Genomic DNA, 56,299 nt, shown 5'->3' with positions numbered 1-56,299 from the left:
CGAGCGGCGCGGGGGCTCCGGGGGAGGGGCCGTCGAGGGCGTCGATGATCTCGTCGAAGGGGTCGGGGGGGGGGGGAGGGCTCCGCTCGCTCAGGCGTCTTTCGCGAGGTTCACCTGGCACGTCATCTGGGAGGGGTTGCAGGCCAGCGTGAAGCCGCGCGGTCCGGGCGCGCACCCCGCGAGCTCGCGGGCGGCCTCGGATCCCATGCGCGCGAGGAAGGCCTCGTCGGCGCCTTCGAGAAAGGGAAGCTGGAACACGAGGGTCCGCTCCCCGCGCAGCCCGGCCTCGCGGGCCATGCGCAGAAGCGCGCTCCTCGTGCCGGCGAAGCGCCCGACGCTCTCGTAATAGCCCCAGGCGCGCGGGCAGGGCGGGAGGCTTCCCGCGCCGAAGCGGTGGTCGCGGGCGATCTCGGCGTCTCCGAGGCAGAGGTAGTCGCGGCGCGGGACCGTCGTGGAGAGCGCGGCGTCGAAGGTGGCGTCCACGTGGAACCATCCCGGCGCGCCGTCGCGCCCCTCGATCATGACGAGGTTCCACGCATGGGGCTCCCAGCCGGCGCCCCTCGCGGGATCGCGGGACGCGCCGATGGCCACGAGGCAGGGGATGCCGCAGCGTCCGCACAGAAGCTCGAAGGCCTTCGCCGCGCCCTCGCACACGCCCGCGCCGTGGAGCAGCGGCCCCGCCGCCTCGTGGGCGAGCCCACCGGGCAGCTCGCCGTAGGAGAAGCGGCCGATCAGCCAGTCGTGCAGCATGAGCACGGCGTCCATGCCGCGCGCGCCTCGCGCCCGGCGCACGATCCCGTCCGTCGCGCCTTCCAGGGCCCGGCGCAGGGCGCGGGCGCTAGCCATTGAGGAGTCCCGCGAGAATGGCGAGCAAAAACGCGCCCATCAGGATGCCCGAGAGCGCCTCCATCACGAAGCCCACGAGCGCAAACAGAAGCGCGAGCGCGAGGGCTGCGACGACGATGCCGCAGACGGCCGCCGCCGCGGCGAGCAGGCCGCTCGCCCATGAGTCCGAGCGCGCCGCCCGGCCGGCGTAGGCCCACGACCCCGCCGCGCCCGCGCCGACGGCCGCCATCTGCATCCACGGCTCCCACGAGCCGAGCAGCGCGGCGAAGAGCAGGCACGGCAACGGCGTGAGCAGCACGAGGCCCGTGCCAACAGCCGCCCCGACCAGTACGGAGAGCGCCGTGAAGCCGCGCCGCGATAGGCGCCGCGAGGAGAACGCGCGGGCGGCGGGGAGCGCCGCGCAGGCGGCTGCGGAGGCGGGAAGCGCCGGGGCCGGCGGGGCTGGAAGCGGCGAGGGCGCGCGCAGAAGCCCGCTTCTCGCAAGCGCCCGCCCGGCGCGCTCGTCGGCCTCGCAGTAGGGGCATGCGTCCAGATGGGCGCCGTACCAGTGCGCCTCGTTGCGCCCGCACTGCCGCACGCCGGCCCGGTAGCGCGCGAGCGCGCGGCTCCATTCGGCGGCCGACGGGCGCGCATCCGGATCCGCGTGCCCGGCCACGAACGCGCGCTCGAAGAGCTCTCGCAGGTAGGAGGGCAGCAAGGCCACGTCGGGAGCGAAGGGCGGCAGCTTCGCGCCCGGCACGCGCGCGAAGAAGGGCGTCTCGCCGCGCTCGACGCGCTTGTCCACGGGCAGCACCGCCGGCAGCGACCCGTTCGCCTTGGGCAGCGGCACGCAATGGTAGGGGTGCGCCCCGTTGAACAGCATGCGGAACACGTGCACGGCCAGCGCCCAGTCGTCGGTCCTCTGGGTGAACGTGGGCTTCGCGCACGCCTCGAAGGACGCTGAGCCGCGCATGTTGCGCAGCACCTCGGGCGCCGCGTAGCCGGGCATGCACACCGTGCAGGGGAAGGTGCGGCCGCCGACCGTCGCGTGGAACGAGTCGACGTCCACGAGCGCCGCGCGGCAGCCGGGCAGCACCGGCACGTTGTTGTCGTTGTAGTCGCCGATCACCTGGCCGGCCCGGTGGGCGGCGTCGGTGAGGTCGGCCACGGCCTGCGCGACGCCCAGCTTGTCGCGCATGCTGAAGTTGGCGTCGGGCGCGGGCGGGTACTCGTAGAGCGCGTCGATGGCGATAGGGGTGGGCACCTCGGGCATCGTGAAGCCGACGAAGCGCCCCGAGCCGTCGTCGGCGTAGAGCGCCTCGAGCGGCCAGGCGACGGTCCCGGGATCGAACCGCCGCACGACGCCGTCGCCGATCGACGCCATGGCCTCGATCTTCTCGCGGCGCTTGGCGGCGTCGGCCGGGTCGAGGTAGAGCTTCGCCACCTCGCCGGGGCGGCCCGCGATGCGGTGGATGGAGCCTTCGCCGCCCTTGCCCAGCGGGGGCTCCTCCAGCCTGAGCAGGGCTCCTGTGCGGGTGCGCGCCTTCATGACGCCCTCGCCTTCCCGAGGCCGATGCGGCGAAGCGCGCGATCGACCAGGCGATCGAGTCCGAGCGGCGCGGCCGGCGCCGGGGGAGCGGGCTCTCCGTAGACGAGGGCGCGCGCCCGTTCGTGGACGGCCTCCCAGTCGGGGCCGTCGTAGTAGGCGGGCGGCTGCTCGGCGGGCGGGCGCCCGTCGTCGAAGGCGACCACGGCCGTCTTGTCATCGTCGAGCAGCTCTGCAGGGAAGGCGGCCAGGTAGGCCTCCGCGTCGGCGCGCAGGGCCTCGAGCGCTTCCGCGCCCGCGCCCTCGCACACGGGGTGCAGGAACCCCCGCGCGAGCCGCGCGTCCACGGGATCGAGCCCCTGCTTGGCCAGGATGGGCGGGGCGACGATGCCCTCGAGCACGCCGTCGGTGCACAGCAGGACGACCGCCGCGTCCCCGCAGCGGTCGAACTCCCAGCGCTCGGCAAAGCACAGCGGGTACACGCGTCCCTCGTCGTCGCGCTGCATGCGCGTGAGCGCCTCGTAGGAGCCGTCCGCGTGCGCGACGACAAGGCCCGAGTCGCCCGACTGCCCGAACGCGACGCGGCTTCCGTCGAATACGGCCAGGCAGAGCGTGCAGTCCATCTCGCCCGGCGGCTCGCCCGTGCGCGCCGCCTCGTCGAGCACCGCGTCGTAAGCGGCGCCGAAGGCCGCGCGCAGAAGCGCCTCCTCGTCGTCGGGCCCCGCGCAGGCGGCGAGGCCGGAGGCGACGTGGGCGACGGCCGCGTCGGCGGCCACGCGGGCGCCTCGGTCGGAGTGCGACTCGCTGCCCAGTCCGTCGGCGACGGCGGCGATCACGTCGCCGCCCGCCTCCGCGACGGCAAAGGCATCCTGGCAGGGGGTTTCATTCTCGATGTGGGACGGGCCGGGCAGGCTTACGGCGTAATGGCGCAGCATGGCGGATCCTCCTCTCGGGCGCGGCGGGCGCTAGCGGTTGAGGAACTCGTCGAGGTTGACGGCCTTCGTGTTGCTGGCGGGCGTGTTGATGGGGGTGCTCACCGGCGGCAGCTTCGCGCCCGGCGCGCTCAGGCTCGCGGCCTTCACGCTGTTGCCGGCGAAGTCGAAGAAGTCGGTGAAGTCGTAGCTGCCGCTGTCCACCTCGAACACGGCGCATCCCGATCCGGCCGTGAGCTGGGCGGCGGTGGCGCGGTCGTAGTCGCCGAAGCCGAGGAAGAACACCTTGAGCTTGCCGTCGCGCTCGCGGCGCGCCACGTAGTCGGCGGCCGCGTCGACGTTGCCTTTCACGGTGTCCATGCCGTCGGTCATGACGATGAGGTAGGGCTTCTTCTCCACGATGCCGGCTTCGGCGTAGCGCCGGCTGTGCTCGCGGATCATCTCGGCCGCCTTCATCACGGCGCCGTCGAGGTCGGTGCAGCCGCCCTGCGCGAATTCGAAGGAGCGCATGTCGGCGATGGGCAGCCAGTCCTGCTCCACCTTCACCTGGTCGGCGAACGAGACGACGCACACATCCACGCATTTGGCGGCCTTCTCGTCCTGGCAGACGATGCCCTTGAAGCGGTTGAGGTTGGCCACGACGTTGCGCATGGCCTCGGGCGGCAGCGAGCTGGACACGTCCACCGCGATGGCGACGGACATGCGCTCGCGGTTCATGGCCTCGACGGCGGGCATCTCGAAGCGCGACGGGCGCTCGACGGGGGCTTCGTGCTTCTTGAACAGGCTCATGGTGGCTCCTTTCGGCTGGGTGGCGGCCGTTTGCCGCTGGAACCATGGAACCACGCGCCCCTGCGCCCGCGGAAGGGCGCGCCCGGGGCGGCTGTGGGGCGGCGCGCGCCGGAGGCGGCTGGAAATGCAAGGTCGTCGAGTTATGCACCCTTGCGCGTGCCTCGAAGTGCGATTCTCGCTTCAGGAAACGCGCCGTCGACGACGAAAGCCCAGGTCGCGATTATCGTGTCTTTCGAGCGAGCGCGAAAAGAGGGTGCAAAACTCGACGACCTTGCATTTTCCGACTGGTTTCGAGAACGCAAGGGTGCAAAACTCGAGGACTTTGCAGGAGCCGGCGTGCGACGGAGGGCGGCGTCGCGGTCAGACGAACTCGATGCTGTCCAGGAACGCCTGGAAGGACGGGGAGTAGAGCAGCGTGCCCACCTTCCCGCCGAGCGCGTCGTCGAAGATGCCCGACACGCAGAGCATCTTTCCGTCGCCGTACGGGACGAAGATGTTCAAGCCGTACTCGACGCCCTCGGGGGTGGCGGGGCGGAAGCAGTACCCCTCGAGGCCTCCGACGGTAAGGGGGTAGGACTGCCTCCTGACCGCGTCATAGAAGGTGACCTCCTTCTCCCGGTCGTCGCTGAGCTGCTCCTCGAGCTCGCGCAGCAGCCGTCCGAGCCTGCGGCCTTTGTAGCCGCTGTCGGAAGAGCCGAGCGTCGCGTCGAGCGGGATGAGCTTCGCGTGGTCGTAGTCGAGCGTGACGGACACGCCTTCGAACTCGGTTTCCAGGAATAGCATCTCGATGGGATCTGAGCTGCCGGAGGTATCCGGGGTAGCCATCATGCCGCTCCACGCCGGCGGGACCGTCACCGTCACGCCGGCGTGGGAATACGTCTGGCCGCCGGCGACCGGGACATCGGGCGGCGGGCCGAGCTGGACGTCGGTTTCGGGCAAGAGGCGTTGGAAGGCGAGGACGAGGCACGCCACGAGGACGACCGCGACGACGATCATGACCCTGTCGACGACGAATGGCTTCTTCATGCCCGCACCTTGATCCCGCGCCTACGCGAACAGCTCTGCGGCCTGGGCCATGCGCTCGGCCACGGGCACGCCGAAGGGGCAGCGGGACTCGCAGTCGGCGCAGGCGATGCAGTCCTCGGCGCGGGCGTCGAGGGCCTCGTAGTGGGCGCGCACGCTGGCGGGCACGTCGCCTTCCCGCAGGGCGGCCAGGTCGTAGAGCTTGTTCACCATGGCGATGTCGATGCCCGACGGGCACGGCGCGCAGTGGCCGCAGTAGGTGCACTGGCCGAAGTAGGCGTGGCTCGGCGCGCCGGCCAGCACGCTCGCGTAGTCGCGCGCCGCCTCGTCGGCGTTCTCGTAGGCCACGGCATCGGCCACGTGGGCGGGCGAGTCGAAGCCGACCATGACGCTGGCCACGGCGGGGCGGGTGAGCGCGTAGTGGAGGCACTGCACGGGCGTGAGCGCCACGCCGAAGGGCGACGCCTCGGCGCTGAGCAGCCGTCCGCCCGCGTAGCCCTTCATCACGGTGAGCCCCACGCCCTCGCGCTCGCAGAGCGCGTAGAGCTCGGCGCGCGCCGGATCCATGCCGACCAGCGCGTCGTCATAGTCGAACGTGAACGCGTCGTCCAAGCTGGTGGTGGCGGGCAAGAGGTCGAAGGCCGGGTTCACGCTGAACATGATGGCCTCGATCTGGCCCGAGAGCGCCGCGAGCTTCGCCACGTCGGGGCGGTGGGTGGAAAGCCCCACGTGCCGGATGGTGCCGGCGGCCTTGAGCTTCTGCACGTAGGCGAGGAAGGGGCCGTCCATGATGGCGCGGAACTCGTCGGCGTCGTCCACGTAGTGGATCATGCCCAGCTCCACGTGGTCGGTGCCCAGGCGCGCGAGCAGGTCCTCGAACGCAGGGCGCACGAGGCCCATGTCGCGCGTGCGCACGTACTGGCCGTCCTGCCAGGTGGAGCCGATGTGGCCCTGGATGATCCAGTGATCGCGATCGCCCGCGATGGCCGCGCCCAGGCTGCTGCGCACCTCCGGGTTCGCCATCCAGCAGTCGAGGATGTTGATGCCGGCCGCAGCGCACGCGTCCGCGACGGCCTTCACCTCCGCGGCCGGCTTCTTCTCCATCCACTCGGCCCCGAAGCCGATCTCGCTCACCTCAAGGCCCGTGCGGCCCAGCTCCCGATAGCGCATGCGCGCCCCTCTTTCCTCGCAGGTTTCAACGTCTGCGACCATTGAACCACATGGAGCGTACTCCAAGTCAAGGAAAACGGAAGCGCGCTCACAGCAGTGCCGCCGCCTCTACGCCTTCCCGCAGGTGGGGCAGAGGTCGCAGATGAAGCATGTCCCGCACTTCGGGTTGCGGGCGATGCAGGTCTCGCGGCCGAAGAGCACCCACTGGTGGTTGATGGGCCCCCACCACTGCCGCGGGTAGAGCTTGAGCAGCGCCGTCTCGGTCTTCGCCGGCGTGTCGGCCGAGGGGCCCGCGAACTTCAGCCGGTGCGCGATGCGGAAGACGTGCGTGTCCACCGCGATGCCCTCCACGATGCCGAACGCCTCGTTCAGCACCACGTTCGCCGTCTTGCGGCCCACGCCCGGCAGCTTCTGCAGCTCGTCGATGTCGCGCGGGATCTCGCCTGCGTAGTCGGCCACCACCATCTGCGCGCACTTGATGACGTTCGCCGCCTTCGTGTGGTAGAAACCGATGGTGCGGATGATGTCCTCCACGTCGCGCACGTCAGCGGAGGCGAGGTCGGCCACGGTGGGGTAGCGCTCCCAGAGCGCGGGCGTCACCTTGTTCACGCCCTTGTCGGTGGTCTGCGCACTCAGCAGTACGGCGATGGTCAGGCGAAACGGGTCGCCCCAGTAGTGCAGCGCGCACTCGGCGGCGGGGTAGTGCTCGTTCATGCGGCGCGCCACCTCCAGCGCGCGCTCGCGCTTCGCGGTCATAGTCTCGCGCGGCATGGGGCCTCCTTCAGTCCAGATTCGTTCGGTGCAGATCGTCGATGAGCCGCGCGACGCCGCGCTCGCGCATCTTCTCGTCGAAGCGCTGCTGGCAGTCGGCCAGGGTCTGCTCGAGGTAGGTGGGATCGCCGGTGGTCTGCGCGACCTCGAGCCATGCCTTGTACGGCTTCTCGAACTCCTCGTCCACCACGATGAGGTCGATGCCTGATTCGATGCACTGCTTGAGCATGAGGAACCGCCCGATGCGGCCGTTGCCGTTCTGGAACGGGTGCAGATGCTCGAAGCGCGAGTGGAAGGCGACTATGTCTTGAAACGTCATGGCCCTCGGATCGTAGGCCTCCAAAAGCTCCGGCATCGCCGTGGGGATGTCAGAGGGCAGGGCGAGCTGCACGGACGAGCCGCTTATTCGGTTCGCGATCTGCTTGAAATGGCCGGAGAAGCCGTTCGCCTCCTCCGTGGTGCCCCTGAAGAGCATCTCGTTCATGGCGAAGAGCAGGTCCCGGTCGATCGGCTCGCCCAGCGTGTCGACGGTGTAGTCGAACACCTCCACGGAGTTCTTCGTCTCCATGACGTCGTCGAGCGTGTGGCTACCCTCGACCACGCCGTGTTCCACCAGCTTGACCAGCTCGTCCTCGCTGAACGTCGAGCCTTCCAGCTTGTTGGAGTGGAAGAGGAATTCCAGCAAGATGCCGTTGTAAGCGGAGTTCGGCGTGATCTTGAGCACCTTGAACTCGGAGGCGCTGATCTTCATGGAAGACTCCCTTGATGTGCGGCGGCGGTGCGGCTTTCCGAAGGATTATACCACGAGGCTTCGGGGTACCGGGCCCGGTGCCTCGCCGGGGTTTCACGAGGTTTCGGCCTCGTACTCGCGCATGACGAGGATGCGGGCGCGCTGCGCATGCACGCCGCGCTCGGCCATGAGGGCCGTAAGCTCTTCGGCGCTTGGGTACGCGCCCGCGCCGGCTATCTGGACCGTGGCGGCGTTATCGCCCATCTTCACGCTGATGGCCTCGTAGCCGGTGCCGTCGAGCCACGTGCGCACGGCCGCCTTCACGCTCTGCTCGTCGGCTGCGTTTCGGGCCAGCTCGTTGCTGGACGCCATGAGCGGCGCCGCTAGAAGCAGCGTGCCTGCGATGGCGGTGGCGTACCAGATGCGCCGCACGCGCGCTCCCGCCTCCGACGTGCGGCGACGTCCGAATCCCATGAGGAAGAACGCTGCGTTGCCCGCCAGTTGGATGGCCGCGAAGTTCACCAGGAACAGCAAAAGGGCCCCGCTCGCAGCGGTAAGGTCGCCCGCGAAGAGCGCCGCTCCCACCACGCACAGGGGCGGCACGATGGACACCGCCACCGCCACGCCCGGCACGGCCTCGGCAATGTCGTCGCGCGCCATGGCGAGCGCGCCCACGAACCCCGAGGCCACGGCAACCACGAGATCCACCACGCGCGGAGCGGTGCGCGCTTCCACCTCGGGGTTTCCCGCGAGCGTCACGCCCGTGGGCACGAGGGCGGCCACCACGTAGGCGGTGCTGATCACCGCGAGCGCGCCGGCGAGCGCCACGGCCAGGGTCTTCGCCGCCTTCTTCGGGCGGCCCGTCACGATGGCGAACGACGTGCCCACGATGGGCGCCATCAGCGGCGCGATGAGCATGGCTCCGATGACGATGGCTGTGGACTCGGCTGCGATGCCGCCCGTGGCGATGACGGCCGACAGCACGATGCAGATGAAGAACGACGAGTAGCGCTTCACGGGGTCGTCCGTGGCCACGAACATGCTCTGCTCTTTCACGGCCACGATGGCCTCGTCGATGCTTCCGCCGGCCAGTATGCGCGCGATGCGGTTCATTGACGCTCCTTTCGGCGTCCGATGATAGCGCGCCTGCGGGCGGTGCTGGGCGTTTCGTTGTCAGTTCGTCACGGCGCGCGGCGGCCTCGGGGTATACTGGTCGTCGATTCGAGAAGGCGCGGCGAAAGGGAGGAAGGCCATGGGCGCGACGTTGGTGGTGGGGGACACCCATTTGAAGCACGAGCTGATCCTGCCGCGGGTGGACGGGGCGCGCGAGCGGGCCTGCGCGGAGCGCGTCGTGTTCCTGGGCGACTACTGCGACGAGTGGGGGTCGACCGGCCGGCAGCTGCTCGCGGCACTCGAGCTGTTCGCCGGCTGGGTGGAGAACGCGCGCGCGGCGGGCGTGCGGGTGGACCTGCTGCTGGGCAACCACGACTTCCAGTATCTGATGGGCGAGGAGGGGCCGGGCACGCACGTGCCGCTCATGGAAGAGGTCGCGGCACGGCTTCGGGACCTGGGCGCGACGATAGCCGAGACCGTGGACGGCTTCCTGCTGACGCATGCGGGACTCACGGCGGACTGGGCGTGCCGGCACCTCGACGCGCCGGGCGATGCGGAGGAGGCGAAGGCGCAGTTGAACGCGCTCTTCGAGCGAGGCGCGCGGCGCGATCTGCGCGCGCTCTCGTCGTGCGGCAGGGGCCGGGGCGGCTGGGACGTGCCCGGGCCTCTGTGGGCCGACCGCTCGGAGCTATGGGAGGACGCGTATCCCGGCATCGACCAGATCGTCGGCCACACCCCGGTGCCCGCCTGCGAGCGGATGCCCCCCGCGCCCGCCTGGGCGCGCACCGGCGGCGAGGAGCTGTGGCTGTGCGACACGTTCTCGCTCACGAGCCGCATGCGCCCCATCGGCGACGGCGGCATGCTGCTCGTGGAGGACGGCTGCGTGGAGGTCGTGGCGGGCGAGGACGACCCCGCGTTTGAGCCCTGGGACGAGGCCGTGGCCGCGGCCGGCATCCGATAGCTCTCGGAGCGCGCGGCACCGGATCCGAGCCGGTGCCGCGCGGCGTACTACCCCTCGTGGACGATGCGCCCGTCGGAGATCGTGTAGCGGATCGTGCTGTCGGAGATCTCCTTCGGATCGCATTCGAGGATGTTCCGGTCGAGCACGACGAGGTCGGCCTTCTTCCCCTCCTCAAGGGTTCCCACCTGGTCTTCCATGTAGTTTTCGAAGGCCACGTTCTTCGTGTAGGCCTCCAAGGCCTGGTAGGCGGTGATGCCCTGCTCGGGCCACCGGTGCATGTCGGCGTCCTCCTCGCCGGGGTAGGGGCTGTTGCGCGTGACGGCCACCTCGATCTCCTCGAGGGGAGCGTAGCCGGTAACCGGGCCGTCGCTCGCGCCGCTTACGAAGCAGCCGGCTTCGAGCATATTCTTGACCGGGTACATCGCCATGGCGCGCTCCTCGCCGATGTAGGCGATCTCGAGCTCGCACAGCGGGTCGCGGTACATCCAGAGGAACTGCATCGCGCAGATCACGTCGAGGTCGGCGATCCTCTTCACATCCTCGTCGGTCACGGCGCACACATGCGTGATGGTGTTGCGCCGGTCGTCACGCGCGCCGTTCTCCTTCGCCGCGCGCTCGTAGGCGTCCAGCGTATTGTGCACGGCACCGTCGCCGATGGCGTGGACGTGCACCTGCACGCCCGCCTTGTCGAGCGCCACCACCATGTCGGAGAATTCCTGCTGGTCCCAGATGGATTCGCCGTACCAGTCAGAGCCCTTGCCGGCGGCCTCGGTGTAGGGCTCGAGCATGACGGCGCTGCCTCCTTCGGTGACGCCGTCCGAGAATATCTTCGCCGTGCCGGTGGATATCATCTCGCTGTCGAATCGAGCCAGGTCGCGAACAGCCTTCACCGCGTCAGCGACGCTGGTGCCGGGTTCGACGACGGGCAGGATGCGCATGCGCAGGTTCAGCTTGCCGTCGGCCTCGAGCTCGGAGAAGAAGCGCGGCTCTACGTCGGGGAGGTTCGTGATGCCGGTCAGCCCGTAGCGCGCCGCGTCCTCCTGATACTTGGCGATGGCGGTGTGGTACTCCTCGTCGGTGTGCTCAACCGTGATGAGGTCGGCCACCATCGTCGCGGCGGCGTCGATGAGGTAGCCCGTGGGCTCGCCGTCGGCACCTTTGGTGATGATGCCGCCCAACGGGTCGGGGGTTTCGGCAGTGATGCCCGCCAGCTCGAGCGCCTTGGAGTTCACCCAGGCCGAATGATACGAGACGTCACGCAGCAGGATGGGCTTGTCGGGGCATATCTCGTCGAGGAGCGCCTTGTTCGGCCCGGGGTTGCTGCCGTCTTCCAGCTCGAAGGCGTTGATCATGAAGGGGTTGCCGATGTAGGCGTCCTTCTCGGGGTGCGCTTCGACGAAATCGGCGATGATCTTTCGGTACTCCTCGACGGTGGTCGCGTGGCCCAGGTAGATCTCGTACAGCTCGCTCATCCAGTCGCCCGGCGCGTGGATGTGCCCGTCCATGAAGCCGGGGGCCACCATGCCCCCTTCGAGGTCGATCACGGTGGTGCCGTCGCCGATGAACGCCTCCAGGCCGGCCTCGTCGCCCACGTAGACGATGCGGTTCCCCTCCACGGCCATCGCTTCGGCCACGTCGTCCTCCGCCACCATGGTCTGCACGGTGCCGCCCTTGAACGCGAGTGTGGCCTTGCCTTGGCGAGGAGCGCCGTCCGCTACCGTCGACTGGGCGTTTTCGCTGCCGCAGCCGGACAGCAGCGGCAGGATGCACAGCGTCGCCGCCCCCGTCGCCCCCAGTTCGATGAACTTCCTGCGCGACAGCGCGCCCGTTGCCTTCTCCGTCCCCATATCCTGCTCCCTTCTCGTGCGGCGCGATCGCTTCGATCGCTTCGTCCCGCTTTTCGGTGCAAGGTATACCTCCGGGCTTCCTGCGCCGGGAAGGCCTAATAATGTTTACCGTGCCCAAGCGGCCTCTCTATCCGAAATAATCTTTTTTCATACTTGCGGGAAACGGGTGGAAACGTACTATGAACGATTGTTGCGAGAATGCCCTGGCGTTTAAAGGAACCAGCGAGGAGGCCGCGTGACGTATTCGGTCTTTTTCTACAACATGCTCCTCATCGTGGCGTACGTCGTTTTAGCCGTTGTGTTCTTCTGGCTATACCGCTCCCGTTCGAGCCGTTTGGCGTGGTGGCTGATGGTGCTGTTCGCCTGCTCGTTCATCGACAACGTGGTCTTCTTCATGAAGGAGGTCTTCACCGCGCTTGGCCGTCCCGACACGGGCCTTGCGTCGTTCTGCCTCATGGAGGAGGCGTTCTCCATGGCGTGCTTTCCGTTCGTGATCCTTGTGGCCGCAGGGCATTATTACAACGACATGCCTTCGAAAGGCTCGCTGATCGCCTTCGGGGCCGCCTGCCTTGCCGTGGCGAGCCTGGGAATGCTCCCTTTCGTTCCGTATGCCGTCTTCGATGCGGTGATCTGGGCGCTCTATGCCGGCGTGTTCCTCCGCATGGTTCCCTGGGCGAGCGGCATGGGGCTGAAGGCGCTGTGCGTCTTGCTGGCTGCCCTCTATGCGTTCGACGCTGCTTATCGCGTGTTCGGCTTGGATATCGACTTGCTCTGGGGGAAGCGCGACCTCGTAATAGAGGCCTGTTGGGCCGTGTACCTGGTGTGCGGCGTCTTCGTGGCCGCGTCGCTGCTGCACACGGTGGAGAAGCCCTACCTGCCGAACGCCGACGTCACCTTCCAGCGCTTTCTTGACGCGTTCGGATTGAGCGGCCGGGAGGGGGAGATCGTCAAGCTGCTCATGGATGGCGAATCGAACCAGGACATCTGCAACAAGCTGTTCATCGCCCCCGGCACCGTGAAGGCGCACAACCACAGCATCTACAAGAAGCTCGGCATCAAGAGCCGCTCCCAGGTGGTTCTCAAGTACACCGAGTTCTTGGAGCGATGCGCGCAGGACGCCCGCTTGTTCTGCTGACGTGGACGCTCGGTTGCGGCTGGCTTGCACGATATTTGCGTCTGTGCGAGGTGTTAGCCGAGGCTTCACGTATCGCCAAAATGCGTGCGATGCGAAAGCGCAGGTGGGGTGCTTGCTGTTCCGCACGCAGAAAGTTAACTTGAGGAAACAGCTCGCACAGGCGCAAATTCCGTGCAGCGCCGGTTCGCGTGCATTCCGCTGCCGGCCTGTGGTTTCTCCTTCACGAGGGAGCGACGATCCTGGGGCGCGCGGGCGGGGCGCGGTATACTGCTGGGCGGCCGCCTCACGCGGCTTTTCGTGCTGCTCGGATACGGATAGGATGCCGCCATGCTCATCGACTCGCTCACCTTCACGCTGGAGAAGTCCGGGTGCCTCGACGCGTTCTGGGGCAGGCTGGACGAAGGCGAGGACGGCGCGCTCGGCGTGGCGAACTCCGCGCGGCCGTTCCTGGTGGCGGCGCGGTTCGCGCACCGGCCGCAGGCCACGCTCGTGGTGGTGGCGGGGGAGGACGCCGCCGTCGCGTTCGCGCGCAGCTTGGCGGCCTATCTCGGCGAGGAGCGCGTCATGCGCTTTCCTGAGCGCTCCGACTATCCCTTCGTGCCCAAGCCGAGCGACCCGGCGCAGGTGGCGCGGCGCATGGAGGCCGTGCACGCGCTCGCGACCGGCCGCGAGGCCGTGGTGGTGGCGAGCGCCCGCTCGCTCGTGCGCGCGCTGCCGCCGGCGGGCTCGGACGTGTTCCTGCCGCTCTCGCTCGACGCGGGCCGCGAGCTCGCCGACACGCCCGGCGCGCAGAGGGCGAGCGTCACCGAGTTCGGCGACCTCGCGCACGCCCTCGAGGAGCGCGGCTACGCGAACACCGGCGAGCTGGACGGCCCGGGTACCTTCGCCGTGCGCGGCGGCACGGTGGACGTGTTCCCCGGCAACCTCGTGTACCCTGTGCGCCTGGACTTCTTCGGCGACGAGCTGGACGAGATCCGCCGCATCGTGCCCACGACGGGGCAGACCATCGCCTCGCTCGACCGCGTGGACATCTACCCGGTGGTGGAGTTCTCGTGCTCGAAGTCGGGCCTGGCCCGGGCGCGCAAGAAGCTCGAGCGGCCCGCCGAGACCAACCCCGTCCTGCGCGACATCCTTGAGAAGCTCGACGGCGGCCTGCGCTTCGACGGCTCGGACGTGCTTCTGCCCTACCTGTACAGCAAGACCGCGACGCTCGGCGACTACGTGCGCCCCGGCGCCCTCACGGCGCTCATCGAGCCGCGCTCGCTCTTCGACGACATGGCGCACGCCTACGACGACGTGCGCGGGCGGGCGGCGGGCTCGAGCATCCCGCCGCAGGGCCTGTACGTGGAGCCCTCGAATGTGAGCTTCGGCGAGGGGCAGCGCGCCACCTATGTGTCCATCATGCGCGTGGGCGGGCACGTCGACGACGAGCTGCCCGTGAAGCGCGTGGAGGTGGCGGGGCATCCCGACAAGCTGTTCGGCCGCCTTCGCACGCTCGTCGACGGCGACTACACGGTGGTGTTCAGCGCGCCGAACTTCCGCGCCCGCCAGGACATGAAGCTGGCCTTCGTCGACAACGGCCTGCCCATCCAGGAGACGCTGGACGAAAATGGCATAAAAGGGGACAGTCCCCTTTTATGCCATTCCGGCAAGGACAAGCGCCGGCTGCGCCGCGGGGTGGTGAACGTCGTTGACGTGGACATCCCGCTCGGCATGATCATCCCGAAGGCGAAGCTCGCGCTGGTGAGCGTGTCGGACACGCAGGGGGCGTCGTCCTCGTCCTCGCGGCCCACCAGGCGCGTCGACATCACCGAGATCACCTTCCCCTACCAGCCGGGCGACTACGTGGTGCACGCGGCGCACGGCGTGGCGTACTTCAAGGAGCTCGTGCGCCGCGACGTGGACGGCACGGCGCGCGACTACCTGCTGCTGGAGTACTCCGAGGGCGACAAGCTCTACGTGCCGGTGGAGCAGCTCGACCGCGTGACGCGCTACGTGGGCCCGGAGGGGGCGTCGCCCCGGCTCACGCGCCTCAACACCGCCGACTGGTCGCGCGCGCTCGCGAAGGCGCGCAAGGCCACGAAGAAGCTCGCGTTCGACCTGGTGGACGTGTACGCGCGCCGCGCCTCGACACAGGGCTACCGCTTCGGGCCCGACACGCCGGCCCAGCGCGAGATGGAGGAGGCGTTTCCCTACCAGGAGACGCCCGATCAGCTGGCCGCCATCGCCGACGTGAAGGCCGACATGCAGTCCGCCAAGCCGATGGACCGCCTCGTCTGCGGCGACGTGGGCTTCGGCAAGACCGAGGTGGCCCTGCGCGCTGCGTTCAAGGCCACGCAGGATATGAAGCAGGTGATGGTGCTCTGCCCCACCACCATCCTCGCGCAGCAGCACTTCACCAACTTCAAGGAGCGCTGCGAGCCCTTCGGCGTGAGGGTGGAGGTGCTCTCGCGCTTCCGCACGCCCGCGCAGCAGGCGGCCGCGCTGAAAGGCTTCCAGGAGGGCGACGTGGACGTGCTCGTGGGCACGCACCGCCTGCTCTCGCGCGACGTAAATCCGCACGATCTGGGGCTCGTGATCATCGACGAGGAGCAGCGCTTCGGTGTGGGCCACAAGGAGCAGCTGAAGAACCTGCGCGAGTCCATCGACGTGCTGACGCTCTCGGCCACGCCCATCCCGCGCACCATGCAGATGAGCCTGTCGGGCGTACGCGACATGAGCCTCATCCTCACGCCGCCCGACGATAGGCGCGCGGTGGAGGTGCACGTGGGGGAGTGGGACCCCGACCTGGTGAGCGCGGCTATCCGGCGCGAGCTCGCGCGCGGCGGGCAGGTGTACTACGTGTCCAACCGCGTGCGCTCGATGGAGGAGGCCGTGCGCCGCGTGACGGCCGCCGCCGGCGAGGCGCGCGTGGGCGTGGCGCACGGGCAGATGTCGAAGGAGCAGCTCGAGCGCGTGATGGAGGACTTCAGCGCCGGCGAGCTGGACGTGCTGGTGGCCACCACCATCATCGAGAGCGGCATCGACAACCCGCACACCAACACGCTCATCATCGAGGACTCGCAGCGCTACGGCCTGGCGCAGATGTACCAGCTGAAGGGCCGCGTGGGCCGTTCGTCCACGCAGGCGTACGCGTACTTCATGTTCCCCGAGCACATGGAGCTCACCGAAGAGGCCGCCGCGCGCCTGACCGCGCTGAACGAGCACACCGACCTCGGCAGCGGCATGCGCATCGCCATGCGCGATTTGGAGATCCGCGGCGCGGGCAGCCTTCTGGGCGCGGAGCAGTCGGGCAACATGAGCGCGGTGGGCTTCGACCTGTTCGCGCAGATGCTGTCGCAGGCCGTGAACGCCACGCGCGAGGGCGACCTCAAGGCGATGGACCAGCTGCCGCCCGCGCTCTCCGACATCACGGTGAACGTGCCGGGTCACACGTACCTTCCCGAGGAGTACGTGCCCGACGCCGACGAGCGGGTGCTCTGGTACCGCAAGATCGCGAGCGCCGCCACCGAGCAGGCCGTGGAGGACGTGGCGGCCGACCTGGCCGACAAGCGCCCCGACATGCCGCAGGCAGCGAAGAACCTGCTCGAGAAGGCGCGCATCAAGGCCTACGCGAACGAGCACCATATCAAGACCGTGTCGGTGACGGGCGGCAAGCTAGTGGTGGAGCCCATCGACGTGCCGCGCGAGAAGATGACGGCCCTGCGCCGCTCGGGCGGCCGCTACCTGGCCGACAAACGCAAGCTCACCCTGCCGCTGCGCCACTTCAAGCTCGACGAAGGCGACAACCTGTTGGCCCCCGTCGCCGAGTTCCTGAAGGAGCTGGAGAAATGAGCGCTCCCGGCGCGGGGGTCGTGGCGGGCGCGGCGTTCTTCCGGCAGCGGTTCTGGCCTCGTGGGGGCGGGGCTGTGGGGCTACTCGGGCGCGTGCGCGCAGTTTCTGCTGGCGGGCTACGACATCACGCCCTCGTTCATCACGGCGGCGCGCATGCTGGGGGCGGGACTCCTGTTCCTGCTCGTGCTGGCCGTCGGAAGGCGGCCGCAGCTCATGTCCATGCTGCGCGACGGGCGCACGGTTGGCCGCCTCGTCGTGTTCGGCGCGGGCGGCCTCTATCTCTGCCAGATCACGTACGCCGTGGTCATCGGGTACACCAACGCGGGAACGGCCACGGTGCTGCAATGCACGGGCATCGCGTTCGTCATGCTGTTCACGTGCCTGATCCTGCGGCGGTTGCCGCGCGTGCGTGAGCTGGTGGGGCTCGCGGCTGCCATGTTCGCCACCTGGCTCATCGCCACGCAGGGCGACCCGTCCGCGCTCGCGCTGCCGCTGCCGGGGCTTATCTGGGGCATCGCGAACGGCCTGTCGGTGGCGTTCTACATCATGTACCCGAAGCGCCTGTTCGCCGAGTGGGGCAGCTTCGCCGTGACAGGCCTGGGGATGCTCGTGGGCGGCATTGCGGCGTGCGTCGTGTGGGCGACTGGCGTGCTGGACGGCCGGCCCGCCGCGCTGCCCGCGCTCGACGCGGCCGGGTGGCTCGTGCTGGGCGTGATCGCCGTGGTGGGCACGTTCGCCGCGTTCGCGCTGTACCTGCACGGCGTGTCGGTGGTGGGCTCGGTGAAGGGGAGCCTGCTCGGCGCCATCGAGCCGGTGAGCGCCACCGCGTTCTCGGCGCTGTGGCTGGGCACGGCGTTCACCGGGGCCGACTGGGTGGGCTTCTTTCTGATGATAACCATGATCTTCCTGGTCACCGGCGAGAAGCCGCCGCATGAGGCAGAATCGGGGAAGAGCATGCCGGACGGTGCGGAAGGGGAGGTCCTCCATGAATAAGGAGCGCAAGCGCTACATCGAGTCGTGCGAGGTGTCGCGACTCGTCCGCTACGAGCTGGGCGGCGTGGGCATTCTGTTCACGCCTCTTGCCGCCTTCCTGGGCGCGAGCGCGTCGGCATCGGAGGCGGCCCGATGATGCGGGAAGAGGACGCGGCCGCGCTACTTGAAGCGCTCGCCGAGCGCGGCGTCGACGTGCGGCTCGACGGCGGCTGGGGCGTTGACGCGCTTCTGGGCGAGCAGACGCGCGCGCACAACGACCTCGACCTGTTCGTGGAGCGCTTCGACGAGGACGCGACCGTCGCCCTGCTGCGAGAGTGCGGGTACGTGCCGGTGGAGCGCACGTTCACCACCGAGGCGCACACGGCCTGGGCTGACGGTGAGGGCCGCGAAGTCGACCTGCACGTGTTCGAGCGGGCGGCCGACGGGTCGCTCCTGTTCGAGGGCGAGGCCTATCCGGCAAGCGTCTTCGACGGCGAGGGCCGAATCGCAGGGCGCGCCGTGCGCTGCATCCCGCCGGCCGAGCAGGTGGCCTTCCACTGCGGCTACGACCACGACGAGGACGACGTCCACGATGTGCGTCTGCTCTGCGAACACTTCGGCATCCCCGTTCCCGCCGAGTACGCCCGCGAGATAGCGGGCTAGAGGCGGCACTCCCGGCCGTCCTCGGGAATCTCAACGCGTGCGGTGCGCCCTTCGGGCGGCGCTTCTGCGCGCGGAGCGCACCAGGTCGTCGGCGAACTCCGCCACCTCGTCCACCGGCTCGGCCATGCCGCCGGCTATCCATTGGGCCAGGATGCTGCTGCACCCCTGCGCGACGAAGTAGTAAAGCCACCGCTGCTCGTGCGGGGGAAGGCCCGCGAGCGCCTCGTCGCCGAGCGGCGGGATGCTCTGCGCGTAGAGTGCGTCCAGGATGCGGCTGGGGAAGTGCGGGTCGCCGTGCTCGGAGAACAGCGTGCGGTACGCCTCGCCGTTCGCCTCGATGCCTGCGAGGATCTGCGTGAACGCGTCCTTGAAGCCCGCGTCCGCCGACGCGCGCACGCTGCCGCGCAGCTCGTCAAGGCACTCCTCCTCCAGCTTGTCTAGCAGGTCGAACGGGTCGTCGTAGTATTTGTAGAACGTGGCGCGGCTGACCTCGGACAGCTCGCACAGCTCTTTCACGGTCACCTTGCCAAGCGGCTTGTCCGCAAGCAGCCTGATGAAACTCCGCTTGATGACCATGCGCGTGTAGCGGGTGCGCGCGTCGGTTCCCATGCCGGTTCCTTCCTCATCAATTCCCGTGGGCGGTCAGATAATGAACAGCGGACGCGATCCTGTTCACTATGTTTCACTGTGCCGGGCATTGCCCATTGAATCTAGCGCATGCCGCCCGCACAATACAGAAAGAAAGAAACTTTACATATGCTCAATAAGTTTCTTCATGACTTGTTGGCAAGGAAAAGGAGAGCGCTATGGGTTTCGTGGCGATGCAGGTAGGGCAGCTGGGCATGGTGGCGGCCATCATGGGGTGCGCCGTCGTGGGGACGGTGGGTATCTTGAAGCTGATCAAGCGCTTCATGGGTGGTGCCGGATTCCCGGCCGACCCCGTGGCCGAGCGGCTGCGCAACGCGGGTGAGCACGACGCGCGGAAAGACGACAGCCATGCGGCATGAAGCGGTGAAAGGCGGGCTCTGCAAGGAGATCGCGAAACGGTCCATCCAAGTGCTGCGCTCGCGCGCGTTTCAAGCTTCCAGCACGTCGCCGGTTTCCAGATAGTGGTCGATCTCGGCCACCATGTTGTCGGGCGACTCGATGTGGTACAGGTAGTAGTTCTGCAGGATGAGCTCGAACACGCCGTGGCGTGCGAAAAGCTCGGCGACTTCCGCTCCGGTGAGGCCTTTGCGGTTGCGATAGTATTCGATGGCGAAGACGAGGTATTTCGTTTCCTTGCTCATGACTGCTCCTCGGGGACGTCGAACGTGCCGGTGGAACGCTCCTCGACGTACAGTGTCGCCAGCGTCTGGGGGCTTAGGTGCCACATGGCCGTTTGCGGGTCGCTGAGCAGCCCATAAAGCTTCGAGCGATAGAACTCCTCGATGCCCTCAGGTCCGTCGATGCCGGCAGCTTCGAGAACGGCGGGCACGATGGAGATGCCGAGCAAGGTGGAAAGCCTGTCGTTCGATAAGTCCGTCATAGCGATCCTCCCACTGTGTATGAGTCCATGAAGGCAAGGTACGCCAAGGAAGCCTCATTGCAGAACAGAAGCTGGTTGAAGAGCCTCTTGACCTTGAATCGTTTGATCGTCGTTTCCTCGTCGATCTGACCCGACTCGTACAGGGCGACCGTCTCGAACACGTCATCGTTGGCAACGGGGCCGATGATGACGTCGGCTTTGCAGGCATCGCTTCGTCCTGATCGACGATTATGGACAACGAAATCGAGCCATTCGACGTTCGGCTCGGCAAATTCCAGGACGGCGCATTGAAGGCGCGCATTCTCTTCGTCCCATTCGTACACGTTGACCGTCGGCTCTCCCTTGCGACCCCTGCGGGCGAACGATTTGAGAGCGAAGTCCCTTGCTTGATCCTCGTTGAGCGTTGTGTAAAAACCCGTGCCGAAGTCAAGCGTCTTGAAGGGGTTCATGATAACAGGCTTCTTGATGACCATTGTTGAAGCGTGGTACAGCTTCATACACGTTCCTTCCGTCGGCTCGGAAGCTCATTTTAGCACGCCTCTGTGCAACGCAGCCCGCTACTGCTTCCTCAGCTCTTGGCGGTAGATGAGGTAGGAACCCAACAGGGCGGCGCCGAGCCACGCCAGGCACACGAGCAGGATCGCGGGCGTCACGAACTGCACGGGTAGCACGAGGCCGAGCACGATCATGGCGACGCCGGTGACCATGCCGCCGTACGCGCCGAAGCGCTGCGAGCGACGCCACGTTTCCGGGCTGGCCTCGCTCCACGGCGTGCGCAGGCCGAAGAAGGGGTTGCGGATCACCTTCGGCATGAAGTTGGACGCCGCGGCGAACAGCACGCCCGCGATGACGGCGGCCCAGCGGCTCGCGCCCAGGTGGGGCTCGGGGAAAGGAGCGCCGTCGTAGAGAAGCGCCTTCGTGAGGAAGAACAGGATCCATCCTAGCACGAACACCTCGAACGCGACGGCGCCCCACGCGTAAAGCCGCTCCTTGCCGATCGGCGCGTTCCTCGAGCCCATCACGCCGAACGCGCCGCAGAGCGGGAAGAGGAGCGCCACCAGAAACTCGTACTTGCTGCCCAGGCGGTCGGGCTGGTTCGCCCCGTTGAAGTGCACCGGCACCTGCTCGGGCATGAGGAAGATGAACGCGGAGGCCACGATGACGTTAAGCGCCATGAGGATGTATATCGCCGCGTAGAGCCTCTTCATCGCTTGCCTCCTTCAGGTTCATCATCCACAGCAGGGTCTCTTCCAACACCGACGCCTTCAGCTCGTAGAACACGAACTTGCCCTCGCGGTAGTCGCGCACGAGGCCGGCGTCTTTGAGCACCGACAGGTGCCGTGACACGGCGGGGGCGGAGATGTCGAACAGCTCGGCGATCTGCCCGGCCGGCATCCGCCCGCGCTTCAGGTGCTCGAGGATCTCCCGTCGCACCGGGTCGGACAGCGCCTTCAAGGTTTCCTGCATGCCCAACGGACGCCTCCCTTCCATTAGTTAACAATTAAGTTAAATGTTAACCGATAGAGACGAAAAGTCAAGGGGAGGGGAGATGTCCCAAATGGGGACTGTCCCCATTTGGGACAAAGGGAGGGAAAATGGCATAAAAGGGGACTGTCCCCTTCTATGCCATTATGAGCTCGCGGACGAAGTCGTCGGCGGGGTTGTCGCGCACGTCTTCGGGGGTGCCCAGCTGGGCGATGCGGCCTTCCTCCATCACGAGCACGCGGTCGCCGAGCTTCAGGGCTTCGCGGATGTCGTGGGTGACCAGCAGGATGGTGAGGCCCAGGCGTTTCTGCAGCGCCAGCAGCTCGTCTTGGAGGCTGCGGCGCGTGATCTCGTCCACGGCGCCGAAGGGCTCGTCCATGAGCATGATGCGCGGCTCGGCGGCGAGCGCACGGGCGATGCCCACGCGCTGCTTCTGCCCGCCGGAGAGCTCGCTCGGGTAGCGCTTGGCCAGCTCGGGCGGCAGGCCCACCGTTTTCAGCAGGCGCGCCACCTCGTCGCGTTCGCGCTCCTTGCTCCAGGCGCGCGTGAGGCGCGGCACGTAGGCCACGTTGCGCCCGACGGTCATGTTGGGGAAGAGCCCGATGCTCTGGATGACGTAGCCGATGGAGCGCCGCAGCTCCACCCGGTCGCCGAACGCGACGTGCTGGCCGTTCACTAGCACGCGGCCCTCGTCGGGGTACTCGAGCGCGTTCACCATCTTGAGCAGGGTGGTCTTGCCGCAGCCCGAGCGCCCCACGATGGTGAGGAACTCGCCCCGGCGCACGGCAAGCGAGATGCCGTGCAGCACCGGAGTGTCTCCGAACGCCTTCGTCACGCCGTCGAACTCGATGATGGCGTCGGCCTCGGGGGCGTCGGAGGCGGGGGCGGTCGCGGTAGCGGTGTCAACGCATTCGGTCACTTGAGCGCGCCCTTCGACATGAGGAAGTCGCGCGCCACCGTGGCCTCGTCCTGGCCCTCCACCTCAACCTTGTAGTTGAGCTGGGCCATCTCCGCGTCGCTGAGGATGCCGTCCATCTTCATGAGCGCGTCCTCCAGCCCGGGGTGGCTCTCCAGCGCGTCCTGGCGCACCACGGTGGAGCAGAAGTAGTTCACCTGCAGGTGCTTGTCGTCCGCGAGCGTGGTCACGCCGCCGGCCGCCAGCTGGGCGTCGGTGGTGAACGCGTTCGTCACGTCGATGTCCCCGTTGCGCAGCGCCTGGTACTTGAGCCCGATGTCGATGTCCATGACCTGCTTGAAGTTCAGGCCGTAGGTGTCCGTCAGCACGGGGAAGCCGTCCTCGCGCTCGATGTAGTCGGGGTTGCCGCCGAAGATGAGCTCGGGCGCCACTGCGGTCAGGTCGCTCGTGGTCTTCAGGTTGTGCTGCTGTGCCACCTCGTCGCGCACGGCCACGGTGAACGTGTTGTTGAAGCCGTACATGCCCACCCAGGTCATGCCGAACTTCTCCTGGTACTCCGCCTTCAGGCCCTCCAGCATCTCGGCGTCGTCCATGCCCTCGGCCTTATGGTCGAGCACGAGCACCCAGCCGCTCGAGGTGTACTCGGGGTACAGGTCGAAGTCGCCGCGCTCCATGGCGGGCTGGATGTTGTTCGTGCCGCCGCCGATGCCCTTGGTGACGTTGGCTTGGTAGCCTGCGTCTTCCACCAGGGCCTTCAGCATCTCGCCGAGGATGAACTGCTCGGTCATGGGCTTGGTTGCTATCTCGATGGGATCGGCCGACGCGGCGGGCGCGCCATCGCCGGAGCCGTTGCCGTCGTCGCCCGACGAGCAGGCCGCCAGCATCACGAGCGCGCCGGCGAGCAGCGCGGCCGCGGCGAGCCCTGCCACGCGCCAGGCCCACCCGCGCAGTATTCCGCTATCGTTTCTCATGGGTCGTCAGTCTCCTTTTCCGTTTGTAGCGCTTCTCTATCGCGCCCAGCAGCAGGTCGGCCGCGAAGGCCAGCAGGGCAACCAGCAGGCTGCCCGCGAACACCATCTCGGAGTTGCTCAGCGTGATGCCGCGGTAGATTGCCACGCCCAGGCCGCCCGCGCCGATGAACGACGCGATGGCCGCCACCGATATGGTCATGACCACCATCGAGCGCAGCCCCGCCAAGATGACGCTCGTGGCCATGGGCAGCCGCACGTGCACGAGCGTCTGCGTGCGCGTGGAGCCCATGCCGCGCGCGGCCTCGATGACGTCGGGGTCGATCTCGGTCAGGCCCACGTAGGTGTTGCGCACCATGGGCATGAGCGCGTAGATGATGAGCGCGGCCACGGCCGTGGGGTTCCCGATGCCCAGAAACGGCAGCAGAAGCCCCAGCAGCGAGATGGACGGGATGGTGTAGAGCACGTTGCACACGCCGATGACCGGCGCGGCGAAGCGCCGATGCTCGGAGATGAGGATGCCGAGCGCGAGCCCCGCCACGCCCGCCACCGCGATGGCGACGGCCGAGAGCGCGATGTGCGCCCCCAGAAGCTCGGCGAACCAGGCCCAGCGGTCGGTGAACAGCGCGGCGACGTCTTGCAGGAACTCCATTTACGCGTGCAGCCTTTCCACGGCGTCGGCGGGGCACGTGTCGAAGCACGCGCCGCATTGCAGGCAGTGCTCCCATTCTATCACGTAGGGCGAGCCCTCCCGGATGCACTGCTGCGGGCACGTGTCCAAGCACGCCCCGCACCCGGTGCACGCGTCGGTGATGCAAAAGCCGGGGCGCTCCTCGGGTGTTCCGCCGAAGGCGAACGTCTCGCGGCTGATGGGGTGGTGCAGAAGGTCGAACCACTCGCCCGCGCCCTCGTACACGTGGAACGCGTCCAGGATGTAACGCGTGTCGCCGGGGTATACCTCGGCGAGGCCCGGGTTCGCGTCGAAGATGCGGTCGAGCCATTCCTTGCCCACCACGCGGCACTTGCCCAGGAACTTGAGGCTCTGGCACTCCGGGCACATGGCCGACAGCGCCACCTCGCCGGTTTCCACCATCTGCCGGTAGAAGGGCTTGCCTTTGCTGGCCACCAGGTACATGCCGGAATCGTCCGCCAGCATCACGTTCACGATGCGCGTGCGCGGATGCCCCGCCGTATCCACCGTGGCCGCCGAGGCTATCTTCACCGAGCGGAACAGATCGACGTACTTCCTCGCCGTCTCGTCCATGGGGCCTCCCTTCGTCTCGCCCGCCGTTCCTTGTCGAACCAGTATGAAGCACCGTTTCCCCTCCGTGAAGACAGTACTTTTCAGTGCCTTGGTTACTTGAGGGAAACCATGGGGGCGGAGGACGGGCGTGCGGTCGTGCCGTCGGGCGCGCGGTTGTGCTATGGTGTGCGCGGCGCGCATGCGGAAGACGAAGGAGGCTCGACATGGGGCTGTTCATGACGCTGGAGGACGCGGGGGCCGAAGAGGCGGCGCTGCTGGGCGCGCTGGCGGGAGTGGGCGCGGCGGGCGACGCAGGCCGGCTGCGCGTGTTCGACCTGCACTGCGACACACTCGATAGGCTGGCGTTCCACGGCGACCCGTCGGTGCCGGGCGGGTTCGCGGAGCACGACGCGGGAGTGCCGGCCGCGCGTATGAACACGCTCGCCGACAACGACGCGCACATCTCGCTTGCGCGCACCGCGGGCTTCGCGTGGTGCCAGTGCTTCGCGGCGTTCATCCCCGACGAGGCGCGCGGCGACGAGGCATGGGCGCTGTTCGAGCGCGTGCGGCGCGTGTGGGAGCGCGAGCTGGAGCGGTGCGGCGGCAAGCTGGCGCGGGTGCGCACGATGGCCGAGGCGGACGCGGCGCTCGCGTCGGGCAGGACGGCGGGGCTCTTCACGGTGGAGGGCGCGTCGTTTCTGGAGGACGACGGCACCGCCGAGGATCGCCTGGACGCGCTCGCGGAGGCGGGCGTGCGCATGGTCACGCTCACGTGGAACGGCCCGAACGCGCTGGGGAGCGGCAACGACACGGCCGACGGCCTCACCGGCTTCGGGCGCTCCTGCGTGCGCGAGCTGGAAGGGCGCAACGTCGCCGTGGACGTGTCGCACCTGAACGATGCCGGCTTCAAGGACGTGTGCGCGACTGCGACCCGCCCCTTCGCCGCGTCGCACTCCAACGCGCGCGCCGTGTGCGGTCACCCGCGCAACCTCGCCGACTGGCAGCTGCGCGAGCTGGCCGATGCAGGCGGCGTCGCGGGCCTCAACTTCTGCTGCGACTTCCTGTCCGAGACGCACGCCGACCCCACGCCCGACGACGTGCTGCGTCACGTGGACCACGTGCTGGAAGTGACCGGCGAGGACGTGCTCGCCCTTGGCAGCGACTATGACGGCTGCGACGTCCCCAGCTGGCTCGACCCCAGCGACAAGGTGGGCGCCCTGCACGAACTCATCGCCAGCCGCTTCGGCCGCACGGTGGCCGACAAGGCGTTCTTCGCCAACGCGCGGGCGTTTTTCGCGCGTGTGGAGGGGGCGTAGGCCGTCGTCCTGAGCGAGCGCCCCCGGTTGTCATCCTATGGGAGCGAGCGCCCCCGGTTGTCATCCTATGGGAGCGAGCGCCCCGGTTGTCATCCTGAGCGAGCGTAAGCGAGTCGAAGGATCCCGTGCGGCGCCAGCAGTGACGCTTACTGCTGGCGCCGCACGGGATCCTTCGACTCGCTTACGCTCGCTCAGGATGACATACGGGCTTGCGCGCCTCCCTCGTGGGCGTTCCGTGAACTTCGTTGACGCGAATCCGGTTTCGGACTTAAATGCCACAGGTACGAAATCGGACTTGCGAATCAAATCGACGGAGGAACCGGCATCATGGACGCACGCACGACGCGCGCCAACCGCGAATACAACAACCTGTACCGGCGCAGCAACGAGCTGTACCACCACGTGGCCACGAAGATGGGCCTGTCGGACAGCGCTTTCGACATCCTGTACGCCCTCGACGATTTGGGCGACGGCTGCCTGCAGAAGGACGTGTGCGCGGCGTCGGGCATGACGAAGCAGACGGTGAACACCTCGGTGCACAAGCTTGAGCGCGCGGGCATCGTGGAGCTGCGCATCGAACGCGGGCGGGGCACGCACCTGCACCTGACCGAGGCGGGCCGTGAACTCGTCGAAGCGTGCATTCGGCCCGTCGTGGAAGCCGAGGAGGCCGCCTTCGCCGCCATGTCGCCCGAGGAATGCGAGGAGCTGCTGCGGCTCTCCCGCTCCTACCTGGAGCTTCTGCGCGCGCAGGTGGAAGCGCTCCCGTACCCGGAAGGTTGGTGAGCGTCGTGGCCATCAAGCTGTCGGACCACTTCACCTACGGGCGGCTCGTGCGCTTCGCGCTGCCGTCCATCGCCATGATGATATTCACGTCCATCTACAGCGTGGTGGACGGCCTGTTCGTGTCCAACTTCGCGGGCAAGGAGGCGCTCGCGGCCGTGAACCTGGTGTTCCCGCTGGCCATGGCGCTGGGCTCGGTGGGCTTCATGTTCGGCACCGGCGGTGCGGCCCTCGTGGCCAAGACGATGGGCGAGGGCGACGCCGTGCGCGCGAACCGCCTGTTCAGCTTCATCGCGTTGGCAGCGGTCGTCACCGGGGTCGCGCTCTGCGCCGTGGGCGCGCTCGCGCTCGGGCCGCTCCTGGACGCGCTCGGCGCGGAGGGCGCCCTCAAGGAGCAGGGGCTCGTGTACGGCTTCCTGCTTCTGGGCGCGCTGCCGTTCTTCATCGTGCAGAACGTGTTCCAGAGCTTCTTCATCGCGGCCGAGAAGCCGAAGGTGGGCCTTGCGGTGGTGGTGGCGGCCGGCGTGACGAACATCGTGCTGGACTACCTGTTCATCGGCGTGCTCGGCTGGGGCATCGCGGGCGCGGCGCTGGCCACGGCCACGGGGCAGATCCTGGCCGCGGCCGTGTCCGCGACGTTCTTCGCGCGCAGCAAGACGAGCCGGCTGCGCTTCGCCCGCCCCGAGGTGGACTTCCGGGCGCTGGGCAAGACATGCGTGAACGGCTCGTCGGAGCTGATGACCGAGGTGGCGGCATCGGTGGTAAGCACGCTGTACAACCTGCAGCTCATGAGCCTGGCCGGCGCGGACGGCGTGGCGGCCTACGGCGTGATCATGTACGTGAATTTCATCTTCACGGCGGTGTTCTTCGGCTTCGCCATGGGCACGGGACCCATCGTGAGCTACCACTACGGCGCGAGGAACGAAGGCGAGCTCAAGGGGCTCTTCCGCAAGAGCTTCACGTTGGTGGGCGGAACGGGCCTGGTCATGGTGGTGCTCTCGCAGCTTCTGGCCGCGCCGCTCGTGAACGTGTTCGTGGGCTACGACCCCGCGCTCGTCGCCATGACGCTGCACGGGTTCCGCATCTACGCGCTGTCGTTTCTGGTGTGCGGGTTCAACATCTACGGCTCGGCGTTCTTCACGGCGCTCAACAACGGGAAGGTGTCGGCGCTCATCAGCTTCATGCGCACGCTCGTGTTCGAGACGTCCACGGTCATGCTGCTGCCGCTGGTGTGGGGCATCGACGGCGTATGGAGCGCCATCATCGTCGCCGAGGCCTGCGCGCTGGTGCTGACGGCGTTCTTCCTGGTGTACCTGCGGAAACCGTACGGGTATGCGTAGAAGAGCTCTCTCCATACCGTCGCTCTATGGGGATTGATCAACCCGATGCGCAGTCGCTTTTCATACGTGGCTGCAGTGAGACGCGGGGATTTATCAATCTGGTGCGCAGCCGATGTTGGGGCGCTTACAGGTTCAATCCCTAAGATCCCCAATGACGGCTGCGCACCAGGTTGATGGACTTGCGAGGTGGTCTGCAGCCACAAAGAGGGCGATGACAACGGGAGCTCGCCCTCACTCCTTGCCGGCGAGGCCGTCGCTGAGGGTGGAGGGGATGGTGACCACGGTGCCGCCGGACTTCTTGATGCTCTCGTACAGAAGGTGCAGCGTGCGCACCTTGAGCGCGCTCTCGCTGCCGTCGTAGGCCTCGCTTGACGCGGCCAGCATCTCGGATATCTCCTGCTCGGCGCCGGCCAGCACCAGCCGCGCGTTCTTCTCGCGCTCGGCCTGGGCCTCGAGCGACATGACCTCCTGCAGGTCCTCGGGAATCACGATGTCGCGCACCTTCACCGACAGCACGGCGATGCCCCACGGCTCGCACTCCTGCTCCACCACGGCCTTGATCTCCTTGTCCAGCTGCTCGCGCGAGAGCGCCACCTCGGCCACGCTCATGCGGCCGATGGCGTCGCGCATGGCGGTCTGGGCGGTGTAGAGCACGGCGGCGGGGTAGTTCTCCACCTCCACGCACGCGGCCTTCGGGTCCCAGACCATCCAGAACAGCACGGCGTCGATGTCCACCGGCACGAGGTCGCTCGTCAGCGTCATCTCAGCGCCGAAGGGGGTTGCAACGGTGCGCAGGTCCACGCGGCACGCGGCCTGCTCCACCACGGGGATCATGAACACGAGCCCCGGCCCCGCCACGCGCTTGAACGCGCCGAACCGGCAGATGACCAGGCGCTCCCACTCCATGGCGATGTGGATGGCCTGCGACGCCGCCACGGCCAGCACGAGCGCCGCCACAACGGCGGCGATGTTCAGCACGCCGAAGCCGAAGTACGCTACCGCGAGCACCGCCGCGAACACGACGGCCGCCAGCACGAGCGAGAACACGATGGCTCCGTTGCGCGTCGAGCGCTGGGGCGTGAAGGGCGCGCCCGCCGGCTCCACGAGCGCCGTCCCCGCCTGGATCCGCGCGGCCTGCGGTTGCGCCGCGTCCTTGCGCTTGCCTTTCATGGCTTCCTCACTCTCCGTCGTCCGTGCGGAACCCCTCGAGGGCCCGCTGGAACCGTTTCTCCACGTCGTCCAAGGTCATGCCCAGCTCAAGGCACTGGCGGATGCCCTCGGCGAGCACCGCGTCGCCCGACGAGGCGTCCGGGGCCTCCGCGCCGCCGCGCCGCTCCTCCACGATCGAGCCGCGCCCGCGCTTGAACTGGGGATATCGACGAACACCGTGAAGACCCACGTGCGCCATATCTACGCCAAACTGGATGAAGGGACGTGACGAAGGGACGGGGATATTGTCACATTCTCCAACGGGCAACAGCTTCGACGCTCGTGTGGGAATGTGACAATATCCCCGTCCCTTCGTCACGCCGCCTGTCTCATCGACGCATCTTCGATCCGAAAACACGCCTCGTGCGCTGAGGCGTGTTTTCGGAGCGAAGATAGTGGGGGGTCGGGTTGTCCTACCGGTAGCAGGTGGCGGTCATGCGGGCTATCTGCTTGCCGAGGTCGTCCTCGACGACGACGGTATAGAAGGCCAGGTGGCGGCCCGGCTTATCGCAGACGGCGGTGGCGGTAAGCTTGGCGCCGCGCGTGGCGCGCAGGAAGCTCACGGTGTGGTCGACCGACACGGTGGGCTCTTCGCCGATGTTGCAGGCGATGGCCAGCGCGAAGTCGGCCAGCGTGAAGATGGCGCCGCCCATCACGTTGCCCATGGCGTTTCGGTGCACGTCGGACAGCTCCATCTCGGCCACGGCGCGGTCGCGCTCGCCGGACACGACGCGGCAGCCCGCCGCCTCGGTGGCGAAGCGGTCGGCAGCGAACACGGCGGCTATCTCGTCGCGGGTGGGGTTCTCGGGCAGCATGCTACTTGGCGGGGGTGGCGACGGTTCCGTACAGCTCGAGCCAGTCGCCGTCCTTCACGGTGACGGTCTGCGAGCCGCCGCGGATCACGTACTTCGTGTCGGTGATGGAATCGTCGGAGAACTCGAGGTCCTTCATCACGAAGGCGGCTATCTCGCTTCCGGCAGCGGCTTCGGACTGATCGTTCACGCTGATGGCGTACGTGCCGGCCGGGATGTCGGCGCCTACGCGGTACAGCCCGCTCTGGTAGGGCGCCTCGGCCTTGAAGGCGGCCATGGCCTCGGGGCGCATGCGCAGGCTCTCGTCGGCGCCGAGGAACGCGACGAGGTCGCCCGCCTCAAGATCGGCGAAGTAGTTGCCGAAGTACACGACGGCGTCGTCGAGCCTGTAGGAGTCGGGGCCCTCCTCTTCGAACACGTAGAAGTTCGACTCGGCGTCCTGCCTGCCCTCGAAGAAGTACCGGCCCGGCTCGATGTCCTTGCCCGGCCCCACCTCGAAGACGCCCGACGTGCAGGCTCCGCCCTCCACCGAGCTGGGCAGCTCCTCGCCGAGCGCGCTGGCGATCTGCTCGCGGGTGAACCCGCCCAAGAGGTCGGAGTCGTACGAGCCGGAGCCGTCGTCCGGGTAGGGGATATCGTAATCGTCGGGGTAGTCGTAATCGTAGCGGCTGTCGGAGTTGACGGTGGCGAAGTAGGCGCACGACATGCAGCCGACGAAGCTGAACGCGCCGATCAGAAGCACGAGCAGGCATCCTCCGAGCACCCATGGCCACGCCTTGCGCTTCGGCTGCTGCGGCGGCGCCGGATAGGGCGGCTGCGGGTAGGGTGTGTAGGGCTGCTGGGGATAGGGCGGCTGGCCGTAGCCCGGGTAGGGGGGCTGCTGGGGATAGGGAGGCGGCACCGGCGTTCCGGCGTAGGGCGCAGGCGGCTGCTGCTGCGGCGCCGGCTGGCCCGGCGGCGGCGGGGGCGTCGGGCTCGCGGGCTGCTGCGGGGCCGGCTGGTCGGGGCCGGGCTGGCCGTCGGCGTCGGCGTCGGGGACGGGGCGCTCGGGATCGTTCATGGGTTCTCCTGCCTCTCTGGTTGGGGCCATCTTACCATGACCCGGCCGTCCTACTCTTCGCCCGCTGGACCTTCTCCATCTTCCGGGGGCAGGAAGAGCGCGGCTGTGGCCTCCACGAGCTCGACGGCGCCTTCGGGACATGCTGGGACGCACAGGCCGCAGCCGATGCAGTAGCGCGCGTCGAAGGCGAGCGTCCCGTCGGCCGGATCGGGGCAGCGGGCGCCTGTGGGGCACGCTGCCGCGCAGGCGAGCGCGTTCGCGCAGCGCTCGCAATCGGTGGCCGACACGACCACGGGCACGCGCGCGGCGATGGCCGGATCGCGGTCGATCGCCTCGAGCAGCAGCTGGCGCTTGGGCTGCATCGTCTTCTTCGTGCGCCCTTCGGGCACGAAGTCGTTGAACTGCACGCCGTCGGCGAGGTTGAGGCGCGCCCGGGCCCGGGCGCGCTCCTTGCGCTCGTAGAACTGCTGGAGCACCTCGGAGTTGCGCAGGCGGCGCTTGCCCGTGGCGATGTCGCTCACGTCGCCCACGAGGTTGGCGAACGCGCTGCGCCGGTCCACTCCCGTGGGGTCGGCTAGGTCCTTGACCAGGTTCTCCTTCTCGGGGATCACGCCTGTGTAGCCCACCGTGCGCCCGCTCCACGCCTCGGCAGTCTGAATGGCGTGGGAGTACAGCATCTCCCCCATGTCGCCCGCGCGCCCGCAGTCGGCGCAGTAGGCCAGGTCGGCCGCGATCCTCACGGGCACGTTCTCGGACAGCACGAGCGTCCAGAACTCGGGCGAGAGCATGGCCAGGCACGGCAGCACCACCACGTTGGCCGCCGGCTCGAGGCCGGGGAACACGTTCTCCTTGCAGGTGAGCACCACGTCCTCGCCGCGCAGGGCGATGCGGCGGATGCGCGCGTGCAGATCGTGCATGGTCACGCGCGCCGAGGAGAACGCGTCGCAGATCCCCAGGCAGATGCCGCAGCGCGTGCACGCCTCCTCGTCGATGGTGGGGCGGCCGTCCTCGTCGAACGAGATGGCCGCATGCGGGCAGGCCAGCGCGCAGCGCCCGCACTCCGCGCCGCGCGTGCGCACGCAGAAGTCCCGCAGCACCACGATCTGGTTCGCCCGCGCCTCGCCGGCGCCCCCCCTGTCATCCTGAGCGCAGCCGCCGGAGGGGCCTCCCCCCCTGTCATCCTGAGCGCAGCCGCCGGAGGCGGCGGAGTCGAAGGATCCCTCTTCGGGAGCGCTCTGCGCGACACTCTCTTTCTCAGGGGCCTCAGCCACCGAACACCTCTTCCGTCACTTGGTCGATGCGCGCGAGCACGTCGGCGCGCGGCAGCAGCACGATGCTCTCGAACAGCGGCGGCGACACCATGTTGCCGCACACCGCCACGCGCAGGGGCTGGAACAGGAGCTTCGGCTTGAGCTCCAAGCGCTCGCCCTCGGCGCGGCAGGCCTCCTCGAGGCTCGCGGCCTCCCAGGGGCGGCTCTCGTCGGCGAGCACCGCGCGGCAGGCGCGCAAAGCCTCGTCGGCGCGCGCGCCCTCCTTCTTGAGCACTTTCGCCACGCTCTTCTCGTCGAACTCGGGCACATGCGCGCCCCAGAACAGGAAGGCCAGCTTGGCCGGGATCTCGTCGAGGCGCTGCAGGCGCTCGGCCACGAGGGGGTACATCCCCAGGTAGAACTCGGGCCGCGCGGCCACGTCCTCGGCCGTCGCGCCCAGCTCGAAGAGCCACGGCAGAGAGGCCTGCACCCACGCGCTCGCGCCCATCTCCTTGATGTACTGGCCGTTCATCCAGTCGAGCTTCGTCTCGTCGAACACGGCGTCCTTTTTGGTCACGCGCTCGAGGCTGAACTCGCGGCAGAGGGTCTCGCGGTCGATGAGGGTGGTCTCGCCGTCGAGCGACCAGCCCAGAAGCGCCAGGAAGTTAACCATGGCGTCGGGCAGGTAGCCGCGCTCGCAGAACTCCTCCACGCTCGCCGCGCCGTGGCGCTTCGACAGCTTCTTGCCGTCGGGGCCCAGGATCATCGACAGGTGCGCGAAGGTGGGCACGTCGAACCCGAGCGCCTCGTAGATGAGGATCTGGCGCGGGGTGTTGGACAGGTGGTCGTCGCCGCGGATGACGTGCGTGATGCCCATGTTCGCGTCGTCGCACACCACGGCGAAGTTGTAGGTGGGGCTGCCGTCGGTGCGCACGACGATCATGTCGTCCATCACCTCGGCCGGGAAGCTCACGTGGCCGTACACGGCGTCGTCGAACTCGATGGCGCCGCGGCCCTCGGGCACGCGCAGGCGCCACACGTGCGGCTCGCCGGCCGCGATGCGCGCGGCCGCCTCGGCGGGGTCGAGGTCGCGGCAGGTGCGGTCGTAGCCCGCGTAGCCGCCCTCCTCGGCCTCGGCCTTCGCGCGCTTGGCGTCGAGCGACTCCTTCGTGCAGAAGCAGGGGTAGACGCTGCCGCGCGCCTTCATGCGCTCGAGCGCCTCGGCGTAGGTGCCCGTGCGCTCGGTCTGGAAGTAGGGGCCCGCGTCGCCGCCCACCTCGGGGCCCTCGTCCCAGTTCAGGCCCAGCCACTTCATGGCATTCAAGATGACCTGCACGTTCTCCTCGGTGGAGCGCTCCGGGTCGGTGTCCTCGATGCGCAGGATGAAGTCGCCGCCCATGGCGCGGGCGAACGCCCAGTTGTAGATGGCCGTGCGGGCCCCGCCCACATGCAGGCGGCCGGTGGGGGAAGGTGCGAAGCGCACGCGCACGCGTGCGTCGGGTGTGTTGGTCATGAAGCGATCCTCGCGTCTCGTCGTTTGCCGTACGTGCCCGCGCTGCGGGCATCTGCCAGTATAGACAATCCCCCCGAGCGGGCAAGCAGCGCCCCCGCCATCCCCACCAAGAATCCGAGAGTCCCGGGAGGAGGGGAGGGCGACTTGGGGAGGCGGCGTCGGCGGCGTCCCGCTTTTGCGATGTTGGGCGTTCTCGCGTCGATTTTGCAAAGTCGTCGAGTTATGCGCCCTTGCGCGCGGCTGAAAGGGGCGTCGTGGTTCGATACGGAAGGCGGTCTACAAGAAAACCCCAGGTCGGATTTCGGCCTTCTTCGAGAATCGCTTCGCGAGCGTCCCTCGGAGGGTGCATAACTCGAGCACATTGCAATTTCGGGACGTTTCCGGAGACGCGAGGGTGCAGAACTCGCGCACATTGCACGCGAGGGCCGTTATGCGCTGCGGAGCTGTGCTCCTCAGGCGGCTCGGCGGCGCAGGCGCGCGCCGATGGCGATGGCCAGCGCGGACAGCAGGGCGGTGGTCGCGAGCCAGACGGCGCCCATCCCCATCCAGAACGCGGGCGGGTACATGGTGATGAGCAGCGACTCCCACGAGAACGTCCACGTGCCGTCGGCGAAGAACAGCGAGTGGAACGCCGCGAAGAACCCGTTGAAGTCGATGACCACCCACGCCGCGAGCAGCGCGAACACCACGAGCACGGCCGCGCCTGCCGCCAGGAGCACGCTGCTGAGCGCCCGCCGTCCCACGCGGATGCCCACGTGCGCGGCCGCCGCCACGGCCAGCACGGCGATGACGATGAGCGCGAGGCGCGCGGCCACGACCACCCGGAACACGTCGTCCAAGTGCGAGAGCGCGTCGCCCGTGAGCGTGTAGGCGTCGGGCGCGGCGGCCAGCTCCTCGTCGGTCGCGTCGGCGAAGCGCGTGCCCGCGTTCGCGTTGATGTCGTGGAGCATGGCGAACACGGCCTCGCGGTCGTTCGACCCCACCGTGTAGTCGCGCGTGACCACGGCGGCGCACACGAGGTCGTCGTGCGAGAACGGCGTGCCCGGATTGTCCTGCCCCGAGAACGCGCTCGCCAGCGCCTCGGTGGTCTGCGGCAGCCCCGCGCACACGGCGAACCCGGCGGCCACGAACGTGACGGCAAGCGTCACCGTCGCCACGAGGGCAGCCGCCGCGTCGAGCACGCGCCAGAGCCCCGAGCGTTTCCCGTCTCCCATGTTCGAATCCCTCTCTCAGCGGCCGTGCGCCCCCGCGCGACGGCCGCGGCTTCGTCGCTAGTCCCGATCCACCCAGATGGTGGCGGCCGTCATGCCCTGCATCTGCTTCGAGATGGTGGGCAGGGGCCCCAGCCGGCTGAACACGCCGGTGAACTCGCCGTCGTAGAGGTACAGGCCGTTCAGGTTGTTGTACAGCTTGGGCTCGCGGGAAACCTCGTCGTCGGCCAGCTGGTCGATGCCCGCATCCGGCGGCAGCGTCTCGGTTTTGAACGGCCTGATGTAGCGCTGCACGATGAACGGGAAGCCCGCGCGGCCGTTCGCGAAGCGGTCGATGAGCTCCTCCCATTCCTCCTGCGAAACCGCCTCGCCGGCGTACACGTCGTCGGCCCCGTAGTGGTCGGTGGGCTTGATGATCCACTCGCAGCGGTTCTCGCGGATCTGCGGGAGGTTGATGTAGTCCTCGTCCAGAAACGCGGTCAGGGGCACCGTCTCCTCGATGAACGAGATCTCGTCGGCGTCCAGAAACGCCGTGGTGCGCTCGTCGAACAGCGCTTTGAAGATCTGCTTGTCGTGCACGATGTGCCCGGCGAAGCTGCCGATGAGCGCCACCTTCTGCGCGCGAACGGCCTCGATGAGCTGCTGCGACGCGTCCCAGTGGTCGATGACGTCGTTGGTGACGCACCGGCGCCACACGGCGTCCACGCGCCCGCCCTCGGCGTCGCGCAAGACCTCGCCGTCGAAGGAGAGGTCGCGCACGTCGGCCACGACGCATTCAACGCCGCGGTCGCGGAACAGGTCGGCGTAGATGTGGAACTCGTCCACCACGCCGTTCTCCAGGTAGTCGCAGATGGCGATGCGCGGGCTCTCCACGCGGCGCTCGTAGGTGGAATAGATGCGCAGGAAGGCGTCCACCCAGCTCTCGAACAGCTCGCAGCCCTCCACATGATGGCGGCGCGCGAACTCCTTGAACGTGGCGGACTGGGCCACCGAGGCCGTGATCTCACGGTTCTCGTTCATGCCCGACGAGCCGTCGCCGTTGAACTCGCAGAACTTCATGCGGTAGTCGTCCTCGTCGAGGAAGGTGTCCACGCGCGCGAACGGCAGCACGGAGTCGTAGCCGCGCGGCAGCAGGATGAGCTCCTCGAGGCGCGGGTCGAAATCGAACACGCGGCGGTACTCCGGGTCGTCCAGGTAGCGCTCGATGACCTTGACGAGGATGCGGTGGGCCGTCTCGGCGGTGTCCTTCATCGTGCGGTAGGTCTCGGCGTTGAACAGGCGCGGCACGAACGAGCAGGCCACCACGCGGTGGTGCACGATGGCGGTTGACTGCTGCATGTAGCCGTAGGCGGCGCGGCGTCCTTCGATGTCGCCGCCGAGCTCGTCCATGATGGCGAAATACTCGCGGGTGTAGTCTGCGTTCGTGGGCATGGCGGTCCTTTCGGCGGCCCGCCTCCGGGCTCGCGGAGGGCCGGGGCGGGAGGTTCGTTTTCGACGGAAAAGTGTAGCATGAGCCGCCGGTCGCGACTGAGGAGGTTGCCGTATCGCCACACGAACGGCGGGGAGGCGGAACCTGGGTGCAAGGGGAGGGCGAGGGCAAAGGCAGTCTGCACGAAAACTGCGTCTGTGCGAGCTGTTAGCTTTGTCTAACTCCAATTGTGCCGGATGCGTTCGACGTTTCACCTGATCGCGTGAAACCGATAGCGGCGCAATCCGAGTTAGCCCAAGGAAACAGCTCGCACAGACGCAATTTTCACGCAAATGCGAAGGTCCGTTTCGCCAATCCGGTTGGCATGCGCCCGCCGCTTCGCGGGGATTGCGCGCATGCGGGGTTTTCGCTATTGCGCGAATGCTGCTTTCGGGGTACCCTTTGCGAGGTTTCACGGGGTTCGCGGCCGCTTGCGCGGTTCCCGTTTTATCAAGAGTCGGGGGAGAGAGTTGGCTCTGAGATCCCGACACCAACCTGGCGAATACGCCAAGGTGGTCCGGCCTACAACGATGAAGGAGGAACTTTCCATGGCCGAAGAACGCTCATCGTACCTGTTCACGTCCGAGTCCGTCACCGAGGGGCATCCCGACAAGGTGTGCGACCAGATATCGGACGCTATCCTGGACGCCATCCTGGCCAAGGAGATCGAGCTCGCGAAATCCGGCTACGTGGCCCCCGACGGCCACCCGGCCGACCCCGCGCAGGTGCGCGTGGCGTGCGAGACTATGGCCACCACCGGCATGGTCATCGTCACCGGCGAGATCCGCACGCAGGCCTACGTGGACGTGCCCGCCATCGTGCGCGAGGTGCTGCGCGAGATCGGCTACGACCGCGCGAAGTACGGCTTCGACTGCGACACCTGCGGCGTGCTCAACGCCATCCACGACCAGTCGCCGGACATCGCGCAGGGCGTCGACGAGAGCTGGGAGGCCCAGCACGGCCTGGCCGCCGAGGACGACCCCTACGAGCGCATCGGCGCGGGCGACCAGGGCATGATGTTCGGCTACGCGTGCGACGAGACGTCCACGCTCATGCCGATGCCGGTGTATCTGGCCCATCGCCTGGCCGAGCGCCTGACCGAGGTGCGCAAGGACGGCACCATGCCCGCCCTGCGCCCCGACGGCAAGACCCAGGTGTCCGTGCGCTACGAGGACGGGCGTCCCGTGCACGTGGAGAAGGTGGTCGTGTCCACGCAGCACGCCGAGGACATCGAGCACGAGGCGCTGCGCGCCCAGATCATCGAGAAAGTGGTGGAGCCCGTGCTCGCGCGCGAAGGCGTGGAGCTGGCGCCCGACGCCGAGATCCACGTGAACCCCACCGGCCGCTTCGTCATCGGCGGGCCCATGGGCGACGCGGGCCTCACCGGCCGCAAGATCATCGTGGACACCTACGGCGGCATGGGCCGCCACGGCGGCGGCGCGTTCTCCGGCAAGGACTGCACGAAGGTGGACCGCTCGGCAGCCTACGCCGCTCGCTGGGTGGCGAAGAACGTGGTGGCCGCGGGGCTCGCGCGCCGCTGCGAGGTGCAGGTGGCCTACGCCATCGGCATGGCGAAGCCCGTTTCGGTGATGATCGACACCTTCGGCACGAACGAGGTGCCCGAGGCCGACATCCGGGCCGCCATCGACGCGGTGTTCGACCTGCGTCCCGGCGCCATCATCGACGAGCTCGACCTGCGCCGCCCCATCTACCAGAAGACGGCCGCCTACGGCCACTTCGGCCGCGAGCTTCCCGAGTTCACCTGGGAGCGCACCGATCGCGCTGACGCGCTGCGGAAAGCGTGCGGCCTGGCGTAGGCGCCGTTCGCGTGCGAGCAGGAGATCGAGCCGCCCGCCGGAAGACCCGGCGGGCGACTTCATTTTTCCCGCTTTCGATTTTTATAGGTACATTCGTTCGTTTTGTGGTATACTGCCTTCATCGAAATAGAGCCAGTGCGGACGCTTCCTTCGGGATGCCCATAGATGGCGGCGATCTCCGCGCCGCCCGTACCACGTCCGCAAGATCCTCTGAACAACGGAGTCTGCCCCTAGGGCCGCCAACGCGCGGCTGCGGCCGCGTGCGCGGTGGGGGCGGAAAAGGAGGACGTTCATGGAGAGGGAGAGGTTCATCGGCGAGGGCTTGTCTTGTCATATCAAGCGCGCAGTTGCTTTTCAGAGCAGTTGCAACTATAATCTAGTTGCAAAATGAGGTGCCGCCATGACGAGAGTAGAGAAGCTTGTCGAACGGCTCATGTCCCGTCCTCGAACGTTTCGCTTCGACGATGCGGTTCGGGTCATGTCGTGGCACGGATTCGAACTCGACGAAAAAGGCAAGACGTCGGGATCGCGCGTACGATTCTATCGGGAGAGCGACGGGCGCATTCTGCTGATGCACATGCCGCATCCAAGCGGGGAGCTGAAAGCGGCGGCAGTGCGCGAGATGGCATCGTTCCTCGAAGACGTTGGAAGGAGGTGACTATGGGAAACTCCCTCAAATACAAAGGCTATACGGCGCTCGTCTCCTTCGATGCCGAAGGCGGCTACCTGTATGGCACGGTTTCGGGCATTCGCGACAAGATCTATTTTGAAGGCGATAACGCCCGGGAGATCGCGACGTCGTTCCACGAGGCGGTGGACGACTACCTTGCGTTCTGCATCGAGAAGGGCAAGTCCCCTGAAAAACCCTTCAAGGGATCGTTCAACGTTCGCGTGGGTCCTGAATTGCACGAGCGCGCCTTTTTGAAAGCAGCCGAGAAGGGCGAGTCCCTGAACCAGTTCGTCGTCGGGGCGATAGCGGCAGCGGTCTGAAACTCGCAAAATTGTCACGAACATCTGTTCATGTTTGTGATATACTGCTTGTAATGAAAAGAGCCAGTGCGGACGCTTCCCAACGGGATGCCCATAGATGGCGGCGATCTCCGCGCCGCCCGTACCACGTCCGCAAGATCCTCTGAACAACGGAGTCTGCCTTGGGGGCCGCTGTCGTGCGGCTGCGGCCGCGTGCGCGGTGGGGGCGGAAAAGGAGGACGACCATGGAGCGGTACGATATCGAGAAGCGCAAGCTGACGCTGGACGATCTGGCGCACGTCGACGAGGAGAGCGGCGTCGAGTACTGGTTCGCGCGCGACATCATGGGGTTTCTGGGATACACCCAATGGCGGAACTTCGAGGCTGCGGTGAAAAAGGCGATGATTTCCGCCGAAAGCAGCAAAACCGCAGGTGAACATCATTTTGCTGGCGTCAGCAAAATGATCGAGGCAGGAAAGGGGGCAACGCGTGAAGTAAGGGACTACAAGCTCACGCGCTACGCCTGCTACCTCATCGCGCAGAACGGCGACCCGCGCAAGGAGGAGATCGCCTTCGCGCAGAGCTACTTCGCGCTGCAGACGCGCAAGCAGGAGCTCATCGAGGAGCGCATGAAAGCTCTTGCGCGCATCGCGATCCGAGGGCAGCTAACCGAGGCTGAGAAGGAGCTCTCGCGCATCGCCTATGAGCGAGGCGTCGACGCGGGATTTCCTGCGTCGGAGGGTTAGGCCGGCCCGGGCGGCGCGCGGGCGTGCGCTATACTTGACGACATGAAACTCGCATCGGTCATCCTGGACATACCCACGCAGGCGCTCGACGCGCCCTACACCTACGCCGTGCCCGACGACGCGGGCGACGGGCAGCTCATCGAGGTGGGCTGCGCCGTGCTCGTGCCGTTGGGCGGGCGGCGGGCGGTGGGCTTCGTCGTCGGCATCGACGAGCGCGAGGAAGGTGACTGGCCCGAGGGCTTCGACCCCTCCAAGCTCAAGGCTATCGTGCGTGCGGTGAGCAGGCCGTACTTCGACGAGGAGGGCGCGGCGTGCGCGCAGTGGCTCTCTGAGCGCTACATCGCGCCCCTGTCGTCGTGCGTGCGCCTGTTCACCCCTCCCGGCGGCGTGCCGCGCATGGTGCGCTCGCGCGAGGGCTACTGGCGCCTCGAGGAGCCGGCCGTGGGCGAGGTGGACGATCGCTGGGTGGTGCCGGGCCCTGCCTTCGGCGGGTTCGAGCCGCGCAAGAACGCCGTCAAGCAGGCCTCCATCGTGGCTGCCCTCGGCGCGGGGGAGCTGCGCGTGGCTGAGCTCGCCGCCGAGTTCGGCTCCGTGGCCTCCAGCCTGAAGACGCTCGAGAAGCAGGGCGTCGTGCGCATCGAGCTGCGCCGCAGGATGCGCGGCATGGCCGAGGATCCATCCGACCGCGGATCGTTCACGCCCTCGCCGAAGCCCCCGCTCACGGCGGGGCAGGCTGCGGCGCTTGAGGCCATCGACGGCGCGCGCCGTCGCGGCGCGGGCGAGGTGGTGGTGGTGGACGGCGTCACGGGCTCGGGCAAGACGGAGGTGTACCTCCAGGCCATCGAGGCCGCGCTCGACGCCGGGCGCACGGCGTGCGTGCTCGTGCCGGAGATCTCGCTCACTCCGCAGACGGTGGGCCGGTTCCGCGGGCGCTTCGGCGACACGGTGGCCGTCATGCACTCGCGCATGGGCCAGGGCGAGCGCTACGACCAGTGGGACTTCATCCGCTCGGGCGCGGCGCGCGTGGTGGTGGGGGCCCGAAGCGCGCTTTTCACCCCCCTCAAGAACCTAGGGCTCGTCATCATCGACGAGGAGCACGAGGGCTCCTACAAGCAGGACAGCGCCCCGCGCTACCATGCGCGCGACGTGGCCGTGTGGATGGCGCGCCGCGCCGGCGCGGCGGTGGCGCTCGGCTCGGCGACGCCCTCCATCGAGAGCCTGCACGCGTGCGCGAAGGACCCCGCCTGGCACCAGGTGGCGCTTCCCGAGCGCGCGAACGGCAAGCCCCTTCCCGAGGTGCGGGTGGTGGACATGGCCAAGGAGTTCGCAGGAGGCTCGCGCTCCATGTTCTCGGGCGCGCTCTCCCGCGCGCTCGCCGAGGAGCTCTCTGCCGGCCGCAAGGCGGTGCTCCTGCTCAACCAGCGCGGGTTCGCGAAGTTTCTGCTGTGCCGCGAGTGCGGGTTCGTGCCCGAGTGCCCGTCGTGCTCGACCTCGCTCACCTACCACGAGCGCGGCAGCTTCCTCATCTGCCACCACTGCGGCCACCGCGTGCCCGCGCCGCCCGTCTGCCCGGAATGCGGCAGCCCCTACCTCAAGAAGTTCGGCGCGGGCACCCAGCGCGTCGAGGCCGAGCTGCGCGTGCTCCTCGACGAGACGCCGGGCGTCGGCCCGGGCGTGCCCATCGTGCGCATGGACGCCGACACCACCAGCGGCAAGGGCGCGCACCAGCGCCTCTTGGAGGAGTTCGCCGCGGCGGACGCGGCCGTGCTCCTCGGCACGCAGATGATCGCGAAGGGCCTCGACTTCGAGGACGTCACGCTCGTGGGCGTCATCAACGCCGACACCATGCTGAAGCTGCCCGACTACCGCGCCGCCGAGCGCACGTTCGACCTGATCGAGCAGGTGGCGGGCCGCGCCGGGCGCGCCGAGCTGGCGGGGCGCGTGCTCGTGCAGACCTACGAGGCCGACGCGCCCTCCATCCGCGCCGCGGCCTCCTACAACCGGGCGCTCTTCCTGCGCGACGAGCTGCCCAAGCGCCGCCTTCTGGGATATCCGCCCTACGTGCGCATGGCCAACGTGCTCGTGTGGGGCAAAGACGAGCCGGAGGTGCGCCGCGTGGCGGCCGAGATGCACGAGGCGCTCGCGCGCGCCGTGCGCGACTTCGGCGGCGCGGGATGGACGGTGCTTCCCGCCACGCCCTGCGTGCTGGCGAAGCTGCGCGGCACGTACCGCTGGCACGTGGTGGTGAAGTGCCCGCCGCAGACCGACCTCTCGCGCGTCCTGCTGCCGCTGTTCCGCCATCGCAAGCCCGAGCGCGACGTCAACGTGGCGGTGGACGTCGACCCCGACGACCTGCTGTAGCGCGGCCGCGCTCAGGGCAGGCGCACGGTGCCCAGCGTGAGAAGCTCGCTCTCGGCGGCGGCCGGCGCGCCGGTGAGCCCTCCCACGAAGCGCTCGAGCGCGATGCCCACGGCCTCCCACCAGGCGGGGGCGGCCACGTCCTCGGCCGCTACGAGGTCCGTCTCCCACACGGCCTCGCCTCCGCGCCGAAACGCGAGGCGCCCCACGACATCGCCCGCGCGCACGTCGCCGCTCACCTCGAAGAACGTCGCCTCCTGCTCGATGCGGGGGCCCTCGGAGGGAAGCTCGACGATCTTGCCGGGCTCAGCCACGGTGGCGGGGACGGTGCGCCGCGGCCAGTCGGCGTGCGCGACGAGGGCCACGAGCGGATAGGCGCCCCGCTCGCCGCCTATCTCGGCCTCCACCGTGCGCGCCGTCGCCACCAGCTGGAACCGCGCCGTCCGCGCGCGCCGCTCGGCCTCGGCGGCCTCCTCCCGTTCGCGCTCCCGCGACTCCTCGAGCTCCCGCGCCGCGGCCGCGGCCTCGCCGCCGCGCCCGATCGCCCAATCGAGCAGCGCCGCCTCGTCGGCGAACCGCTGGGCCTTCGACGACGACCCCAGCACCGCGACGTAGTATTCCCGGCCGTCCCGGACGGCGGCGCCCGCCGCGCAGGGGCCCGCCGCCAGGGTGTAGCCGGTCTTCGCCGCGCACGCCCCCTCGTAGGACTTCAGGAGCTCGTCGGTGTTCGCGAGGCTCACCGTCGCCTCCGCGCCGCCGCGCATGACGCGGATATCCGTCTGCGAGAAGCCGATGCTCGCACGCACGAGGTCGGACTCCATCGCCCGGCGCAGCGTCTCCGCCACGTCGCGCGCGCAGCTGGCCTGGCCCTGCGCCCACTGGTCGAAGTCGAGCCCGTGCGGGTTCGCGAACACGGTGGCCTCGAGCCCCCACTCGGCGGCCTTCGCGTTCATGGCGTCGACGAACGTGGCTTGGGCCTCCTCCGGCCCGGCGCCGGGCTGCCCCGCGTCGGCGAGGATGAGCCCTCCGGCCGCCTCCGCGATGGCGATGGCTGCGTCGTTTCCCGATGCCGTGAGCAGGGCCTTGAGCGCGTCGTCGAAGCTGAGCACGTCGCCGGCCAGAAGCCCCGCGCTCGACTCGCCCACAGAGGCCGCCGTGGGCGTGACCGTCACCGCGTCGTCGGCGGCGAGGTGCTCGGCCGCCACGGCCGCGGTCATGATCTTCGTGAGCGAGGCGATCTGCGCGGGCTCGCGCGCGGCCCGCCCGAACAGCACCCGCCCCTCGTCGTCAACGACGGCCGCGCAGGAGGCGTCGATGGCGGGCAGGTCCTCCTCCGCCAAGCCGAGCTCCTCGGGCGAGAAGCCGAGCGTCTCGTCGCCCTCGGCCGCGAGCGCCGGCGCCGCGCGCCAAAGGGCCAGGCCCGCGGCGAGCGCCAGGCAGACGACCGCGGCTGCGGCGCGGCGCGCGAGCGGCTTCGGTCGGCGCAGGGACATGGCGGCTCCTCTCTTCGTTCGGCTGGTCGCCGCCCAGTATACCGCGCGCGGCCGGATCGCGCGCGGCGCGCCTCGAAGGGCCTTGCGCCCCATGGTATCCTGAACGTTCAGTTTCTATCCGCCCGACCCCGACAAGACAAGGAGGCGCCCGTGGGGAACTGGGTTCGGCGGCTCGTCCGCCTGGCGCTCGCCGCCGCGCTCGCCGCGGGGGCCGCCCCCGTCTGCGCGCTCGCCGACGAGGGCCCCGCCCCGGCCGAGGCCCCGGCGGGGCGCGTCCTCACCGTGGCGTTTCCCCCGACGCCCGGCATCAGCGCCCTCGACGAGTCCGGCGTGCGCAGCGGCATCTTCTACGACTGGCTCGTCGAGATCGCGAAGTACACGGGGTGGACCTACGAGTTCGTCGACGGCGACGTGGAGGAGCTGATGGACCGGGTCGCCTCCGGGGAGATCGACCTCATGGGCGGCATGTACCTCCGCGAGCAGCTCGCCGACTCCTACGGGTACGCGCGCATGCCCATCGGCTCGAACCACGCCTTCCTCGTCTGCCCGGAGGATCGGGACGACCTCGTCAGCTACGACGTGCGCAGCCTGGACGGCGCGTCCATCGGCGTGTACGAGAAGGCCGTGGAGAAGAACCGGCGCCTTCAGAACTTCATCGACTTCAACGGCCTGGACTGCCGGATCGTGCCGCTCGGGCTCGACTCCTACGAGAGCTGCCTCGCAGACGGGCTCGTCGACGTCAAGCTCGGAAGCGAGGTGGGGGTGCCCGAGGGATGCAAGGTGGTCGCGGAGTTCGAGAACGAGCCGTACTACATCGTCTCGGCGGCGGGCTCCGACCTGGTCGCCGAGGTGGACGCCGCCATGGAGCAGGTGTTCGCGGCCGACCCCGCCTTCGCCGACGAGCTCTACCGCGCCTACTACCCCGAGGCGCGCTGGAGCCCGCTTTCGCTCACCAAGGACGATCGCGCCTTCGTGGAGGCCTCCGGGTCGGTAACCGTGGCCGTGGTGGCCGACCGCTACCCGCTCTACTACGAGCGCGACGGGTCGTGCCAGGGCATCGTGAAAGACGTGTTCGACCGGATCGCCGAGCTCACCGGGCTGTCGTTTCGCTTCGTGCACGCCGCCACCTACGAGGAGGCCATCGGCCTCGTCGCGTCGGGCGGGGCCGATTTGCTGGGCGGCTTCATGGACGACGCGCACGCCGCCGCCGAGCGCGGCCTCGCGCTCACGAAGGGATTCGCCAGCCTCGACGAGGTGGTGCTGCGCAACAAGCTCACGCTCGGCGACGGGCGCGAGCAGGTGTTCGCCCAGATCGAGGGCCGCGTCGCCGGCGAGGCGGCCGAGGGCGCGCGCGTCGAGCGCTTCGCCTCCTACGCCGAGTGCCTCGAGGCGGTGAACCAGGGCCGCGCCGACTTCACCAGCATGCCCGCCTCCTACGCCGAGCGCCTGTTCATGGACCGCTCCTTCTCCAACGTGACCCCGGCCACCTCCGATCACCGCGAGACCTCGTTCACCGTGGCGTTCCCGCAGCCGGTGGACGCGGGGCTCTACGCGGTCATGAGCAAGGCGATCAACAGCCTCACGCAGGAGGAGCTCGACTCCGCCCTCTCGCGCAACGCCGTGCCCATGGGCGACCGCCCCGTGTCGCTGCGCTCGCTCATCGTGGAGAACCCGCTCGTCGCGGCTGGCGTCGTGCTCGTGGTGGCGCTGCTCGTGGCGGCGGTGGCCATCGTGGTGTCGGTGTCGAAGGTGCGCAACCGCATGATGGAGATCCGCCTGGAGAAGGCCGAGGAGACGGGCCGCGCGAAGGCCGACTTCCTCTCGCGCATGTCCCACGAGATCCGCACCCCCATGAACGCCATCATCGGGCTGTCCAACGTCGCGTCGCTCTCGGGCGAGGCGACGCCCGCCATCCGCGCCAGCCTGGAGAAGATCAACACCTCGGCGCAGTTTCTGCTCGCGCTCGTCAACGACATCCTCGACATGTCCAAGATCGAGAACGACAAGATGCGCATCGAGCCCGCGCCGATGAGCCCCCGCTCGCTCGCCGAGCGCCTGCAGAGCATGTTCGGCCTGCTGGCCGAGGAAAAGGGCCTCGCCCTCGAGGTGCGCTGCGACGTGGAGGGGCTCGTCGAGGCCGACGACGTGCGCCTGCAGCAGGTGCTCGCGAACCTGCTGACCAACGCGTTCAAATTCACCGACGCGGGCGGCGCGGTCCAGCTCACGCTGCACGAGACGGCGCGCGCGGGCGGCGCGGCCTCCATCCGCTTCGGCGTGAAGGACGACGGCGCGGGCATCAAGGAGGAGGACCTCGAGCGCATCTTCGTGTCGTTCGAGCAGGCCGCCGAGAACCGCCGCAACGCGCAGGGCACGGGCCTCGGCCTGGCCATCAGCAGCAACCTCGTGCGCCTCATGGGCGGCAGGCTCGAGGTGTCCAGCCGCTGGGGCGAGGGCTCGGAGTTCTTCTTCACGCTGCGCCTGCCCGTGGCCGGAGGGGAGGGCCCGGAAGGGAAGGGCGGCAGCCTCGCCGAGGAGGCGCCCGCCCGCACGCTTTCGGGCACGCGCGCGCTCGTGGCCGAGGACAACGACCTGAACGCCGAGATAGCCCAGGCGCTGCTCGAGATGGAGGGCGTGGCGTCGGATCGCGCCGCCGACGGGCGCGAGGCCGTGGAGCTGTTCGCGGCGTCCGAGCCGGGCGCCTACGACTTCGTGCTGATGGACGTGAAGATGCCCGTGCTCGACGGCCTGGCCGCCGCGGGCGAGATCCGGGCGCTTCCCCGCGCCGACGCGCGCGCCGTACCCATCGTCGCGCTCACGGCCAACACGTTCCAGGAGGATCGCGACAAGGCCGCCGCGGCGGGCATGGACGCCTTCGTGCCGAAGCCCTTCGACGCGCGCCAGCTCTACGACACGCTGGAGGGCCTGCTGGGCCGGCAGGGCTAGGGGCGCCGCGCCCGCGCCCCCGGCCGCGCCGTCTTTCGCCGCCCATGGTGCCGCCCACCTGCGTCCTCTGTCGCTTCGGCCCGTTTTCGGTTACTATGTACGATGCAGACAAACGTGCGGGGAGGTGAACATGGGTCGCGCACCAAGAGGAAGGCGGGGCGCCTTCGGATTGGCCGCCGGCATCGTCGCGGTCGTCCTCGTGGCGGTCGTAGGCGGCGGCGCGCTCGTCCACGTGTACTCCGACACCGTGCGCAACCTCACGCGTGAAGACAGCATCGGCTACCTCGAGGACATCTCCGGCCAGATCACCGAGAACGTGCGCATCGTGACCTCCCAGATATTCTCGGCCTTGGAGACGGTGGAGCGCGGCCAGAGGAGCCGGGTGGAGGCCGGCGCCACCCTCGCCGAGCTGAACGCGGAGATGGCCGAGGAGCGCGCCCGGTGGAACCTCGACAAGCTCGCCTACGTGGACGAGGACGGCATGTGGTGCTTCGCCGACGGCACGCAGCGCTACGTCCGCTCGCAGGACTACCTCAACAAGACCCTGCTCGAAGGCGAGTCCTCCGTCTCCGGCATCGAGAGCATGGACGGCCGCGACGTGCTCGTGTTCTCCATTCCCGTCGACTTCGAGATCGAGGGCCACCGCATGAAGGCGCTCGTCGGGGTGTACGGCGTCGAGGACATCCTGCACCTGCTGTCCATCGACTCGTTCGACGGCCAGGGCTTCGCCTACATCGTGCGCAGCGACGGCTCGGTGGCCGTGCGCTCGGCGGAGCAGACGGCCGTGAGCAGCGAGTACAACATCGTGTCCGCGCTCGAGACGCAGAACCCCGCGGAGCAGGAGGCGGCCGAGCGGCTGCGCGCCGACCTCGCCTCCGGCGCGCAGGGCGTGGTGCTGGTGGACTACAACGGCGTGCCCACCTACGTGTGCTACACGCCCGTGGGGGTGAGCGACTGGCGGCTGCTGTCCTTCGTGCCCAGCAGCTACATCGACGAGCGCTCCAACAGCCTGTACCTGCTCACCGTTGCGGTGGGCGTCACCGTGGCGCTCGTGTTCGGGGCCGTCATGCTGCTCGTGGTGGTCGCCCAGCACCGCAACCGGCGGCGGCTCGAGCACATCGCCTACGTGGACCCGGTCACGGGCGGCGACACCCTCGAGCGCTTCCGCGAGCGCTTCCAGGACGCGGCGCGCGGCGACATGCTGCACCGGGCCCTCGTGTACGCCAACATCGCGAAGTTCAAGTCGTACAACGACCGCGAGGGCAAGGAGGGCGGCGACAGGCTGCTCGCCGCCGTGAGCCGCATGATCGGGGAGCGCATGCGCGAGGGCGAGTTCACCGGGCGCGTGGCGGCCGACCACTTCGTCACCCTGCTGAACCCCACCGACGAGTCCGAGGTGAAAAAGCGCCTGGACGAGTTCTCCATCGCGGCGGCGCAGGGCAGCGAGGGCGCGCGGGTGTCCATGGACTTCGGGGTGTACCTGCTCGACGAGGAGGCGCTCAAGCAGGAGCTCACGCTGCTCATCGACGCCGCGAACCTGGCGCGCACGAGCGCCGAGAAGCAGGTCCTCTCCGGCGGGTCGCGCGTGGGCTTCTACGACGCCCGGCTGCGGCGGCGGTTCCTGCGCGAGAAGGAGCTCGAGGACCGGTTCCCCGCCGCGCTCGCGGGCGGAGAGTTCCACGTGTTCCTGCAGCCGAAGGTGGCGCTGCCGGGCCGGTGCGTCGACGGCGCCGAGGCCCTGGTGCGCTGGTTCGGGCCCGAGGGCAAGCTCTTCCCCGACGAGTTCATCCCGCTCTTCGAGCGCAACGGCATGATAGCCCAGCTGGACTTCTACATGTTTCGCCAGGTGTGCGCGCTGCTGAAGCGCTGGGAGAGCGAGGGGCGGCCGCTCGTGTCCATCTCGGTGAACATCTCGCGGGCCAACTTCGACGTGCCCGACTTCTTCGACCGCTACGAGGAGCACGTCCGCGAGAACCGGGTGCCCGCGCGCTGGCTCGAGTTCGAGTTCACCGAATCGGTGGTGTTCGACCGCATCGACGAGATCAACCGGGTCATCCGCCGCATCCACGCCCTGGGCGCGCGCTGCTCCATGGACGACTTCGGCTCCAGCTACTCGAGCCTGAACATGCTGCGCAACCTGGAGGTGGACATCATCAAGCTCGACCGCGGGTTCTTCGTGGGCGATGCGAGCGACGCGGGGAAGGCCGAGAGCATCGTGGGCGGCATCGTGGGCATCGCGCGCGCCATGCGCATAGCCACGGTGGCCGAGGGCGTGGAGGAGCTCGACCAGGTGAGCTTCTTGGAGGGCATCGGCTGCGACATGGTGCAGGGCTACGTGTTCGGCCGGCCCATGCCCGCCGAACAGTTCCAGGAGTTCCGTATCGACGAGGGGAAGCGAGGCGCTGATGACTCAGACGACTAGAAGGACGGCCCGGGCGGCGCGTCGCTGGACGTTGGTGCTCGCGCTGGTTGCGGCGCTGGCTGGATTGGGCGCGCTCGCAGGCTGCTCGGAGGGCGGCGCGGGCGGCGAGGGGTCGGGCGATGAAGAGATAGTGCTCACGGTGTCGAAGCGCCGCGTGGACATGCTGCCCCAGGGCATCATGGACGAGATGGTGCGCCGCCATCCCAACCTGCGCTTCGAGTTCGACGTGAACGCCAACGGCAACTACTCCGGCCAGCAGATCCTCGAGCTGGAGCACCACGACATCCCCGACATCCTGGTGAACACGCGCAACCTGGACCTCACTGAGGATCTGGAGAACAACCTGGTGGATCTGGCGGGCTACGATTTCATGAGCCGCTACCTTCCCAGCGTGGTCGACCGCCTCAGCATGGACGGGCGCGTGTTCTATCTGCCCGGCTACCTCACCTATTCCGGGCTCATCTACAACAAGGAGATGTTCGCCGAGCACGGCTGGGAGCTGCCGCGCTCGCTGGAGGACCTCATCGCGCTCAACGAGCAGGCGAAGGCGGAGGGCATCCGCCTGCTGTCGTATTCCCTGGATCTGCCGGGCAGCCGCTTCCTCCACCTCACCAACATCGCGTCGGCCCAGTTCATCCACACGCCGCAGGGCATCGACTGGGAGCGGCGGTTCCTTGCCGGCGAGGCCGCCATGACCGGCGTGTTCGAGCCGTACATGGACGAGTTCCAGCTGTGGCTGGACGCCGGCCTCATCACGGCCGACGACCTGAGCCTTACCGCCCAGGACTCCACGAAGCTGTTCGCAAGCGGGCAGGCGGCCATGTGCTACGGGCTGAGCAGCTCCGTGAGCGCGAACGACTTCGACTTCGAGGCGGGGGTGGCGCCGTTTCTGGCGAAGGGAGAGGGCCAGGAGAACGCCTGGTACTTCTACTGGACGAGCGGCCTTTACGGCATCAACAAGAAGCTCGAGGAGCCCGGCAACGAGGAGAAGCTGGCCATCGCGCTGGAGATGTTCGAGTTCATGAGCACGCCGGAGGGCCAGGAGATACTCATGGGCGGCGCCGAGGGGCGCTACTCCTCCACGAAAGGGACGGCCGACGACGATGACGCGCTGCTGGGCGACTACGCCGACGTGGTGGAGCGCAACAACCTGGTGGAGGCCGCCACCTACGCCACGGCGGCGCTTCCCGGCGGCAACGCCCTGGGCGAGTTCATGCAGGGGCAGGCCACCTCGGCCGAGGTGCTGGCCGCCTGCGACGACGCCATGGCCGAAAGCAAGTCGGAGACGCAGATGGGGGAGAAGCTCGGCCGGGTGACGCGCGACCTGAGCAAGGACGAGACGGTGCGCTACTTCGCCGAGGCGTTCCGCGAGCATCAGGGCACCGATCTGGGGCTCATGCTGCCCGGCGGGCTGCCGAACGGCCAGCTCCACGTGAACGGCGTGTGCGGCCGGCTCTACGAGGGCGACTTCTACTCCAACCAGCTCACCATCCTTCTGCCCTATACCAACGAGCCCACCACGCTCGCCACGGCGCGCATCTCAGGCGCCGAGCTGCGCGGGCTTCTGGAGAGCGGCCAGACCTTCGAGCAGAAGGGGTGGACCGGCGATCTTCTGCCGTTCTATTACGAGGTGGCGGGCGCCGAGGTGTCCTACGACGACGCGCACAAGGTGACCTCGCTTTCCGTTGGCGGCCGCGAGGTGGCCGACGGAGACGAGTTCACGGTGACCTACCTTGCCGGCACCGTGGACGAGGAGAGCGTGAGCGACGTGCAGGTGACCGAGCACCAGCCCATCGGAGCCGCCACCGAGTACATGGCCGCCCACCCCGATATCGGCTGACGCCTGAGCGGAGCGACCGGGTTTGTCATCCTGAGCGGAGCGCGTCAGCGCGGAGTCGAAGGATTCTGCGGTGCCAGCCGGCGGCCGTCAAAGCGCGGAAAAGCGCGCTGGAACAAAGCGCCGGGGTTGTGGTATACTGCTCCGCTGTATCTTTGCGCCCGGTGCGTGCGTGTCTGCATGCCCTCGCACCGTCCTGTTGGAAAGGAAGATCACGTGGCCCAAGCCTCAAAGAAACAAGCGCCCGCGCAAACGGATGACCAAGCTGCGAAAGCCCCGATCGATACCGAAGAGATACTTGATGACGAGGCGCTCGACGCCGACCCGGACGTGGTCTCGGCCGATGCGCTCGACGACGATAAGCTCGACAGCGGCCTGTCCGACGACAGCGGCCTGTCCGATGAAAGCGACGAGGACCTGCTCGAGGGAATCCCCGAGGAGGAGCTCAAGGCCACCGTGGAGGTGCAGCTGCCCCGGGTGACCAAGAGCAAGGTGCGCTCGTCGGCCCGCAAGCGCAACGCCGACGCCAGCGTGACCATGCTCACGGGCGACCCGGTGCGCATGTACCTGAAGGAGATCGGCAAGGTGCCGCTGCTCACGGCCGCCGAGGAGATCGACCTGGCCATGAAGATAGAGGCCGGCGTCGCCGCCACCGAGGAGCTCGAGCGCGCCGAGGACGAGGGCGTCGAGCTCGAGCGCCGCGAGAAGCGCCGCCTCGGCCGCATCGAGCAGATGGGCCTCGATGCCAAGCAGCAGCTCATCGAGGCGAACCTGCGCCTCGTCGTGTCCATCGCCAAGCGCTACGTGGGCCGCGGCATGCTGTTCCTCGACCTCATCCAGGAGGGCAACCTCGGCCTCATCCGCGCGGTGGAGAAGTTCGACTACACGAAGGGCTTCAAGTTCTCCACGTACGCCACCTGGTGGATCCGCCAGGCCATCACGCGCGCCATCGCCGACCAGGCCCGCACCATCCGCATCCCGGTGCACATGGTGGAGACCATCAACAAGCTCGTGCGCATCCAGCGCCAGCTTCTGCAGGAGCTCGGCCGCGAGCCGAGCCCCGAGGAGATCGGCAAGGAGATGGGGCTGTCTGCCGAGCGCGTGCGCGAGATCCAGAAGATCTCGCAGGAGCCCGTGAGCCTGGAGACGCCCATCGGCGAGGAGGAGGACTCCCAGCTGGGCGACTTCATCGAGGACGACGCCGCCGTGGTGCCGCCCGACGCTGCGAGCTTCAGCATGCTGCAGGAGCAGCTGAGCAAGGTGCTCGACGGCCTGGCCGAGCGCGAGCGCAAGGTGATCGCGCTGCGCTTCGGGCTCGAGGACGGGCATCCGCGCACGCTCGAGGAGGTCGGCCGCGAGTTCGGCGTCACGCGCGAGCGCATCCGCCAGATCGAGAGCAAGACCCTCGCGAAGCTGCGCCACCCGTCCCGCTCGTCCAAACTGAAGGACTACCTCGAAGATTAAGGGCGAATCGTCATCCTGAGCGAAGCGGTCGCCGAAGGCGGCCGCGCAGTCGAAGGATCCCGTGCGGCCGAAGGGCCGATGAGAGGCCGGAATGCAAAACGAAAACCTCGAACTGTTCGCGAGCTGCCTCTCCGGGTTGGAGGGGCAGCTCGCCGAAGAACTGAAGCGTCTCGGCATCAAGCGCGTGCGCCCCCTCGGCGGGGGCGTCGCCTTTTTCTGCGACGTCCGCCATGCGCTGGCCGCGTGCCTGTGGTCGCGGCTGGCCTCGCGCGTGCTCGTGGTGGTGGGCCGCGTGAACGCGGGAGACGCCGAGCTGCTCTACGAGGGCGTGCGGCGCCTTCCCTGGGAGGACGTCATCGCCGACGGCGCGAGCATGGCCGTGCAGGCCCACGGCATGAATGAGGAGCTGCGCAACACGCGCTTCACGGCGCTCAAGGTGAAGGACGCCGTGTGCGACCGTTTGCGCGAGGCGCGCGGGGAGCGCCCCGACGTGGACGCCGCGAACGCCGATGCCCTGGTGGACGTGCGCGTTCGCGAGGCGCGCGCCACCGTGTCGCTCGACCTGTCGGGCGAGTCGCTCTACCATCGACCCTACCTCGCGCCCCAGGACGGGCCCGACGCGCCGCTGTCCTGCGCGCTGGCGGCGGGCCTGCTCGCGCTCGCCGGCTGGCGCGAGCGCGCGGCGCGCGGCGAGGCGCTCGTGGATCCGGCCTGCGGCGACGGTCTTCTCGCGGTGGAGGCGGCCTCGGTCGCCTGCGATCTCGCGCCGGGGCTCACCCGTGAGCGCTGGGGCTTCTTCGGCTGGCAGCAGTCCCAGCCCGAGGCGTGGAACGAGCTCATCGCCGAGGCCGACGAGCGCTTCGAGCGCGGGCTCGAGGCGGCCGTCGCGCCGGGCGCCCTCGACGGCCCCGCCTCGGCCCCGCCCGATCCCGCCTACGTGCGCGTGGCGGGCGCCTCCACATCTTCGCCGGCCATCGCCCGCGCGCGCGACCATGCCAAGCGCGCGGGGCTGCGCCAGGCGCTCACCGTCGAGCTCGCCGATGCCGATGCGGTCGCGGGCCTCGTGGAGCGCGCGAGCGCCGCGGCGGGCAGGCGGCGCGGGATGGAGGCGCTTCCCTGCGCGGTGGCCAGCGTGCTGGCCGCAGGGGAGGCGTCCGAGGCGCGGGCGCAGGCCGAGGCGGTCGCGTTCGTGCGCGCGGCCTCGGCGGCTCCTGAGGGCTCGGCCTTCGCGACGGCGGGCGGCGAGGGCGTGGAGGCGCGCTTCGGCGCCGCTCCCGCGCTCAAGGCAAAGCTCGGACGCGACCGCGTGGCCACCGAGGCGCTCGTGTTCGACGCGCCGCCCAAGGAGGCCGTCACGGTGGTCGTGCCCGACTCCGCCGGCGGCGCGGAGCATCGCGTCGAGGTGCTCGAGCAGACCTCCGAGCAGTTCGCCGCCCGCCTGCGCAAGGTGGCCAAGGAGCGCCGCAAGTGGGCGCGGCGCGAGGGCGTCACGTGCTACCGCGTGTACGACGCCGACCTGCCCGACTACGCCGTGGCCGTGGACGTGTACGAGGGCGCGGGCCAGGCGGCCGGGAACACCTACGTCCATGTGGCCGAGTACGCGCCGCCCAAGACCGTCGACCCCGCGCGTGCGCGGCGGCGCTTCGACGACGTGCTGGCGCTCGTGCCGCCGGCGCTCGGCGTGCGGCCCGACCACGTGTTCGCCAAGGTGCGCCAGCGCGACAAGGGCGGCAGCCAGTACCGCGACGCCGGCCGGCGCGCCTACGTCACGCAGGTGGCGGAGGACGGCTTCACGTTCGAGGTCGATCTGGCGGGGTACCTTGACACGGGGCTGTTCCTCGACCATCGGCTCACGCGCGAGCTGGTGGGGCGCAAGGCCGAGGGCAAGCGCTTCCTCAACCTGTTCGCCTACACCGGCACGGCCACGGTGCACGCGGCCGCAGGCGGGGCGCGCACGACGGCCACCGTCGACCTGTCGCAGACCTACCTCGACTGGGCGCGGCGCAACATGGAGCAGAACGGCTTCGCGGGGGAGGAGCACACCTTCGAGCGCGGCGACGTCATGCCGTGGATCAGGGAGGCGCGCCGCACGGGCCGCCGCTTCGACCTGGTGTTCGTCGACCCGCCCACCTTCTCCAACTCCAAGGCCATGGGCAAGCGCACCTGGGACGTGCAGCGCGACCACGTGGAGCTGCTGATAGGGGTGTCGCGCCTTCTGTCCGAGGAGGGCGAGGCCGTGTTCTCGTGCAACCTGCGCACGTTCAAGCCCGACGAGGAGGCGCTCGCCAAGTACGGCGTCAAGCTGGAGGACATCACCGCGCAGACCATCCCGCACGACTTCGAGCGCAACCCCCGCATCCACAAGTGCTACCTCGTGCGCCGCGCGTAACAGGGGGGCGTGACAGGGGAACGTGACAAAGGGAAATTGTCACGTTCCCCAAGGGAAAACGGCCTCGAATCTCGCACGAGAACGTGACAATATTTCCGTCCCTTTGTCACGCCCCCGTCCATCTTGCCAAGAACATCCAGATCAGCTATATTTAGCATTGCGAAGGTAGAAGAGACGGGGAAGCCGATGCAGCAGCGGTTCGCACAGCAGGTGAAGAAGGGCGCGCTCGAGATGCTCGTCCTCAAGCTGCTCGTGCGCGAGGAGAAGTACGGCTACCAGCTGATCACCGAGCTGCGGGAGCGCACCGACGGCGCGATCTCGCTCAAGGAGGGCACGCTGTACCCCATCCTCTACCGGCTGGAGGACAGCGGCCTCGTGGAGAGCCGCCTGGCCGCGCGCGCCGACAAGGAGCCCGCGCGCAAGTATTACGCGATCACCGGCGAGGGCCGCACGGCCCTTGAGGAGATGCGCGGCATCTGGAACGAGTTCGACGGTCACGTGAGGTCGATCATGGAGGAGGAGCAATGAATCGTGAATCCTATGTGAAGGCGGTCGCGAAGCGGCTTTCGTGCTCGAAGGCGCGCCGCGACGAGTTCGTGCGCGACCTCGAGGCCGACATCGCCGCCGCGCTCGAAGCGGGCGAGGGCTGGGAGCAGGTGGAGCGCCGCCTGGGCGATCCGCGCCAAGTGGCCGCCGAGTTCAACGAGGGCCTTTCCGAGCAGGAGCTCGCCGCCGGCAGGAAGCGCAAGCGCACCAAGATGATCGCCATCGCGGCAGCCGTGGTGATCGTGCTGGCAGCCGTGATCGGCGGGGCCGCATGGTGGGTGGCGCCGAAGACGGCGCCTGTGGGCACGAGCTCCGGTGCATCCGAGCAGGCGCTTGTCACCAAGGCGCAGGAGGCGGCCGAGGTTATCGCCGCGAACGATTACGATGCGTTCCTTCCGATGCTCGACCCCAGCGTGGCCCAGGCTTTGTCCGAGCCCGTGATAGCGGACGCCCATGCGCTCTTCGGCGACGATTGGGGCCCGCTCAAGTCGTACGGGAACGCGTACTCGACCCAGATCGAGCAGATGGGGCTGGTTCTCGACGTGGTCGAATTCGTCGCCAACTATGAGAACGCGACGGTGACGTTCACCATGTCCTTCAACAAGGACATGAAGATCATGGGATTGAACCTCAGGTAGGCGCATGATGGAGCTTGTCGTGCCTTTCGCGCTCGGGCTCGCGATCTTCGCGTTCGGCGCGCTCGTCTTCGCGGGCAACGAGCGGTGCTATCGCATCCTCGCCGGGGGAGAGAGCTTCCTCGCGCTCGATCCCGGCGAGGCCGAGCTCAGGCGCAGCGCGCGCCTCTCGGGGGCGGCCGTGTGCCTGGTGGCCGTGGCGCTCTGGTGCGCGGTTGCGCGGGCGTACGCGCCGGTCGGCGAGGGATTCGGTGCGGCGCTCGTCGCCGT

53 protein-coding genes and 1 riboswitch (2 of these 54 only partly in view) are annotated in these 56,299 nt (G+C 68.5%); of the genes, 23 read left to right on the top strand and 30 right to left on the bottom strand.

Translation table 11 applies throughout. The features are described from left to right. From FX134_RS04245 to FX134_RS04200, 10 genes are all read right to left on the bottom strand, one after another. Window positions 1–121, bottom strand: partial view of a hypothetical protein gene (locus tag FX134_RS04245; protein ID WP_080798063.1) — the start only. It extends 542 nt beyond the left edge of the window; the window shows 121 of its 663 coding nt (coding positions 1–121); the start codon lies at window positions 119–121; its stop codon lies beyond the left edge, outside the window. After that, window positions 91–846, bottom strand: coding sequence for a transglutaminase domain-containing protein (locus FX134_RS04240; protein ID WP_080798061.1), 756 nt, complete (start codon window positions 844–846; stop codon window positions 91–93). The genes FX134_RS04245 and FX134_RS04240 overlap by 31 nt, the downstream gene beginning before the upstream one ends. Beyond that, entirely contained in the window at window positions 839–2,374 is a 1,536-nt protein-coding gene (locus FX134_RS04235) for a hypothetical protein (RefSeq protein WP_080798058.1), read from the bottom strand. Before FX134_RS04235 ends, FX134_RS04240 begins: the two co-directional genes overlap by 8 nt. After that, complete coding sequence (locus FX134_RS04230) at window positions 2,371–3,306, bottom strand: protein phosphatase 2C domain-containing protein (RefSeq protein ID WP_080798053.1); 936 nt, start codon at window positions 3,304–3,306, stop codon at window positions 2,371–2,373. Before FX134_RS04230 ends, FX134_RS04235 begins: the two co-directional genes overlap by 4 nt. 30 nt (window positions 3,307–3,336) lie before the next feature. After that, a complete protein-coding gene (locus FX134_RS04225) occupies window positions 3,337–4,092 on the bottom strand; it encodes a vWA domain-containing protein (RefSeq protein ID WP_080798051.1) in 756 nt (251 codons plus the stop codon). A 360-nt stretch (window positions 4,093–4,452) separates the two neighbouring features. Beyond that, a complete protein-coding gene (locus FX134_RS04220) occupies window positions 4,453–5,118 on the bottom strand; it encodes a hypothetical protein (protein WP_080798049.1) in 666 nt (221 codons plus the stop codon). Between the two features lie 21 nt (window positions 5,119–5,139). Continuing rightward, window positions 5,140–6,285 carry an aldo/keto reductase gene (locus FX134_RS04215; RefSeq protein ID WP_080798046.1) on the bottom strand — a complete coding sequence of 382 codons (1,146 nt, stop codon included), beginning with the start codon at window positions 6,283–6,285 and terminating at the stop codon, window positions 5,140–5,142. 108 nt (window positions 6,286–6,393) lie between these two features. Next, window positions 6,394–7,056, bottom strand: a complete 663-nt coding sequence (gene nth / locus FX134_RS04210; RefSeq protein WP_080798044.1) for an endonuclease III — start codon at window positions 7,054–7,056, stop codon at window positions 6,394–6,396. A 10-nt stretch (window positions 7,057–7,066) separates the two neighbouring features. Next, complete coding sequence (locus FX134_RS04205; protein WP_080798041.1) at window positions 7,067–7,807, bottom strand: Fic family protein; 741 nt, start codon at window positions 7,805–7,807, stop codon at window positions 7,067–7,069. 93 nt (window positions 7,808–7,900) lie between these two features. Continuing rightward, on the bottom strand, window positions 7,901–8,899 hold the full coding sequence (locus tag FX134_RS04200; protein ID WP_080798039.1) for a TIGR00341 family protein: 999 nt from the start codon (window positions 8,897–8,899) through the stop codon (window positions 7,901–7,903). 139 nt (window positions 8,900–9,038) lie between these two features. On the opposite strand from FX134_RS04200, the gene FX134_RS04195 reads away from it, so the two are divergent. Continuing rightward, a complete protein-coding gene (locus tag FX134_RS04195; RefSeq protein ID WP_080798037.1) occupies window positions 9,039–9,860 on the top strand; it encodes a metallophosphoesterase in 822 nt (273 codons plus the stop codon). Between the two features lie 47 nt (window positions 9,861–9,907). Here the strand turns inward: FX134_RS04195 and FX134_RS04190 are convergent, their stop codons facing one another. Continuing rightward, entirely contained in the window at window positions 9,908–11,707 is a 1,800-nt protein-coding gene (locus FX134_RS04190; RefSeq protein ID WP_080798034.1) for an amidohydrolase, read from the bottom strand. 235 nt (window positions 11,708–11,942) lie between these two features. Here FX134_RS04190 and FX134_RS04185 point away from each other — a divergent pair, with 235 nt between their 5' ends. The 5 genes from FX134_RS04185 to FX134_RS04170 all read left to right on the top strand — a co-directional run bounded on the left by FX134_RS04185 (window position 11,943) and on the right by FX134_RS04170 (window position 18,311). Next, window positions 11,943–12,842 carry a helix-turn-helix transcriptional regulator gene (locus tag FX134_RS04185; RefSeq protein WP_080798025.1) on the top strand — a complete coding sequence of 300 codons (900 nt, stop codon included), beginning with the start codon at window positions 11,943–11,945 and terminating at the stop codon, window positions 12,840–12,842. 327 nt (window positions 12,843–13,169) lie between these two features. Further along, complete coding sequence (gene mfd, locus FX134_RS04180) at window positions 13,170–16,676, top strand: transcription-repair coupling factor (RefSeq protein ID WP_080798022.1); 3,507 nt, start codon at window positions 13,170–13,172, stop codon at window positions 16,674–16,676. Window positions 16,677–16,736: 60 nt separating this feature from the next. Then, a complete protein-coding gene (locus FX134_RS04175) occupies window positions 16,737–17,669 on the top strand; it encodes a DMT family transporter (protein WP_080798019.1) in 933 nt (310 codons plus the stop codon). Further along, entirely contained in the window at window positions 17,662–17,805 is a 144-nt protein-coding gene (locus tag FX134_RS14540; protein WP_172623374.1) for a hypothetical protein, read from the top strand. The genes FX134_RS04175 and FX134_RS14540 overlap by 8 nt, the downstream gene beginning before the upstream one ends. Further along, window positions 17,802–18,311, top strand: coding sequence for a nucleotidyltransferase domain-containing protein (locus tag FX134_RS04170; RefSeq protein WP_080798015.1), 510 nt, complete (start codon window positions 17,802–17,804; stop codon window positions 18,309–18,311). Before FX134_RS14540 ends, FX134_RS04170 begins: the two co-directional genes overlap by 4 nt. A 30-nt stretch (window positions 18,312–18,341) precedes the next feature. On the opposite strand, the gene FX134_RS04165 is transcribed toward FX134_RS04170, so the two are convergent. Beyond that, window positions 18,342–18,920, bottom strand: a complete 579-nt coding sequence (locus tag FX134_RS04165; protein ID WP_080798013.1) for a TetR/AcrR family transcriptional regulator — start codon at window positions 18,918–18,920, stop codon at window positions 18,342–18,344. A 197-nt stretch (window positions 18,921–19,117) separates the two neighbouring features. On the opposite strand from FX134_RS04165, the gene FX134_RS04160 reads away from it, so the two are divergent. After that, window positions 19,118–19,318, top strand: a complete 201-nt coding sequence (locus FX134_RS04160) for a hypothetical protein (protein ID WP_080798010.1) — start codon at window positions 19,118–19,120, stop codon at window positions 19,316–19,318. 69 nt (window positions 19,319–19,387) lie between these two features. On the opposite strand, the gene FX134_RS04155 is transcribed toward FX134_RS04160, so the two are convergent. The 9 genes from FX134_RS04155 to FX134_RS04115 form a co-directional block, all read right to left on the bottom strand. Continuing rightward, the gene (locus FX134_RS04155) at window positions 19,388–19,600 is read right to left on the bottom strand and encodes a DUF3791 domain-containing protein (protein ID WP_080798007.1); all 213 of its coding nucleotides are present in this window, start codon (window positions 19,598–19,600) and stop codon (window positions 19,388–19,390) included. Continuing rightward, window positions 19,597–19,839: a hypothetical protein gene (locus FX134_RS04150; protein ID WP_080798005.1), complete on the bottom strand. Its 243-nt coding sequence runs from the start codon at window positions 19,837–19,839 to the stop codon at window positions 19,597–19,599. The genes FX134_RS04155 and FX134_RS04150 overlap by 4 nt, the downstream gene beginning before the upstream one ends. Continuing rightward, window positions 19,836–20,336 carry a DUF3990 domain-containing protein gene (locus FX134_RS04145; protein WP_080798003.1) on the bottom strand — a complete coding sequence of 167 codons (501 nt, stop codon included), beginning with the start codon at window positions 20,334–20,336 and terminating at the stop codon, window positions 19,836–19,838. Before FX134_RS04145 ends, FX134_RS04150 begins: the two co-directional genes overlap by 4 nt. 60 nt (window positions 20,337–20,396) lie before the next feature. Then, window positions 20,397–21,047 (bottom strand): SdpI family protein, encoded by a 651-nt coding sequence (locus tag FX134_RS04140; RefSeq protein ID WP_080798000.1) that lies wholly within the window; start codon window positions 21,045–21,047, stop codon window positions 20,397–20,399. After that, window positions 21,004–21,306: an autorepressor SdpR family transcription factor gene (locus tag FX134_RS04135; RefSeq protein WP_172623373.1), complete on the bottom strand. Its 303-nt coding sequence runs from the start codon at window positions 21,304–21,306 to the stop codon at window positions 21,004–21,006. The genes FX134_RS04140 and FX134_RS04135 overlap by 44 nt, the downstream gene beginning before the upstream one ends. A 154-nt stretch (window positions 21,307–21,460) precedes the next feature. Continuing rightward, window positions 21,461–22,243, bottom strand: coding sequence for an ABC transporter ATP-binding protein (locus FX134_RS04130; protein WP_232050835.1), 783 nt, complete (start codon window positions 22,241–22,243; stop codon window positions 21,461–21,463). Continuing rightward, complete coding sequence (locus FX134_RS14760; RefSeq protein WP_080797994.1) at window positions 22,240–23,211, bottom strand: glycine betaine ABC transporter substrate-binding protein; 972 nt, start codon at window positions 23,209–23,211, stop codon at window positions 22,240–22,242. The genes FX134_RS04130 and FX134_RS14760 overlap by 4 nt, the downstream gene beginning before the upstream one ends. Continuing rightward, window positions 23,198–23,860, bottom strand: coding sequence for an ABC transporter permease (locus tag FX134_RS14755; RefSeq protein ID WP_080797993.1), 663 nt, complete (start codon window positions 23,858–23,860; stop codon window positions 23,198–23,200). The genes FX134_RS14760 and FX134_RS14755 overlap by 14 nt, the downstream gene beginning before the upstream one ends. Beyond that, window positions 23,861–24,472: a 4Fe-4S binding protein gene (locus FX134_RS04115; RefSeq protein ID WP_080797990.1), complete on the bottom strand. Its 612-nt coding sequence runs from the start codon at window positions 24,470–24,472 to the stop codon at window positions 23,861–23,863. Between the two features lie 203 nt (window positions 24,473–24,675). Here FX134_RS04115 and FX134_RS04110 point away from each other — a divergent pair, with 203 nt between their 5' ends. The 3 genes from FX134_RS04110 to FX134_RS04100 all read left to right on the top strand — a co-directional run bounded on the left by FX134_RS04110 (window position 24,676) and on the right by FX134_RS04100 (window position 27,887). Beyond that, window positions 24,676–25,767, top strand: a complete 1,092-nt coding sequence (locus FX134_RS04110; RefSeq protein WP_080797984.1) for a dipeptidase — start codon at window positions 24,676–24,678, stop codon at window positions 25,765–25,767. 327 nt (window positions 25,768–26,094) lie between these two features. Next, window positions 26,095–26,550, top strand: coding sequence for a MarR family winged helix-turn-helix transcriptional regulator (locus FX134_RS04105; protein ID WP_080797981.1), 456 nt, complete (start codon window positions 26,095–26,097; stop codon window positions 26,548–26,550). A gap of 5 nt (window positions 26,551–26,555) precedes the next feature. Beyond that, a complete protein-coding gene (locus FX134_RS04100; RefSeq protein WP_232050834.1) occupies window positions 26,556–27,887 on the top strand; it encodes an MATE family efflux transporter in 1,332 nt (443 codons plus the stop codon). Window positions 27,888–28,118: 231 nt separating this feature from the next. Here the strand turns inward: FX134_RS04100 and FX134_RS04095 are convergent, their stop codons facing one another. From FX134_RS04095 to FX134_RS04060, 8 genes are all read right to left on the bottom strand, one after another. Further along, window positions 28,119–29,057 carry a slipin family protein gene (locus FX134_RS04095; protein WP_080797974.1) on the bottom strand — a complete coding sequence of 313 codons (939 nt, stop codon included), beginning with the start codon at window positions 29,055–29,057 and terminating at the stop codon, window positions 28,119–28,121. Window positions 29,058–29,064: 7 nt separating this feature from the next. Beyond that, window positions 29,065–29,295, bottom strand: coding sequence for a hypothetical protein (locus FX134_RS04090; protein ID WP_143412131.1), 231 nt, complete (start codon window positions 29,293–29,295; stop codon window positions 29,065–29,067). Between the two features lie 214 nt (window positions 29,296–29,509). Beyond that, the gene (locus FX134_RS04085) at window positions 29,510–29,911 is read right to left on the bottom strand and encodes a PaaI family thioesterase (RefSeq protein ID WP_080797972.1); all 402 of its coding nucleotides are present in this window, start codon (window positions 29,909–29,911) and stop codon (window positions 29,510–29,512) included. Between the two features lies 1 nt (window position 29,912). After that, a complete protein-coding gene (locus FX134_RS04080) occupies window positions 29,913–30,968 on the bottom strand; it encodes a hypothetical protein (protein ID WP_080797969.1) in 1,056 nt (351 codons plus the stop codon). A gap of 50 nt (window positions 30,969–31,018) precedes the next feature. Beyond that, complete coding sequence (locus tag FX134_RS04075) at window positions 31,019–32,239, bottom strand: 4Fe-4S dicluster domain-containing protein (RefSeq protein ID WP_232050833.1); 1,221 nt, start codon at window positions 32,237–32,239, stop codon at window positions 31,019–31,021. Then, on the bottom strand, window positions 32,232–33,731 hold the full coding sequence (gene gltX, locus FX134_RS04070) for a glutamate--tRNA ligase (RefSeq protein ID WP_080797967.1): 1,500 nt from the start codon (window positions 33,729–33,731) through the stop codon (window positions 32,232–32,234). Before gltX ends, FX134_RS04075 begins: the two co-directional genes overlap by 8 nt. Window positions 33,732–34,183: 452 nt before the next feature. Next, window positions 34,184–34,945 carry a lipoprotein intramolecular transacylase Lit gene (locus tag FX134_RS04065; RefSeq protein ID WP_080797964.1) on the bottom strand — a complete coding sequence of 254 codons (762 nt, stop codon included), beginning with the start codon at window positions 34,943–34,945 and terminating at the stop codon, window positions 34,184–34,186. 57 nt (window positions 34,946–35,002) lie between these two features. Then, entirely contained in the window at window positions 35,003–36,373 is a 1,371-nt protein-coding gene (locus tag FX134_RS04060) for an ATP-grasp domain-containing protein (RefSeq protein ID WP_080797960.1), read from the bottom strand. Window positions 36,374–36,854: 481 nt separating this feature from the next. After that, window positions 36,855–36,947: riboswitch (SAM riboswitch) on the top strand. Between the two features lie 11 nt (window positions 36,948–36,958). Here FX134_RS04060 and metK point away from each other — a divergent pair. The 5 genes from metK to priA all read left to right on the top strand — a co-directional run bounded on the left by metK (window position 36,959) and on the right by priA (window position 42,303). Then, window positions 36,959–38,227, top strand: coding sequence for a methionine adenosyltransferase (metK, locus tag FX134_RS04055; RefSeq protein WP_080797957.1), 1,269 nt, complete (start codon window positions 36,959–36,961; stop codon window positions 38,225–38,227). A gap of 400 nt (window positions 38,228–38,627) precedes the next feature. Then, entirely contained in the window at window positions 38,628–38,885 is a 258-nt protein-coding gene (locus FX134_RS04050; RefSeq protein ID WP_080797949.1) for a type II toxin-antitoxin system HicA family toxin, read from the top strand. Window positions 38,886–38,887: 2 nt separating this feature from the next. After that, window positions 38,888–39,217 (top strand): type II toxin-antitoxin system HicB family antitoxin, encoded by a 330-nt coding sequence (locus FX134_RS04045; protein WP_080797948.1) that lies wholly within the window; start codon window positions 38,888–38,890, stop codon window positions 39,215–39,217. Window positions 39,218–39,441: 224 nt separating this feature from the next. Beyond that, window positions 39,442–39,942 carry a BRO family protein gene (locus FX134_RS04040; protein WP_080797945.1) on the top strand — a complete coding sequence of 167 codons (501 nt, stop codon included), beginning with the start codon at window positions 39,442–39,444 and terminating at the stop codon, window positions 39,940–39,942. A gap of 42 nt (window positions 39,943–39,984) precedes the next feature. Beyond that, window positions 39,985–42,303, top strand: a complete 2,319-nt coding sequence (gene priA, locus FX134_RS04035; protein WP_080797943.1) for a replication restart helicase PriA — start codon at window positions 39,985–39,987, stop codon at window positions 42,301–42,303. Between the two features lie 11 nt (window positions 42,304–42,314). On the opposite strand, the gene FX134_RS04030 is transcribed toward priA, so the two are convergent. Continuing rightward, window positions 42,315–43,793, bottom strand: a complete 1,479-nt coding sequence (locus FX134_RS04030; protein WP_080797940.1) for a D-alanyl-D-alanine carboxypeptidase family protein — start codon at window positions 43,791–43,793, stop codon at window positions 42,315–42,317. 150 nt (window positions 43,794–43,943) lie between these two features. On the opposite strand from FX134_RS04030, the gene FX134_RS04025 reads away from it, so the two are divergent. From FX134_RS04025 to FX134_RS03990, 8 genes are all read left to right on the top strand, one after another. Then, window positions 43,944–46,736 carry an ATP-binding protein gene (locus FX134_RS04025; protein WP_080797938.1) on the top strand — a complete coding sequence of 931 codons (2,793 nt, stop codon included), beginning with the start codon at window positions 43,944–43,946 and terminating at the stop codon, window positions 46,734–46,736. A 130-nt stretch (window positions 46,737–46,866) separates the two neighbouring features. Further along, on the top strand, window positions 46,867–49,158 hold the full coding sequence (locus FX134_RS04020; RefSeq protein WP_080803729.1) for a bifunctional diguanylate cyclase/phosphodiesterase: 2,292 nt from the start codon (window positions 46,867–46,869) through the stop codon (window positions 49,156–49,158). Beyond that, window positions 49,142–50,998, top strand: a complete 1,857-nt coding sequence (locus tag FX134_RS04015; RefSeq protein WP_080797935.1) for an extracellular solute-binding protein — start codon at window positions 49,142–49,144, stop codon at window positions 50,996–50,998. Before FX134_RS04020 ends, FX134_RS04015 begins: the two co-directional genes overlap by 17 nt. 213 nt (window positions 50,999–51,211) lie before the next feature. Then, window positions 51,212–52,459: an RNA polymerase sigma factor RpoD gene (rpoD, locus tag FX134_RS04010; protein ID WP_080797932.1), complete on the top strand. Its 1,248-nt coding sequence runs from the start codon at window positions 51,212–51,214 to the stop codon at window positions 52,457–52,459. Between the two features lie 91 nt (window positions 52,460–52,550). Then, complete coding sequence (locus FX134_RS04005; protein ID WP_080797929.1) at window positions 52,551–54,848, top strand: class I SAM-dependent methyltransferase; 2,298 nt, start codon at window positions 52,551–52,553, stop codon at window positions 54,846–54,848. A gap of 186 nt (window positions 54,849–55,034) precedes the next feature. Next, complete coding sequence (locus tag FX134_RS04000; RefSeq protein WP_080797926.1) at window positions 55,035–55,376, top strand: PadR family transcriptional regulator; 342 nt, start codon at window positions 55,035–55,037, stop codon at window positions 55,374–55,376. Continuing rightward, window positions 55,373–56,032, top strand: coding sequence for a DUF3887 domain-containing protein (locus tag FX134_RS03995; protein WP_080797923.1), 660 nt, complete (start codon window positions 55,373–55,375; stop codon window positions 56,030–56,032). Before FX134_RS04000 ends, FX134_RS03995 begins: the two co-directional genes overlap by 4 nt. Before the next feature lie 4 nt (window positions 56,033–56,036). Beyond that, a protein-coding gene (locus FX134_RS03990) for a hypothetical protein (RefSeq protein ID WP_080797919.1) crosses the window boundary here: on the top strand, window positions 56,037–56,299 show its 5' portion. The gene runs 91 nt beyond the window's last position; only the first 263 of its 354 coding nucleotides appear in the window; the start codon lies at window positions 56,037–56,039; its stop codon lies beyond the right edge, outside the window.

Source organism: Arabiibacter massiliensis (genome assembly GCF_902386925.1).
GTDB classification, from domain to species: Bacteria; Actinomycetota; Coriobacteriia; order Coriobacteriales; family Eggerthellaceae; genus Arabiibacter; species Arabiibacter massiliensis.
Note: the sequence above shows the minus strand (reverse complement) of the source record. Positions and strands in the feature narration are given on the sequence as shown.

Excerpts from the sequence above, each read along its gene's own strand:
- FX134_RS04240 (WP_080798061.1), bottom strand. The coding sequence starts at position 846 with ATGGCTAGCGCCCGCGCCCTGCGCCGGGCCCTGGAAGGCGCGACGGAC.
- FX134_RS04235 (WP_080798058.1), bottom strand. The coding sequence starts at position 2,374 with ATGAAGGCGCGCACCCGCACAGGAGCCCTGCTCAGGCTGGAGGAGCCC.
- FX134_RS04230 (WP_080798053.1), bottom strand. The coding sequence starts at position 3,306 with ATGCTGCGCCATTACGCCGTAAGCCTGCCCGGCCCGTCCCACATCGAG.
- FX134_RS04225 (WP_080798051.1), bottom strand. The coding sequence starts at position 4,092 with ATGAGCCTGTTCAAGAAGCACGAAGCCCCCGTCGAGCGCCCGTCGCGC.
- FX134_RS04220 (WP_080798049.1), bottom strand. The coding sequence starts at position 5,118 with ATGAAGAAGCCATTCGTCGTCGACAGGGTCATGATCGTCGTCGCGGTC.
- FX134_RS04215 (WP_080798046.1), bottom strand. The coding sequence starts at position 6,285 with ATGCGCTATCGGGAGCTGGGCCGCACGGGCCTTGAGGTGAGCGAGATC.
- nth (WP_080798044.1), bottom strand. The coding sequence starts at position 7,056 with ATGCCGCGCGAGACTATGACCGCGAAGCGCGAGCGCGCGCTGGAGGTG.
- FX134_RS04205 (WP_080798041.1), bottom strand. The coding sequence starts at position 7,807 with ATGAAGATCAGCGCCTCCGAGTTCAAGGTGCTCAAGATCACGCCGAAC.
- FX134_RS04200 (WP_080798039.1), bottom strand. The coding sequence starts at position 8,899 with ATGAACCGCATCGCGCGCATACTGGCCGGCGGAAGCATCGACGAGGCC.
- FX134_RS04195 (WP_080798037.1), top strand. The coding sequence starts at position 9,039 with ATGGGCGCGACGTTGGTGGTGGGGGACACCCATTTGAAGCACGAGCTG.
- FX134_RS04190 (WP_080798034.1), bottom strand. The coding sequence starts at position 11,707 with ATGGGGACGGAGAAGGCAACGGGCGCGCTGTCGCGCAGGAAGTTCATC.
- mfd (WP_080798022.1), top strand. The coding sequence starts at position 13,170 with ATGCTCATCGACTCGCTCACCTTCACGCTGGAGAAGTCCGGGTGCCTC.
- FX134_RS14540 (WP_172623374.1), top strand. The coding sequence starts at position 17,662 with ATGAATAAGGAGCGCAAGCGCTACATCGAGTCGTGCGAGGTGTCGCGA.
- FX134_RS04170 (WP_080798015.1), top strand. The coding sequence starts at position 17,802 with ATGATGCGGGAAGAGGACGCGGCCGCGCTACTTGAAGCGCTCGCCGAG.
- FX134_RS04165 (WP_080798013.1), bottom strand. The coding sequence starts at position 18,920 with ATGGGAACCGACGCGCGCACCCGCTACACGCGCATGGTCATCAAGCGG.
- FX134_RS04160 (WP_080798010.1), top strand. The coding sequence starts at position 19,118 with ATGGGTTTCGTGGCGATGCAGGTAGGGCAGCTGGGCATGGTGGCGGCC.
- FX134_RS04155 (WP_080798007.1), bottom strand. The coding sequence starts at position 19,600 with ATGAGCAAGGAAACGAAATACCTCGTCTTCGCCATCGAATACTATCGC.
- FX134_RS04150 (WP_080798005.1), bottom strand. The coding sequence starts at position 19,839 with ATGACGGACTTATCGAACGACAGGCTTTCCACCTTGCTCGGCATCTCC.
- FX134_RS04145 (WP_080798003.1), bottom strand. The coding sequence starts at position 20,336 with ATGAAGCTGTACCACGCTTCAACAATGGTCATCAAGAAGCCTGTTATC.
- FX134_RS04140 (WP_080798000.1), bottom strand. The coding sequence starts at position 21,047 with ATGAAGAGGCTCTACGCGGCGATATACATCCTCATGGCGCTTAACGTC.
- FX134_RS04135 (WP_172623373.1), bottom strand. The coding sequence starts at position 21,306 with ATGCAGGAAACCTTGAAGGCGCTGTCCGACCCGGTGCGACGGGAGATC.
- FX134_RS14760 (WP_080797994.1), bottom strand. The coding sequence starts at position 23,211 with ATGAGAAACGATAGCGGAATACTGCGCGGGTGGGCCTGGCGCGTGGCA.
- FX134_RS14755 (WP_080797993.1), bottom strand. The coding sequence starts at position 23,860 with ATGGAGTTCCTGCAAGACGTCGCCGCGCTGTTCACCGACCGCTGGGCC.
- FX134_RS04115 (WP_080797990.1), bottom strand. The coding sequence starts at position 24,472 with ATGGACGAGACGGCGAGGAAGTACGTCGATCTGTTCCGCTCGGTGAAG.
- FX134_RS04110 (WP_080797984.1), top strand. The coding sequence starts at position 24,676 with ATGGGGCTGTTCATGACGCTGGAGGACGCGGGGGCCGAAGAGGCGGCG.
- FX134_RS04105 (WP_080797981.1), top strand. The coding sequence starts at position 26,095 with ATGGACGCACGCACGACGCGCGCCAACCGCGAATACAACAACCTGTAC.
- FX134_RS04095 (WP_080797974.1), bottom strand. The coding sequence starts at position 29,057 with ATGAAAGGCAAGCGCAAGGACGCGGCGCAACCGCAGGCCGCGCGGATC.
- FX134_RS04090 (WP_143412131.1), bottom strand. The coding sequence starts at position 29,295 with ATGGCGCACGTGGGTCTTCACGGTGTTCGTCGATATCCCCAGTTCAAG.
- FX134_RS04085 (WP_080797972.1), bottom strand. The coding sequence starts at position 29,911 with ATGCTGCCCGAGAACCCCACCCGCGACGAGATAGCCGCCGTGTTCGCT.
- FX134_RS04080 (WP_080797969.1), bottom strand. The coding sequence starts at position 30,968 with ATGAACGATCCCGAGCGCCCCGTCCCCGACGCCGACGCCGACGGCCAG.
- gltX (WP_080797967.1), bottom strand. The coding sequence starts at position 33,731 with ATGACCAACACACCCGACGCACGCGTGCGCGTGCGCTTCGCACCTTCC.
- FX134_RS04065 (WP_080797964.1), bottom strand. The coding sequence starts at position 34,945 with ATGGGAGACGGGAAACGCTCGGGGCTCTGGCGCGTGCTCGACGCGGCG.
- FX134_RS04060 (WP_080797960.1), bottom strand. The coding sequence starts at position 36,373 with ATGCCCACGAACGCAGACTACACCCGCGAGTATTTCGCCATCATGGAC.
- metK (WP_080797957.1), top strand. The coding sequence starts at position 36,959 with ATGGCCGAAGAACGCTCATCGTACCTGTTCACGTCCGAGTCCGTCACC.
- FX134_RS04050 (WP_080797949.1), top strand. The coding sequence starts at position 38,628 with ATGACGAGAGTAGAGAAGCTTGTCGAACGGCTCATGTCCCGTCCTCGA.
- FX134_RS04045 (WP_080797948.1), top strand. The coding sequence starts at position 38,888 with ATGGGAAACTCCCTCAAATACAAAGGCTATACGGCGCTCGTCTCCTTC.
- FX134_RS04040 (WP_080797945.1), top strand. The coding sequence starts at position 39,442 with ATGGAGCGGTACGATATCGAGAAGCGCAAGCTGACGCTGGACGATCTG.
- priA (WP_080797943.1), top strand. The coding sequence starts at position 39,985 with ATGAAACTCGCATCGGTCATCCTGGACATACCCACGCAGGCGCTCGAC.
- FX134_RS04030 (WP_080797940.1), bottom strand. The coding sequence starts at position 43,793 with ATGTCCCTGCGCCGACCGAAGCCGCTCGCGCGCCGCGCCGCAGCCGCG.
- FX134_RS04020 (WP_080803729.1), top strand. The coding sequence starts at position 46,867 with ATGGGTCGCGCACCAAGAGGAAGGCGGGGCGCCTTCGGATTGGCCGCC.
- FX134_RS04015 (WP_080797935.1), top strand. The coding sequence starts at position 49,142 with ATGACTCAGACGACTAGAAGGACGGCCCGGGCGGCGCGTCGCTGGACG.
- FX134_RS04005 (WP_080797929.1), top strand. The coding sequence starts at position 52,551 with ATGCAAAACGAAAACCTCGAACTGTTCGCGAGCTGCCTCTCCGGGTTG.
- FX134_RS04000 (WP_080797926.1), top strand. The coding sequence starts at position 55,035 with ATGCAGCAGCGGTTCGCACAGCAGGTGAAGAAGGGCGCGCTCGAGATG.
- FX134_RS03995 (WP_080797923.1), top strand. The coding sequence starts at position 55,373 with ATGAATCGTGAATCCTATGTGAAGGCGGTCGCGAAGCGGCTTTCGTGC.